At 43.3% G+C, this 57,671-nt stretch carries 53 protein-coding genes and 2 tRNA genes (2 of these 55 cut by a window edge); 30 read left to right on the top strand and 25 right to left on the bottom strand.

Annotation, left to right across the window (positions count from 1 at the left end; all coding sequences use genetic code 11):
* From ABD772_RS04730 to thrS, 5 genes are all read right to left on the bottom strand, one after another.
* Nucleotides 1-77, bottom strand: partial view of an amidohydrolase family protein gene (locus ABD772_RS04730; RefSeq protein ID WP_345101291.1) — the beginning only. It extends 2,980 nt beyond the left edge of the window; only the first 77 of its 3,057 coding nucleotides appear in the window; the start codon lies at nucleotides 75-77; the stop codon falls past the left edge of the window.
* A 254-nt stretch (nucleotides 78-331) separates the two neighbouring features.
* Nucleotides 332-676, bottom strand: a complete 345-nt coding sequence (rplT, locus tag ABD772_RS04725) for a 50S ribosomal protein L20 (RefSeq protein ID WP_100341497.1) — start codon at nucleotides 674-676, stop codon at nucleotides 332-334.
* Nucleotides 677-746: 70 nt separating this feature from the next.
* Nucleotides 747-947, bottom strand: a complete 201-nt coding sequence (gene rpmI, locus ABD772_RS04720) for a 50S ribosomal protein L35 (protein WP_214070640.1) — start codon at nucleotides 945-947, stop codon at nucleotides 747-749.
* Nucleotides 948-1,016: 69 nt separating this feature from the next.
* Nucleotides 1,017-1,583: a translation initiation factor IF-3 gene (infC, locus tag ABD772_RS04715; RefSeq protein ID WP_345101290.1), complete on the bottom strand. Its 567-nt coding sequence runs from the start codon at nucleotides 1,581-1,583 to the stop codon at nucleotides 1,017-1,019.
* Nucleotide 1,584: 1 nt separating this feature from the next.
* Nucleotides 1,585-3,510, bottom strand: a complete 1,926-nt coding sequence (gene thrS, locus ABD772_RS04710; protein WP_345101289.1) for a threonine--tRNA ligase — start codon at nucleotides 3,508-3,510, stop codon at nucleotides 1,585-1,587.
* Between the two features lie 304 nt (nucleotides 3,511-3,814).
* Here thrS and ctlX point away from each other — a divergent pair, with 304 nt between their 5' ends.
* Both ctlX and ABD772_RS04700 read left to right on the top strand, forming a co-directional pair.
* Nucleotides 3,815-4,738 carry a citrulline utilization hydrolase CtlX gene (gene ctlX, locus ABD772_RS04705; RefSeq protein ID WP_345101288.1) on the top strand — a complete coding sequence of 308 codons (924 nt, stop codon included), beginning with the start codon at nucleotides 3,815-3,817 and terminating at the stop codon, nucleotides 4,736-4,738.
* Between the two features lie 98 nt (nucleotides 4,739-4,836).
* Nucleotides 4,837-6,231 (top strand): arginine decarboxylase, encoded by a 1,395-nt coding sequence (locus ABD772_RS04700; protein ID WP_345101287.1) that lies wholly within the window; start codon nucleotides 4,837-4,839, stop codon nucleotides 6,229-6,231.
* 279 nt (nucleotides 6,232-6,510) lie between these two features.
* On the opposite strand, the gene ABD772_RS04695 is transcribed toward ABD772_RS04700, so the two are convergent.
* Nucleotides 6,511-8,703 carry a hypothetical protein gene (locus ABD772_RS04695; RefSeq protein WP_345101286.1) on the bottom strand — a complete coding sequence of 731 codons (2,193 nt, stop codon included), beginning with the start codon at nucleotides 8,701-8,703 and terminating at the stop codon, nucleotides 6,511-6,513.
* 1,161 nt (nucleotides 8,704-9,864) lie between these two features.
* Here ABD772_RS04695 and ABD772_RS04690 point away from each other — a divergent pair.
* The 6 genes from ABD772_RS04690 (at nucleotide 9,865) to ABD772_RS04665 (ending at nucleotide 15,976) form a co-directional block, all read left to right on the top strand.
* Nucleotides 9,865-10,971 carry an AAA family ATPase gene (locus tag ABD772_RS04690; RefSeq protein ID WP_345101285.1) on the top strand — a complete coding sequence of 369 codons (1,107 nt, stop codon included), beginning with the start codon at nucleotides 9,865-9,867 and terminating at the stop codon, nucleotides 10,969-10,971.
* Between the two features lie 257 nt (nucleotides 10,972-11,228).
* Nucleotides 11,229-12,983, top strand: coding sequence for a circadian clock protein KaiC (gene kaiC / locus ABD772_RS04685; RefSeq protein WP_345101284.1), 1,755 nt, complete (start codon nucleotides 11,229-11,231; stop codon nucleotides 12,981-12,983).
* Nucleotides 12,983-13,276 (top strand): circadian clock protein KaiB, encoded by a 294-nt coding sequence (kaiB, locus tag ABD772_RS04680; protein ID WP_345101283.1) that lies wholly within the window; start codon nucleotides 12,983-12,985, stop codon nucleotides 13,274-13,276. Before kaiC ends, kaiB begins: the two co-directional genes overlap by 1 nt.
* 9 nt (nucleotides 13,277-13,285) lie before the next feature.
* Nucleotides 13,286-13,612 (top strand): circadian clock KaiB family protein, encoded by a 327-nt coding sequence (locus tag ABD772_RS04675; RefSeq protein WP_345101282.1) that lies wholly within the window; start codon nucleotides 13,286-13,288, stop codon nucleotides 13,610-13,612.
* Complete coding sequence (locus tag ABD772_RS04670; protein ID WP_345101281.1) at nucleotides 13,609-15,309, top strand: ATP-binding protein; 1,701 nt, start codon at nucleotides 13,609-13,611, stop codon at nucleotides 15,307-15,309. The genes ABD772_RS04675 and ABD772_RS04670 overlap by 4 nt, the downstream gene beginning before the upstream one ends.
* 271 nt (nucleotides 15,310-15,580) lie before the next feature.
* Nucleotides 15,581-15,976 (top strand): (R)-mandelonitrile lyase, encoded by a 396-nt coding sequence (locus tag ABD772_RS04665; RefSeq protein WP_345101280.1) that lies wholly within the window; start codon nucleotides 15,581-15,583, stop codon nucleotides 15,974-15,976.
* A 49-nt stretch (nucleotides 15,977-16,025) separates the two neighbouring features.
* Here ABD772_RS04665 and ABD772_RS04660 read toward each other — a convergent pair whose 3' ends face one another.
* A complete protein-coding gene (locus tag ABD772_RS04660; RefSeq protein ID WP_345101279.1) occupies nucleotides 16,026-16,382 on the bottom strand; it encodes a hypothetical protein in 357 nt (118 codons plus the stop codon).
* Nucleotides 16,383-16,631: 249 nt separating this feature from the next.
* Between ABD772_RS04660 and ABD772_RS04655 the strand changes: the two genes are divergently transcribed.
* Nucleotides 16,632-16,826, top strand: a complete 195-nt coding sequence (locus ABD772_RS04655) for a cold-shock protein (RefSeq protein WP_345101278.1) — start codon at nucleotides 16,632-16,634, stop codon at nucleotides 16,824-16,826.
* Between the two features lie 93 nt (nucleotides 16,827-16,919).
* On the top strand, nucleotides 16,920-17,369 hold the full coding sequence (locus ABD772_RS04650) for a cold shock domain-containing protein (RefSeq protein ID WP_345101277.1): 450 nt from the start codon (nucleotides 16,920-16,922) through the stop codon (nucleotides 17,367-17,369).
* Nucleotides 17,370-17,375: 6 nt separating this feature from the next.
* Here the strand turns inward: ABD772_RS04650 and ABD772_RS04645 are convergent, their stop codons facing one another.
* Entirely contained in the window at nucleotides 17,376-18,014 is a 639-nt protein-coding gene (locus ABD772_RS04645) for a hypothetical protein (RefSeq protein ID WP_345101276.1), read from the bottom strand.
* Nucleotides 18,015-18,133: 119 nt separating this feature from the next.
* Here ABD772_RS04645 and ABD772_RS04640 point away from each other — a divergent pair, with 119 nt between their 5' ends.
* Nucleotides 18,134-19,357, top strand: a complete 1,224-nt coding sequence (locus ABD772_RS04640; RefSeq protein ID WP_345101274.1) for an MFS transporter — start codon at nucleotides 18,134-18,136, stop codon at nucleotides 19,355-19,357.
* Nucleotides 19,358-19,368: 11 nt separating this feature from the next.
* Here ABD772_RS04640 and ABD772_RS04635 read toward each other — a convergent pair whose 3' ends face one another.
* On the bottom strand, nucleotides 19,369-20,064 hold the full coding sequence (locus ABD772_RS04635; protein ID WP_345101273.1) for an SGNH/GDSL hydrolase family protein: 696 nt from the start codon (nucleotides 20,062-20,064) through the stop codon (nucleotides 19,369-19,371).
* A 382-nt stretch (nucleotides 20,065-20,446) separates the two neighbouring features.
* On the opposite strand from ABD772_RS04635, the gene ABD772_RS04630 reads away from it, so the two are divergent.
* Together ABD772_RS04630 and ABD772_RS04625 are read left to right on the top strand one after the other, a co-directional pair.
* The gene (locus ABD772_RS04630) at nucleotides 20,447-23,407 is read left to right on the top strand and encodes a glycosyl hydrolase (protein ID WP_345101272.1); all 2,961 of its coding nucleotides are present in this window, start codon (nucleotides 20,447-20,449) and stop codon (nucleotides 23,405-23,407) included.
* Between the two features lie 13 nt (nucleotides 23,408-23,420).
* Nucleotides 23,421-24,866 carry an arabinose isomerase gene (locus tag ABD772_RS04625; protein WP_345101271.1) on the top strand — a complete coding sequence of 482 codons (1,446 nt, stop codon included), beginning with the start codon at nucleotides 23,421-23,423 and terminating at the stop codon, nucleotides 24,864-24,866.
* 3 nt (nucleotides 24,867-24,869) lie between these two features.
* Here the strand turns inward: ABD772_RS04625 and ABD772_RS04620 are convergent, their stop codons facing one another.
* Complete coding sequence (locus tag ABD772_RS04620; protein WP_345101772.1) at nucleotides 24,870-25,163, bottom strand: 4a-hydroxytetrahydrobiopterin dehydratase; 294 nt, start codon at nucleotides 25,161-25,163, stop codon at nucleotides 24,870-24,872.
* An 84-nt stretch (nucleotides 25,164-25,247) separates the two neighbouring features.
* Between ABD772_RS04620 and ABD772_RS04615 the strand changes: the two genes are divergently transcribed.
* Nucleotides 25,248-26,333, top strand: a complete 1,086-nt coding sequence (locus ABD772_RS04615; RefSeq protein ID WP_345101270.1) for an MBL fold metallo-hydrolase — start codon at nucleotides 25,248-25,250, stop codon at nucleotides 26,331-26,333.
* Between the two features lie 111 nt (nucleotides 26,334-26,444).
* Here ABD772_RS04615 and ABD772_RS04610 read toward each other — a convergent pair whose 3' ends face one another.
* Together ABD772_RS04610 and ABD772_RS04605 are read right to left on the bottom strand one after the other, a co-directional pair.
* Nucleotides 26,445-28,532, bottom strand: coding sequence for a TonB-dependent receptor domain-containing protein (locus ABD772_RS04610; protein WP_345101269.1), 2,088 nt, complete (start codon nucleotides 28,530-28,532; stop codon nucleotides 26,445-26,447).
* On the bottom strand, nucleotides 28,529-28,957 hold the full coding sequence (locus tag ABD772_RS04605) for a hypothetical protein (RefSeq protein WP_345101268.1): 429 nt from the start codon (nucleotides 28,955-28,957) through the stop codon (nucleotides 28,529-28,531). Before ABD772_RS04605 ends, ABD772_RS04610 begins: the two co-directional genes overlap by 4 nt.
* Before the next feature lie 188 nt (nucleotides 28,958-29,145).
* Between ABD772_RS04605 and ABD772_RS04600 the strand changes: the two genes are divergently transcribed.
* Together ABD772_RS04600 and ABD772_RS04595 are read left to right on the top strand one after the other, a co-directional pair.
* Nucleotides 29,146-30,165, top strand: coding sequence for a sensor histidine kinase (locus ABD772_RS04600; protein WP_345101267.1), 1,020 nt, complete (start codon nucleotides 29,146-29,148; stop codon nucleotides 30,163-30,165).
* Nucleotides 30,162-30,884, top strand: coding sequence for a LytR/AlgR family response regulator transcription factor (locus ABD772_RS04595; RefSeq protein WP_345101266.1), 723 nt, complete (start codon nucleotides 30,162-30,164; stop codon nucleotides 30,882-30,884). Before ABD772_RS04600 ends, ABD772_RS04595 begins: the two co-directional genes overlap by 4 nt.
* 35 nt (nucleotides 30,885-30,919) lie before the next feature.
* Here the strand turns inward: ABD772_RS04595 and ABD772_RS04590 are convergent, their stop codons facing one another.
* Together ABD772_RS04590 and ABD772_RS04585 are read right to left on the bottom strand one after the other, a co-directional pair.
* Nucleotides 30,920-31,087, bottom strand: coding sequence for a hypothetical protein (locus tag ABD772_RS04590; RefSeq protein WP_345101265.1), 168 nt, complete (start codon nucleotides 31,085-31,087; stop codon nucleotides 30,920-30,922).
* Nucleotides 31,088-31,241: 154 nt separating this feature from the next.
* Nucleotides 31,242-32,063 carry a hypothetical protein gene (locus ABD772_RS04585; protein ID WP_345101264.1) on the bottom strand — a complete coding sequence of 274 codons (822 nt, stop codon included), beginning with the start codon at nucleotides 32,061-32,063 and terminating at the stop codon, nucleotides 31,242-31,244.
* A gap of 178 nt (nucleotides 32,064-32,241) precedes the next feature.
* On the opposite strand from ABD772_RS04585, the gene ABD772_RS04580 reads away from it, so the two are divergent.
* Nucleotides 32,242-32,388 carry a hypothetical protein gene (locus ABD772_RS04580; RefSeq protein WP_345101263.1) on the top strand — a complete coding sequence of 49 codons (147 nt, stop codon included), beginning with the start codon at nucleotides 32,242-32,244 and terminating at the stop codon, nucleotides 32,386-32,388.
* A gap of 212 nt (nucleotides 32,389-32,600) precedes the next feature.
* Here ABD772_RS04580 and ABD772_RS04575 read toward each other — a convergent pair.
* From ABD772_RS04575 to kdsA, 3 genes are all read right to left on the bottom strand, one after another.
* Nucleotides 32,601-32,682 (bottom strand) — tRNA-Leu (locus tag ABD772_RS04575).
* Between the two features lie 108 nt (nucleotides 32,683-32,790).
* A complete protein-coding gene (locus ABD772_RS04570) occupies nucleotides 32,791-33,720 on the bottom strand; it encodes a KpsF/GutQ family sugar-phosphate isomerase (protein ID WP_345101262.1) in 930 nt (309 codons plus the stop codon).
* Nucleotides 33,721-33,737: 17 nt separating this feature from the next.
* The gene (gene kdsA, locus ABD772_RS04565; RefSeq protein ID WP_345101261.1) at nucleotides 33,738-34,517 is read right to left on the bottom strand and encodes a 3-deoxy-8-phosphooctulonate synthase; all 780 of its coding nucleotides are present in this window, start codon (nucleotides 34,515-34,517) and stop codon (nucleotides 33,738-33,740) included.
* A 65-nt stretch (nucleotides 34,518-34,582) separates the two neighbouring features.
* Here kdsA and hscB point away from each other — a divergent pair, with 65 nt between their 5' ends.
* Nucleotides 34,583-35,110, top strand: coding sequence for a Fe-S protein assembly co-chaperone HscB (hscB, locus tag ABD772_RS04560; protein ID WP_345101260.1), 528 nt, complete (start codon nucleotides 34,583-34,585; stop codon nucleotides 35,108-35,110).
* 210 nt (nucleotides 35,111-35,320) lie between these two features.
* Nucleotides 35,321-35,400, top strand: a tRNA-Leu gene (locus ABD772_RS04555).
* 230 nt (nucleotides 35,401-35,630) lie between these two features.
* Here the strand turns inward: ABD772_RS04555 and ABD772_RS04550 are convergent.
* The 3 genes from ABD772_RS04550 to ABD772_RS04540 all read right to left on the bottom strand — a co-directional run bounded on the left by ABD772_RS04550 (nucleotide 35,631) and on the right by ABD772_RS04540 (nucleotide 39,225).
* Nucleotides 35,631-35,948 carry a hypothetical protein gene (locus tag ABD772_RS04550; RefSeq protein WP_345101259.1) on the bottom strand — a complete coding sequence of 106 codons (318 nt, stop codon included), beginning with the start codon at nucleotides 35,946-35,948 and terminating at the stop codon, nucleotides 35,631-35,633.
* Between the two features lie 162 nt (nucleotides 35,949-36,110).
* Entirely contained in the window at nucleotides 36,111-37,883 is a 1,773-nt protein-coding gene (locus ABD772_RS04545) for a cytochrome-c peroxidase (RefSeq protein WP_345101258.1), read from the bottom strand.
* The gene (locus ABD772_RS04540) at nucleotides 37,867-39,225 is read right to left on the bottom strand and encodes an alkaline phosphatase family protein (RefSeq protein ID WP_345101257.1); all 1,359 of its coding nucleotides are present in this window, start codon (nucleotides 39,223-39,225) and stop codon (nucleotides 37,867-37,869) included. The genes ABD772_RS04545 and ABD772_RS04540 overlap by 17 nt, the downstream gene beginning before the upstream one ends.
* A gap of 282 nt (nucleotides 39,226-39,507) precedes the next feature.
* Here ABD772_RS04540 and ABD772_RS04535 point away from each other — a divergent pair, with 282 nt between their 5' ends.
* From ABD772_RS04535 to ABD772_RS04515, 5 genes are all read left to right on the top strand, one after another.
* A complete protein-coding gene (locus tag ABD772_RS04535) occupies nucleotides 39,508-40,536 on the top strand; it encodes a basic secretory protein-like protein (RefSeq protein WP_345101256.1) in 1,029 nt (342 codons plus the stop codon).
* Nucleotides 40,537-40,630: 94 nt separating this feature from the next.
* A complete protein-coding gene (locus ABD772_RS04530) occupies nucleotides 40,631-41,800 on the top strand; it encodes a hypothetical protein (protein WP_345101255.1) in 1,170 nt (389 codons plus the stop codon).
* Nucleotides 41,801-41,917: 117 nt separating this feature from the next.
* Nucleotides 41,918-44,182: a GH92 family glycosyl hydrolase gene (locus tag ABD772_RS04525; protein WP_345101254.1), complete on the top strand. Its 2,265-nt coding sequence runs from the start codon at nucleotides 41,918-41,920 to the stop codon at nucleotides 44,180-44,182.
* 1 nt (nucleotide 44,183) lies between these two features.
* Nucleotides 44,184-45,116 carry a DUF6282 family protein gene (locus ABD772_RS04520; RefSeq protein ID WP_345101253.1) on the top strand — a complete coding sequence of 311 codons (933 nt, stop codon included), beginning with the start codon at nucleotides 44,184-44,186 and terminating at the stop codon, nucleotides 45,114-45,116.
* A 30-nt stretch (nucleotides 45,117-45,146) separates the two neighbouring features.
* Nucleotides 45,147-46,253 (top strand): aldose epimerase family protein, encoded by a 1,107-nt coding sequence (locus tag ABD772_RS04515; protein WP_345101252.1) that lies wholly within the window; start codon nucleotides 45,147-45,149, stop codon nucleotides 46,251-46,253.
* Nucleotides 46,254-46,322: 69 nt separating this feature from the next.
* On the opposite strand, the gene ABD772_RS04510 is transcribed toward ABD772_RS04515, so the two are convergent.
* On the bottom strand, nucleotides 46,323-46,556 hold the full coding sequence (locus tag ABD772_RS04510; protein ID WP_345101251.1) for a hypothetical protein: 234 nt from the start codon (nucleotides 46,554-46,556) through the stop codon (nucleotides 46,323-46,325).
* A 151-nt stretch (nucleotides 46,557-46,707) separates the two neighbouring features.
* On the opposite strand from ABD772_RS04510, the gene ABD772_RS04505 reads away from it, so the two are divergent.
* Nucleotides 46,708-48,129 carry a DUF3943 domain-containing protein gene (locus ABD772_RS04505; RefSeq protein ID WP_345101250.1) on the top strand — a complete coding sequence of 474 codons (1,422 nt, stop codon included), beginning with the start codon at nucleotides 46,708-46,710 and terminating at the stop codon, nucleotides 48,127-48,129.
* Nucleotides 48,130-48,229: 100 nt separating this feature from the next.
* Here ABD772_RS04505 and ABD772_RS04500 read toward each other — a convergent pair whose 3' ends face one another.
* The 4 genes from ABD772_RS04500 to ABD772_RS04485 all read right to left on the bottom strand — a co-directional run bounded on the left by ABD772_RS04500 (nucleotide 48,230) and on the right by ABD772_RS04485 (nucleotide 51,638).
* On the bottom strand, nucleotides 48,230-48,853 hold the full coding sequence (locus ABD772_RS04500) for a TMEM175 family protein (RefSeq protein WP_345101249.1): 624 nt from the start codon (nucleotides 48,851-48,853) through the stop codon (nucleotides 48,230-48,232).
* 149 nt (nucleotides 48,854-49,002) lie between these two features.
* Nucleotides 49,003-49,794: an NIPSNAP family protein gene (locus ABD772_RS04495; protein WP_345101248.1), complete on the bottom strand. Its 792-nt coding sequence runs from the start codon at nucleotides 49,792-49,794 to the stop codon at nucleotides 49,003-49,005.
* 12 nt (nucleotides 49,795-49,806) lie between these two features.
* On the bottom strand, nucleotides 49,807-50,673 hold the full coding sequence (locus ABD772_RS04490) for an ABC transporter permease (protein ID WP_345101247.1): 867 nt from the start codon (nucleotides 50,671-50,673) through the stop codon (nucleotides 49,807-49,809).
* Nucleotides 50,673-51,638, bottom strand: a complete 966-nt coding sequence (locus tag ABD772_RS04485) for an ABC transporter substrate-binding protein (RefSeq protein ID WP_345101246.1) — start codon at nucleotides 51,636-51,638, stop codon at nucleotides 50,673-50,675. Before ABD772_RS04485 ends, ABD772_RS04490 begins: the two co-directional genes overlap by 1 nt.
* A 346-nt stretch (nucleotides 51,639-51,984) precedes the next feature.
* Between ABD772_RS04485 and ABD772_RS04480 the strand changes: the two genes are divergently transcribed.
* The 5 genes from ABD772_RS04480 to ABD772_RS04460 form a co-directional block, all read left to right on the top strand.
* A complete protein-coding gene (locus ABD772_RS04480) occupies nucleotides 51,985-53,139 on the top strand; it encodes a methionine aminotransferase (RefSeq protein WP_345101245.1) in 1,155 nt (384 codons plus the stop codon).
* A gap of 49 nt (nucleotides 53,140-53,188) precedes the next feature.
* Nucleotides 53,189-53,965, top strand: coding sequence for an amidohydrolase (locus ABD772_RS04475; protein ID WP_345101244.1), 777 nt, complete (start codon nucleotides 53,189-53,191; stop codon nucleotides 53,963-53,965).
* Between the two features lie 64 nt (nucleotides 53,966-54,029).
* On the top strand, nucleotides 54,030-56,564 hold the full coding sequence (locus tag ABD772_RS04470; protein ID WP_345101243.1) for a GH92 family glycosyl hydrolase: 2,535 nt from the start codon (nucleotides 54,030-54,032) through the stop codon (nucleotides 56,562-56,564).
* A 19-nt stretch (nucleotides 56,565-56,583) separates the two neighbouring features.
* Nucleotides 56,584-56,922, top strand: a complete 339-nt coding sequence (locus tag ABD772_RS04465; protein WP_345101242.1) for a TfoX/Sxy family protein — start codon at nucleotides 56,584-56,586, stop codon at nucleotides 56,920-56,922.
* 113 nt (nucleotides 56,923-57,035) lie between these two features.
* Nucleotides 57,036-57,671, top strand: the start of a protein-coding gene (locus ABD772_RS04460; protein ID WP_345101241.1) for a penicillin-binding protein 1A. The gene runs 1,686 nt beyond the window's last position; 636 of the gene's 2,322 nt are visible here — the first part of the coding sequence; the start codon lies at nucleotides 57,036-57,038; its stop codon lies beyond the right edge, outside the window.

Here is a 57,671-nt window from a genome sequence, read left to right as displayed (position 1 = left end):
TTTACCGGAAAAGTTTGTTGCGCCCGGGCGAAATTGCATAACAGCGCAGCGAAACTAAAGAGTAAAAGTTTCTTCATATATTCTAATTATGAGTCAGTTATAGTATCATCGAATATAACTTTTTATAATGGTTTTTTAATTGGGTAACAGAAATGTTAGTAAATATTCTCTTATTCCCGTTCAGATGATTTGCATCGATCTCCGTTGTTAATTAATTACCAAAATCATAGCCGTTAACTAAAGTCAATGGCTATGTATAATGAGCAAATCGTTATAAACAAAAAAGACCCGCATTACTGCAGGTCTTTCTTTATTATGTGTTGGTTACGATTTATTTTACCGCATCAACCACCGCTTTGAAAGCATCCGGGTTGTTCATAGCCAGATCAGCTAATACTTTACGATTTAAACCAATGTTTTTAGCGGCTAACTTACCCATTAACTGAGAGTAAGAGATACCGTGCTGACGGGCACCAGCGTTAATACGTTGGATCCATAAAGCTCTAAATTCTCTTTTTTTGGTTTTACGGTCGCGGTAAGCGTATTGTAAACCTTTTTCAACTGTGTTTTTAGCAATGGTGTAAACCTTGCTGCGTGAACCCCAATAACCTTTGGCGAGGTTCATGATCCTTTTTCTGCGTCTTCTCGACGCTACGGCGTTAACTGAACGTGGCATTTTCTTGTCTTTTTGGTAGTGAGTGCCTTGCGGTCTTTAATACTCTAATACCTGGTTAAAAATTAATTAATTACTTTCCGATACAAAGCATACGTTTTACGTTACCCATATCAGCATCAGATACTAAACTGGTGTGAGTAAGGTTACGCTTACGTTTGGTTGACATCTTGGTTAAGATGTGGCTTTTGTATGCGTTTTTTCTTGCAATTTTACCGGTTCCAGTAAGCTTAAAACGCTTTTTAGCACTGGAATTGGTTTTCATTTTTGGCATATCCGTTATTTATTTGTGTTAATTAAGCGTTTCTCAACGCATTATCTTGATACGCAATAGCGTATTTTGTTATTTTTTACCTGCTTTTGGCGCAACGGTTAAAAACATCCGTTTTCCCTCAAGTTTCGGCAGTTGCTCTACCTTGCCAACCTCTTCTAAAGCTTGTGCAAAACGCAGCAATAATATCTCGCCTTGTTCTTTGTATACAATTGCACGGCCCTTAAAATGTACGTAGGCTCTCACCTTTTCGCCGCTTTCTAAAAACTTGGTAGCATGCTTTAATTTAAACTCAAAGTCATGATCATCAGTATTCGGTCCGAAGCGGATCTCCTTAATAACTGTTTGCTTGGCATTATTTTTTATCTCTTTAAGCTTTTTCTTTTGCTCGTAGATGAATTTATTATAATCAGTTACCTTACAAACCGGCGGAACCGCGTTCGGAGATATTTCAACCAGATCTAATTCCTGCTCTTCTGCTATCGCTAATGCGTCTCTAAGCGAATAAACACCTGTTTCTACATTGTCGCCTACTAAACGAACTTCTGTAGCCCTGATGAATTGATTGATGTTGTGTTCAGCCTCTTTTTTCTTAAAAGGAGGCCTTGGTCCTCTGTTTGCTGGTCTGTTTAATGCCAAGTTATACGGTTATTTCTTTAATTATTTGTTTTTTAAATTCTTCTATGCTCATACTTCCCAAGTCGCCCTGACCATGTTTACGAACCGAAACTACGTTCTCGGCAGCTTCTTTTTCGCCCACAATCAGCATATATGGGATCTTTTTAACTTCAGCATCGCGTATTTTGCGCCCTATTTTCTCATCTCTGAAGTCAATTAGCCCGCAAATATCGGAATTCTTTAACTCTTCTGAAAGTTTTTTTGCATAATCTTCATATTTTTCGGAGATCGGCAAAATAATAAATTGCTCAGGCGATAGCCACAGCGGGAAACTGCCGGCACAATGCTCAATTAATACCGCCACAAAACGTTCTAATGAGCCAAAAGGCGCGCGATGAATCATTACCGGACGATGTTTCATATTGTCGCTACCTGTATACTCTAATTCAAAACGTTCAGGCAGGTTATAATCAACCTGGATAGTACCCAGTTGCCATTTACGACCTAGGGCATCTTTAACCATAAAGTCAAGCTTAGGGCCGTAAAACGCAGCTTCGCCTAATTCAACTACTGTTCTCAACCCTTTTTCCTCTGCAGCCTCAATAATAGCTGCTTCGGCTAAAGCCCAATTCTCATCGCTACCGATGTATTTAGCTTTATTTTCAGGGTCACGCAATGATACCTGTGCCACATAGTCATCAAAGCCCAGGGCTTTGAATACATATAACACCAGGTCTATCACTTTCATAAATTCTTCCTTCACCTGGTCAGGGCGACAGAATAAATGCGCATCATCTTGTGTAAATCCACGCACACGGGTTAAGCCGTGAAGCTCACCGCTTTGTTCATAGCGGTAAACAGTACCAAATTCGGCTAATCGTACAGGTAAGTCTTTATATGAACGTGGTTTTGTTTTATAGATCTCGCAATGATGCGGGCAGTTCATCGGTTTCAGGAAGAACTCCTCTCCTTCCTGCGGAGTTTTGATAGGCTGGAAAGCATCGGCACCATATTTTTCATAGTGACCAGAAGTTACGTACAGATTTTTATGACCAATATGCGGCGTAATAACCTGCTCATAACCTGCTTTTACCTGTGCTTTTTGCAGGAAGTTAACCAGCTTTTCGCGCAAAGCAGTTCCTTTAGGCAACCATAGCGGTAAACCCATCCCCACTTTTTCAGAAAAAGCAAATAGCTCTAATTCTTTACCTAACTTACGATGATCGCGTTTTTTGGCTTCTTCTAAAATATGCAGGTAATCAGTCAGTTCGCTGGCTTTCGGAAAGGTAACACCATAGATGCGAGTTAACTGTTTACGGCTTTCGTCACCGCGCCAGTAAGCACCGGCAACGCTCATCAACTTAACAGCTTTAATAAAACCTGTATTAGGTATATGCGGCCCACGGCAAAGGTCAGTAAAGTTACCCTGGGTATAGAAAGTTATTGATCCATCTGGCAAATCTTTGATCAGATCCAATTTATACTCGTCGCCTTTCTCTGTAAAATAAGCTAAAGCATCGGCTTTTGATACTGGTTTACGCACAAACTCTTCTTTAGTCTTGGCCAGTTCGATAATCTTATCTTCGATTTTTTTGAATTCGTCTGATGAAAATTCGCGGTCGCCAAAATCTACGTCATAATAAAAACCAGTCTCAATAGCTGGGCCGATACCAAATTTTGTTCCCGGATAAAGTGCTTCCAGGGCCTCGGCCATTAAGTGCGCTGACGAATGCCAGAAAGTTGATTTACCTTTGGTATCGTTCCAGGTCAATAATTTAACACTTGAATCTTTTTCAATAGGGCGGCTTGAGTCCCATACTTCGCCGTCAACTTCGGCTGCTAAAACGTTACGGGCTAAGCCTTCGGAGATTGATAGTGCAATCTTCATGGCAGTGATCCCTTTGTCATACTGACGAACGGACCCATCGGGTAGTGTAATGTTAATCATCTACAACTATGATTTAAATTTTATAAAAAATAAGTTAGACGGTCACTTACGCGTGTGACCTATTGTTTTGTGGAGCGAAAATACAATTATTTTGGAATTATTGCCGCCCGGGTATTATTAAAGCTAAAAAATCAGTGATCCAAATGCTGACTTAAAAGTCACAAAAGTTAATCCAAAGTGATTGATCAATCGGCGCTTTGAATTTTAATTTCCTGATTTATAAGCCAGGCGATTTCTGGGCTATAAAGCCGAATTTTAACAATTGCTAAAAGTTATTGTTACATTGGTTATATATAGTTGTACAATGCAAGCCACTTCAAACCTGTTAATGATACGCCCGGTAAGCTTTGGTTTTAACGAACAGACCGCTGACAGCAATGCCTTTCAAACTCAAAGCCCCGATAAGCAAGCTGTACAAGTTCGGGCTTTGGAGGAATTTGACGGACTGGTAAAAACACTCCGCGATAACGGCGTATCAGTAACTGTTATCGATGATACGCCCGAACCTCATACCCCCGACTCCATCTTTCCTAATAACTGGATATCATTCCATGACAATGGCGACGTTTTTACGTATCCGATGCAGGCGCAGAATCGCCGTTTGGAGCGTCGCGAGGATATCATCCGAAAACTGAAGGAGAGCTTTACCATAAAACATGTGATTGACTTGACTCATTTTGAACTCAGAGACCAATTTTTGGAAGGAACAGGTAGTATGGTGTTAGACCGGGACAATAAAATTGTTTATGCCTGCCTGTCGCCACGCACAAATCAGGGGGTGCTGGATACTTTTTGTAAGCAAACTGGTTATAATGCTGTAAGTTTTCAGGCAGTCGATCAAAACGGTTTAGCCATTTATCACACCAATGTTATGATGTGTATAGGGAGCGATTTTGCGGTGATCTGTTTGGATGGCATACCCGATAAAACTGAAAAGGACAGTGTTATTCTCTCGTTAAAGAATAGCGGCAAGCAAGTTATAAATATCAGTTTTGATCAAGTAAGCAGCTTTGCCGGTAATATGCTTGAGATAAAAAACAAGAACGGTGAAACTTTGATCGTGATGTCGAAAAATGCATTTGATGCGTTGAATTACGAGCAGAAAGCAATACTCTCATCCTTTGGTAAACTTATTTATGCCGATATAAATACCATCGAAACCAACGGCGGCGGCAGTGCGCGGTGTATGATTGCCGAAGTGTACCTGCCGCCAAACACGGATATTTAAACGGATAATCAAACAAATTACACTCGCACTATAAATTTCCACTAACAATTGAGTGTTATTTCCGTTAAAAAATTACATTTTTGCCAAAATTTTAATAAATGCAGAGTTACCAGGAATTTCTTGACTTGAGCGTTGGCTTTCCGCAGGATGGCTTCGAGATCATTGATGACGAATTATACTTCCATGATCTTAATTTAATGGAGATGATTGAAACGTACGGCACTCCGCTGCGTTTTACCTATCTGCCTATTATTACCAAGAAAATACAGCAGGCCAAATTGTTATTCCAGCAGGCAATTATCAAGAACAATTATCGCGGCAGCTATAAATATTGTTATTGCACCAAAAGCTCGCATTTTAAGCATATTGTCGAAGAGGCTTTGAGGAATGATATTCACCTGGAAACTTCATCGGCTTTTGATATGCCGATGATTGATGCACTGGAGAAAAAAGGGGTAATAGCTAAAGACATGACCGTTATATGCAACGGCTTTAAGACGTTTCAATATAAACAGTATATCATTGATATGCTGCATGACGGTTTCAAGAACATTGTCCCGGTATTGGACAATAAGGAGGAGTTTAACCTGTACGATGATGAGGTTGAATTGACTACACCTTGTAACCTGGGTATCCGTATAGCAGCTGAGGAACAACCCGACTCCCAGTTTTATACTTCACGCTTGGGTATTCGTATGGAGGATATTATTGATTTTTATTACAATAAGATCGAGAACAATCCTAATTTTCAGGTTAAGCTGCTGCATTTCTTTATCAACTCGGGTATTTCTGATACACCCTACTACTGGAACGAGCTGGAAAAATACGTAACACTGTACTGCAAGTTCAAAAAGATAAACCCACATCTGGATACGCTGGATATTGGTGGCGGTATGCCTTTCAAGGACTCGCTGGTGTTTGATTTTGATTACGAATATATGATCAATGAGATTGTGAAGCGTATCAAAGAGATCTGTGCTGAGAACGATACCGTCGAACCTGATATCATCACCGAATTCGGTAAATATACCGTGGCTGAGGCTTCAGGTATTCTATACAAAGTATTGGGCCGTAAGCAGCAAAACGACCGCGAGCGCTGGCTGATGCTCGACGGCTCATTCATTACCAACCTGCCTGATGTTTGGGCACTGAACCAAAAATATATATTGCTGCCTGTCAACAACTGGGACTCAGAATACGAACGCGTAAACCTGGGTGGCATCACTTGCGATGGCCAGGACTACTACAACCAGGAAGCGCACATGAACAGTGTGTTCATGCCGAAAACCCGTAAGGTGCAGTACCTGGGTTTCTTTAACACGGGTGCTTACCAGGAGGTACTGAGCGGCTATGGCGGTATCCACCACTGCCTGTTACCATCGCCTAAGCATGTTATCATCAGGCGCAACCGCGATGAGACCTTTAACTTCGAGGTGTTTGGCGAGGAGCAAAACAGCAAACAAGTACTCAAGATATTAGGTTATAATACCTAATAGTTTAAGGCCGGTTAATCTGGCCTTTTTTTATGGTGCAGGCGTTTCATAAAATAGTGAAACACTTTGAAACACTTGAAACACTTTTATAGGTTAAGTAGCTGTAAATAAGATACTTGTGAAAAACCAGTGAAACACTTTGAAACAGTAGTAATAGTTTAGGTAAACGTATATAACTATTTGAAAATAAACATTTTATGTTCTTTTTGGCGTATGTTTCAATTTTAGGAGTGAAACACACCTATGAAACACCTGCATTAAGCATGTAAAATACTTTCTCTAGTTTTCCAGCAAGATATAAAACGCATCGGGCGGGAGTTTGAGCGTTACGCTGTTACTCTTTTTCTGAAGATCAAGAGTTTTAACCGCGTGGCCCGCGGCGTCAAGTTGTATAGCTTTATTGATCAATTTATTTTTTAAGCTGATGGTACCATCAGCAGGCATGCCCAGCCAGGGCATTTTGCCGGTGTTGATAATTTTAAAGCCGTCCGTTTGCTTATGGTTATTGTCAAATGTAGCGGGTTGCTCGTCCCAGCCGGTAGGCCTGAAAATGGTACCCACCTGTAATAAAACTTTTTTTGATTGGCCAAGATCTTTTCCGTCCATGCTTACCAGTTCGATAGTGGCGTATTTATTATTTGAGGTAATGGTTACTTCATTTAAATTGAAGCTTTTTTTGCTATTTAAAAAGCCCGATACGGCCTTTGCTTTAGGCGTGTTGAGCACAAATATCCCTGTCTTGTAATCCAGCTCTTCCTCGCCGGTTATTGAGGTTACTTTAGATTCTTTGGGCTTGATCAATTTCTTCAGATCGGCTGATAACTGAATCGTATCTTTTTTGCTATCGTACTTTGTGGATACGCCGCCCGTTAAAAAAGTAAGCGGCGACAACTCGCCTTTGTCCTTATTATCACTGATCACGAAATCGCGGTTCGGGTCGAACGATTGCTCTTCAAAAATAGGCGGCACATCGCGGTTTAACATACTTTTCATTGTGCGCTGCTCCTGAAGCACCTTTGCCTCCTTCACATACCCCAGTCTTTGTATCAGGGCGTTTGCCGGGAACATTCCTATCTCGCCTGGGGTTGAGGTACTCCAGCGGTTCATAGGATGCTGCCCTTTTATATTTAGAAAGGTAAAATAAGGTTCCTGCATGTAGTTGGCTGCCGTTGGTGTAAACCAGAAAAAGGCATCCAGCCCGGTAAGTCCGCCATAGGCGGCCACCAGTAGCGCGCCTTCGGTCTGGTATCTGTTAGGCAAGTTCCAGCCGCTTTCGGTCACCATCATGGGGCGGCCTGCAACGTGTTTGAGATTTGTTGGCAGATCGGCAGGGTTTTTCAATGCCGACGGGGCCCCATAAAAGTCTCCCGGGTCTACCCTCCAGCCGCTGTTTGGCCCCTTGTGCTGCGGATCAAAATATTTATTTACGGCAATAACCTCCGCTCCGCTATTGGTCCAGCGTTCCAGATCAAGCAGCCGGCTTTGCGACGCCGTGCGCCAGTTACTTCCGTTAATCAATTGCTTGCAGCCCAATACATCGCGATAGTAATGTACCATATCATCATAAAAAGCGCGTTGATGATCGGCATAAAACTCAACCTCATCATGCAGGCGGCTGTTGGCATGTTGACGCGGCGGTATGGTCATATCATAACTGGGCAGCAGTTCGGTGGTGTCTTTAATACCCGGCTGCGCACCATATTTGTTTCTTAACCATTCAGAAAACTGCACCCCTACCATTTTCGCCAGCGCCGGCTTTATTGCGCTCATTGTCCAAAACAATGGCGAATCCTCGTTTATTACCTGTATGACAGCTACCGCAGGTTCATCTTTCAAGGCCACTTTGGTGTAAGGATTGGGTGTAGTATAAAGATATTTTACCCATGCTTTGTAGCTTTCTTTCATTCGCTTATTAAAATAAAGCACTTCCCACATATCGTCCTTGCCGCTGTAGCCATCTATGCCCCACTCTGCCGGTATCCAACCGCCCATATGGCCATTAGCCGGCCAGTACGGCGAAATAACGGTGTAAATACCTTGCTTCTTCATAGCAGCCACACAGCGCCATATACTGCGGGCTTCGGTAGTATCTACCTCCATCAAACGGGTATTTTTTCCATGCGGATTTATAGCGCCATGATAGCGAATGATGTTTACGCCCATCTTTGCCAGGAAACGGGCAAGGCTATCCAGCTTTTTATCATCAAACCCGGCAGCAAGGCTGCCACCGTTGCAGGCCCAGAAGCGTACTTCCTGCTGCTTACTGTTTACAAACGAATTCCCATCGGCACTTAATTGTATAAACCCGTGTTCGCCGGCAAAATGCTCGTTAAGGCTACGCAGGTTTAGCAGATCTTTTTGAGGCGATTGGTTCTGCAGATACGAAAATGTCCACCAGCTTTTGTCGGGCACTTGTGCTTTTGTAGACAGCAACGCGAATAATAGAATAAATAAACAGGCGACTTTTTTCATGATGATTAGCAGGCTTGAAATTACGATTAAAAATGATGTGTAGATGAAGTAATGATTAATATTGAATGCCGTTGTATTTTAAAGCTCAATTGATCCTGAGGTACTCGGATGGTTACGAAGCGTTCATTTGGCCTTAGCCCTTATTTCGAGAGCCGCAATATGCAATGTTATTACCAACAAAAAATGTCATGTCGAGCGATAGCGGGATAGCTATACATAAACATTCACGCCATACTTAGCATGTATAGATCTCTCCCGTTGGTCGAGATGACACCGATTATTTCGACGAGGAACGAGGAGAACTACTCTCTTGAGCATACCGACAAAAAATGTCATGTCGAGCGATAGCGGGATAGCTATACATAACATTCACGCCATACTTAGCATATGTATAGATCTCTCCCGTTTGGTCGAGATGACACCGATTATTTCGACGAGGAACGAAGAGAACTACTCTCTTGAGCATACCAACAAAAAATGTCATGTCGAGCGATAGCGAGATAGCTATACATAACATTCACGCCATACTTAGCATATGTATAGATCTCTCCCATTGGTCGAGATGACACCGATTATTTCGACGAGGAACGAGGAGAACTACTCTCTTGAGCATACCAACAAAAAATGTCATGTCGAGCGATAGCGGGATAGCTATACATAAACATTCACGCCATACTTAGCATGTATAGATCTCTCCCGTTGGTCGAGATGACACCGATTATTTCGACGAGGAACGAGGAGAACTACTCTCTTGAGCATACCGACAAAAAATGTCATGTCGAGCGATAGCGGGATAGCTATACATAACATTCACGCCATACTTAGCATATGTATAGATCTCTCCCGTTTGGTCGAGATGACACCGATTATTTCGACGAGGAACGAAGAGAACTACTCTCTTGAGCATACCAACAAAAAATGTCATGTCGAGCGATAGCGAGATAGCTATACATAACATTCACGCCATACTTAGCATATGTATAGATCTCTCCCGTTGGTCGAGATGACACCGATTATAATATTGTCATGCTAACCTTCATAGCTACGCTAAGATTCTGATATTCAGCAAGACCTGATTTTATTTGAGTTAGCATACTGACAAACTACTGTCACCACCTCTCCGGCAAAACCTCCGTACCTTGCATCATTACCGAAATTTTTATGAATTACAACGACTCGCACACCTACTTTGAGCGGCCGGCCGAGATTGAGCTGATTCGCCAGATGGCCAGAGGGCCGCTTAAGCCTAAACAAGAAAAGCAACTGAATGACTGGCTTAGCGGCCCGCCCGACAGTAAGGACGCCTTCATTATTAAGCCCGCTGCGCAATTTCTGCACACTACACGCCAACAAGCCGACAGCGCCATGCTCTTTGGCGATTTCTGGTATGAGGGTGAGCTGTGTATCTTGTTTGCCGATACCAATGTGGGTAAGTCTATTTTGGCGGTACAGATCGGTGACGCACTGAGTCGCGGCACGCCACTTCCCCGCTTTGCTATGAAGCAGCAGGCATCAACGGTTTTGTATTTTGATTTTGAGCTGAACGATGCACAATTTACCAAACGCTACACCAGCGACCTGCACGGGCAGCACCAGTTTGGCCCCAACTTTTACCGCGTAGTATTTAATCCGGATGCCGATGGATCCCGCCGTTTTAACAGTTATCATGAGTATATCAACAATGCGCTCGAAAATGCGATCGTCAGCAGCGGGGCGCGGGTGATTATTATTGACAACATTACCTGCCTGCGCAGCAGTACACAGTCGGCCGCCACGGCCGTAAACCTGATGCAAAATTTGCAGACCATCAAAAATAAATATGGCCTGTCTGTATTGGTGCTTGCGCATACGCCCAAACGCAACCCTGCCAAACCCGTTACCCGTAACGACCTGCAGGGCAGCAAGATGCTCATAAACTTTGCCGACAGCGCTTTTGCCATCGGCGAAAGCCAGACCAAAAGCAGCTGGCGCTACCTCAAGCAGATCAAACAGCGCAGCGGCAGCCAGGTTTATGGCGCCGATAATGTATACTTGTGCGAGATCATAAAACCCTACAATAACCTGCATTTTGATTTTTACGGCCCGGGCAACGAAACCGACCACCTGAGCCCCTATACCGAGCAGCAACGCAAGCACCAGGAAGTCCGCATTTTACAATTGCACCAGCAAGGCCGCAGTATCAGGCAAATAGCTGCTGATACCGGCATCTCTCTTTCCTCAGTGTTTAGATTGGTGAAGAAGTTGGGGAGCGTGGGTGGATATTCTTAGGATTAATCTACCGACATCTGAGGCTGACCCGATAGCTATTGGGGCGGCCTGACCGAGGAATTATAGCACTGCACCGGGGAACTGAATTTGTAAAATTCTTATTGTTTATAAGAAAAAACGCTCATCAATAAAACCATCTGGCGTTAAACGGGTTATATTCTTCATTATTTGAGCAGAAAGTTTTTAATTGATAAAATTGCAACTTAGTTAAATTATCATTGTAACTTAGTTGAATTATCGTTCTAATTAATGTTTTAATGTCTAAAAAGAATTCTAAGGGCCAGAGTCACCAACTAGCCACTCTTGAAAAAACCCCTACAGGTATTTCAGGCTTTGACGAGATAACCATGGGTGGCTTACCAAAGGGGCGGCCTTCTCTTATTTGCGGCGGACCGGGTTGTGGTAAGACCCTGTTCTCTATTGAATTTATTGTTCGCGGTGTACAGGAATTTGGCGAACCCGGCGTATTTATCGCCTTCGAAGAAAAGGCTGATGAACTTGCGATGAACGTTGCGTCGCTTGGATTTGATCTGGAACAGCTCCAGGAAAGCAAGCTGCTTAAGATTGATTATATACATATTGATAAAAGTGAGATTGAAGAAACCGGTGAATATGATTTAGAAGGACTATTTATCCGCCTTGGACACGCTATTGACACTGTGGGTGCCAAACGCGTAGTACTGGATACTATTGAAAATTTGTTTGCGGGCTTATCTAATCAGGCTATCTTACGCGCAGAACTGCGTCGACTTTTTCAGTTTCTTAAAGATAAGGGGGTTACCGCGATCATTACCGGTGAGCGTGGCGACAGCAGCCTGACCAGGCAGGGACTGGAAGAATACGTATCTGATTGTGTGATCCTGCTGGATCACCGTATCATCGATCAGATTTCTACGCGCCGCTTGCGCGTCGTTAAATATCGCGGCTCACTGCACGGCACCAATGAATACCCTTTCTTAATAGATGAAGAAGGAATTACGGTGTTACCGGTAACTTCATTGCTGCTTGATAAAGAAGTTTCTTCTGATGTCGTTTGTTCGGGTATTGATGCTTTAGACAAGATGTTGGGTAAGGGAGGCTTTTACCGGGGCAGCAGTATACTTATGTCGGGTACTGCGGGCACAGGAAAAACTTCGGTTGCGGCTACTTTTGCCGATGCAGCTTGTAAACGTAAAGAACGTTGCCTCTACTTTGCTTTTGAAGAATCGCCGAAGCAAATCATTCGTAATATGGGCTCTCTGGGCCTGGATATTCAGCGCCATATAGATAAAGGGTACCTGCAGTTCCATGCTTCCAGGCCCACATTGTTCGGCCTGGAAATGCACCTGGTGGCCATCTATAAAGCGATCAGAAAATTTAAGCCACACGTTGTGGTACTTGACCCAATCACCAATTTAATAACGGTAGGCACAGTTAGCGAAGTAAAGTCAATGCTGGTACGTTTGATTGATTTTCTGCAGCAAGAACAAATTACGGCTATGTTTACGGCCTTGTCATTAAACAATATTGTTAATGAACAAACCGACGAGGGCGTCTCTTCGCTGGTAGATGCCTGGATGATGATACGTGATATTGAAATGAATGGTGAACGTAACCGTGGCCTCTACATCATGAAATCTCGCGGGATGAAGCATTCTAACCAGGTTCGGGAATTTGTCATAACCGATAACGGACTTGATTTAATTGAAGTTTACGTTGGCCCGGAAGGCGTATTGACAGGATCAGCCCGCAAAGCGCAAATATTGCTTGAAGAAACCGGCGAAGTGCTGCACACACACGCCCTGAGCCGTAAAGACCGCGAAATAGTGCGGAAGCGGAAAGTATTGGAAGCCAAAATAGAAGGCCTCCGTAATGAATTTGAGTCGACAGAAGAAGAATTAAATAAAGTATATATCGAAGAGGAGATAAAACGGGGCGTGCAGCAACAAAACCGTCAGGAATTATCTGATATCCGCACAGGAAAAAATGTTACTAATGTCTCGTCACAAGCCTTACAAAAAAAGAAAAAATAGTGGCTAAAAAAATTTATGAGCTTAGGTTGTATGTAGCTGGTCATACTGCAAAGTCTGTAACAGCACTACAGAACCTAAAAAAATATTGCGAAGAATATTTACATGGGCAATATTCAATTGAAGTTGTTGATCTCCTGAAAAATCCTCAGTTGGCGGAAGGCGACCAGATACTGGCTATCCCGACGCTGGTTAAAAAAGTTCCGGAGCCGGTACGTAAAATTATCGGCGATTTGTCTAATGAAGAAAAAGTGCTTGTAGGGCTTGATATACGCCCGCGTCCAAAGTCAAATTAAAGAACACAAATGAGTAATGATCAGTTCGACCCTTATTTAGGGCCTGCAGATGACGGCCACTATGAACTGAGGCTTTTTGTGGCCGGGTCTTCGCCGGCTTCTGTCCGGGCCATAAATAATCTGAAAGATATTTTGGAGCAACAGTTGCGTGACCGTTATGAGCTGGATATCATTGATATACATCAGCAACCCGAGCTTGCTCAACTGGAAAATATTACAGCGGTGCCGGTGTTGTTAAAAAAAAAGCCTATTCCCAGGCGACTGCTTGTAGGCGATATGTCGGACACTCAAAAAGTATTACGCGGGCTTGGCCTCGCAAATGAACCGGAAGCGTGAATGAAGAACTTACATATCAACAATTAGAGCGTGACCTTGCCGCGTTGAAGGCAGAACTTCTGGAGACAAGGATTCAACTGGAGGAGGCGAACGACACCATCGAGGCTATACGTAATGGCGAAGTCGACGCGCTGATTATGAAGGCGGATGATGGCCATCAGTTGTATACTTTACGAAGCTCTGACCAGGCTTACCGCATATTCATTGAGCAAATGACTACGGGTGCCCTTACCTTGAACCGTGATGGGGTAATACTTTTTAGTAATTCCAAGTTTGCTGAAATGGTAGCTTTGCCTCTGGAAAAAGTAGTAGGCAAGCTATTTTTTAATTTCCTGGCTGATGATGAACAAGAACATTGTAAAACCTTGATAGAGAATGCCTGGAGCGTAAGCTGCAAGCAAGAGTTGCACCTTGTTGCCAGTAACACACAAATGCCTGTATTGCTGTCATTGCAAACATTAGCTTTGGAAGATGGCATAGCCATGAGCGTAATTGTTACCGACCTAAGCATACAAAAAACACAACGACGGCTTTTAGAAGAAAAAAACAAGGCGCTTGAACAGGCCCGTCAACTTGCAGACGAATTAAATGATAATCTTGAAAAAACGGTACGGAAACGCACGGCAGAATTATATGCCAATCAGGAGCGTTTAAGCCGGATACTGGAAACCATGGCCGAGGGCGTAGGTATTATAGATAGCCATGGAAACCTGACCTATGCCAACCCAATGGCGCAAAAAATATTGGGCCTTACGCAAAATCAAAACGAAGAACAAACTTATAACGACCCCAAATGGGCAAACTTTCGTATAGACGGCACGCCCCTGCCGGCTGACGAACATCCGATGGCGCTTGCGATGTCTACAGGTGAGCCGGTGTACGATCAAGAGATTGCCGTGCAACCTCCCGGTAATGCTGAACGCTTTTACATTTCCATCAATGCCGCACCCATCAGGGACGAGAACGGCGCAATCGCAGGTAGTATAGGTACATTTATGGATGTAACACATCGCCGCAAGGCATTGCAACAAAAAGATGAATTTATTAGCGTTGCCAGCCACGAACTCAAGACCCCTATTACCAGTTTAAAGGCGTCGCTGCAGTTGTTGTACCGGATGAAAGATAAACCAGACCCGGTAACATTCGCCAAGTTTATAGAACAAGCCAATAAAAGCTTGAATAAAGTCAGCGTATTGGTTGACGATTTATTAAACGGCACAAAAGTAACCGAGGGGCAATTACAATTAAATAAACAAGTTTTTAGTTTACAATCGCTTATTGATGATTGTTGCCCGCATGTACGTGCAGAAGGTACCAATAAGCTTATCAGCTATGGTGAAACTCAATTGCAGGTAAATGCAGATCCACAGAAAATAGATCAGGTATTGGTAAATTTGGTTAATAATGCGGTAAAATATGCAGGTACTTCACAACCTATTCTTATTCATACCAAAAGGGTGAACGATTTTGCAAAAATATCCGTGACAGACGACGGCCCCGGAATTTCTAAGGAGCAACTGCCCCACCTGTTTGAACGCTATTACAGGGGGATCGGCACCAGCCAGCTGCTTTCAGGGCTTGGCCTTGGGCTTTATATATGTGCCGAAATTATTAAAAAACACGGTGGCCGAATAGGCGTAGAAAGCACCATCGGAAAAGGAAGTACCTTTTGGTTTACAATTCCGCTGGCCAAATAATCTGTGGTGGCCGCCAATGCGCACACATGTCGCGCAAGTCGGACCCGGTGATGTGGTTTGAACCTAAAGCGGCTTTGTAATTGAAGTTATAGTCTTCGTTGTATTTATCTGCGTGGGATACGTACGGGATATGCCGCAATATATTGTTTGTATTTCATGACAAATACTAAGATCGTAGTTTCTAGCATAGCCTCCACCCCTGACCTACCACCAAAGGCGGTGGTTTTGTCATTAGAATAAAACAACATTGTGTCTTAACTGTAACTGTTTTATGGAAATTACAAGAACAGGTACAAAGCCTTCTATAAAAGGTCCGGCAGATTGGTTTACGGGAGCAGTAAGAATAGACCCATTGTTTGACGCTAATGAGGCGCGTCGTGGTGCGGCAGCCACGGTAACTTTTGAGCCGGGTGCACGCACAGCCTGGCATACGCATCCGCTGGGTCAGACGATTATTATTACTGCAGGCCTGGGCTGGGTACAGCGCGAGGGCAGCCCGGTTGAACAAGTCACACCGGGTGATGTGGTTTGGTTTGAACCTAACGAAAAGCACTGGCACGGCGCCTCGGCTACCAACGGCATGAGCCACATAGCCATACAGGAAAACTTAGAGGGCAACGTAGTAGAATGGCTGGAACATGTGACAGATGAGACGTATAAACAATAAAGCCGCTATGAAAGCGGCTTTGTAATTGAAGTTATAGTCTTCGTTGTATTTATTTGCGTGGGATACGTACGGGATATGCCGCAATATATTGTTTGCCTTCGCGTATCAGGTCGTTCACAGACAGTTCGGTCTCTGTTTTGCTGACAGATTGCTGTATGCCGTTTTTAACCTGCTGATAAGCCTGTAATAACAAAGTTGGCTTAAAACGCATGGAAACCACCAGATGATGGCTCCTTTTCAGGTCGGTGATCTCGTCATCGGTTGCCATGTGAAGGCTCCATGACTCGCCCGATTTAAAGCCATGCTCGGTGGCCTCGTTCTTTAAATCAAATAAAAACATATTGACTTTATCATTCAGGAGATGTTGCGCATCTGCCGCGAGGGCTTGTTCGTTACTATTTATCATATTATTTGCTGATTCGGGGTTAATAATTAAAAAAGCTTAAAGATCACCCGAATCAGTTTGAGGGTAATATCTAAGTGATGATAAGCCGGTATTGGAGCCAATATATGAGAAGCTGTGGCGTTACTTTATACTTAACGTTAGTTTTCACTTTTCGTTATTCATTTTAAATTTATTTTAATTATTTGACCAAAAGTAAAAATATATCAATTATTAAACGTACCTTGCACGCTTATTAAATAAAACAATATAATGCAAAAAGAAGGAACAGTGAAATTTTTTAACACTCAAAAAGGTTTTGGGTTTATTTCACAAAATGACACAAAGGCAGAAATCTTTGTACACTCAACAGGCTTGATCGACGAAATCCGCGAAAACGACACAGTTAGCTATGACGTTGAAAACGGCAGAAAAGGTTTGAACGCAGTAAACGTAAAAGTAATCTAATCATCACGATAAATTTACTCCGAGACACCTGCCCTTCAAGGCGGGTGTTTTGTTTTAGAAACAATTTAATAACAAACATACTTTAAATACCGCATGGCGAGATCCAACGAAACATTCAACAAAAAAGAAAAAGAAAAAAAACGCTTAAAGAAACAGCAAGAAAAGAAAGAGAAGGCCGAGGTTCGTAAAGAAAACTCCAGCAAAGGCAAAAGCCTCGAAGATATGATGGCTTATATCGACGAAAATGGCAACATCACCTCTACCCCTCCTGTAGCCGGAAGACAAAACAAGATATCGGCAGAAGATATCCAGATTGCCACGCCCAAATATGTACCCGAGCCGGACGATCTGATTAAAACAGGCGTGATCAGCTTTTTTAATACTGCCAAGGGCTATGGCTTTATCCGCGATGCCAAGACCCAGGAAAACATTTTCTTCCACGTAAACAACCTCAACTATCAGGCTAACGAAAAAGACAAAGTAAGCTACAGTGTTGAGAAAAGCCCTAAAGGACTTAGCGCAGTAAATGTAACTAAGATATAATCTTAGTTACTTATCAGCATTCACCTCCCCAAAAAACGCCATATAAGCATTCAGGACATTTTTGCCGGCTTCGTGAATGGCGATGCCGGTTATATTGTTGCTGCGGTCCGCCTCGAAGGTTACACCGGCGGCACTATCATCATAAAGGGTGCGTTTACTGTTATTTAGTTTAAAGGTTCCCAACTTGTCGAGTTTGTAAAGCTTTTGCGCATCGGCGAGCAATACCCCGGTGTAAAGCCGGTTATTGATCTTGAACGAGGGCGAGGTAATACGGATCACTTTTACACGGGCGGTATCGTCATTACCCTTGTCGGTAGTAAAATAGATATTTGTGGCATAGCCTTTTTTACTATGATCGGTATACCAGGTCGCTACGCTTTTACCCATCGCCGCATCCGCGGAGTCGGGTTTACCCAATTGTGCCATAACCTGGCTCCGCGCTTCGTTTAGTGCTATTTGTCTGATGCTTTTACCTGGAATGATCAGTTTATCTGCAGCCACCTTCGCGATCGCAACAGTCGCGTTATCTGTGTGCGTGTTACTTTCGCTTTTAATAGCCTCGCTAACGGAATGACGATTTTTATTCTTGCAGGCTAATAAGGTTAAAACGTTTAATAAGATAAGTACATAGTGGTTCGCTTTCATAGTAATACCTCAGTTAAGGATTTAGGATGTTTGTGATACAGCTAAATGTTCGGCAAACATAAGCTTTTCTTTACCTTCACCCAACAATCTCAAACCAAGCTATTCCTACCTTTGGGGCAATGCTTATAACATCTGTCACAACAACATCACAACCCAAAAATCAACGCATCTCCACGGTATTAGCCTTCGCTTTACTACCGCTTTCGGGTTTTGCTACTGATATTTATATACCCTCGCTGCCCAGTATGGGTGCCGATATGCATATCAGCAGCATACAGGTGCAATTAACGCTGACATTGTTCCTGATCAGCTATGGTACTTCGCAATTGTTTCTGGGAAGCGTTCTGGATTCGTACGGCCGTTATAAGTTTAGCTTGGGTGCGCTGGTGGTGTTTATTCTGGCCTGCCTGGTAATCGCTGTTACGCGGAATATTTACCTCATCTACGCCATGCGCATTATTCATGGCATAACCGTCGCCATGATCGTTGTGGCTAAACGCGCTTACTTTGTTGATGTTTATGAGGGCGAGCAACTCAAACATTACCTGAGCATGTTTACAATTATATGGTCGGCAGGGCCTATTGTTGCGCCATTTTTGGGTGGATATTTTCAAAGCACATTAGGCTGGCAATCAAACTTTTACTTTCTGGCAGCTATAGCGTTAGTTATAGCGGTGCTCGAGGTTATTTACAGTGGCGAAACCATCAAACACCGAACCCGGTTTCATTTGAAAAAGATTGCGGGGCTGTATGCCGAAATGATCAGGACCACCACCTTCAGCCTGGGCATTCTGATGCTGTGTTTTGCTTATTCAATGGTGATCATGTATAACATGACGGGGCCTTTTATTGTCGAGCATCACTTTAAATTTACACCTGTTGTAGCCGGTTACAGCTCGTTGATCTTAGGATTTGCCTGGATGGTTGGCGGCTTTATCGGCAAGGCGCTGATCAACAAACCATTCTTTCATAAATTATTCGTTAATAGCTTATTACAGCTAATATTAGTAATAATAATGATATTTAGCATACGCTTTGTCAGCAATATCTATGCAATGATATTCTTCGCTTTTTTAATACACGTGGGTGCCGGTTTTACTTACAACAACTACTTTACCTATTGCCTTGCACGTTTCCCAAAAAATGCTGCTATGTCTGGAGGTTTAACCGGGGGGATGGTTTATGTGATTCTGTCTTTGCTGACTTATATTGTGGTGGCAGCTATTCCTGCCAAAGACGAGTACAATTTGAGTTGCAGCTACCTGGTATTTATCTTACTTTCAATGATTGTGATGCTGGTATTATACAGGCTGAACAGAAAGTCACCTCTATTAGATAACTAACTAAATACTACCTACTTATCTCTGGCATCTAAAGTTTGTCTTAAGGAATCGATACCTCGCCACATCATAGTACTTATAGCTTTCATTCCTTTATTACCGGGATGCGCTTGCACCGTGCTGTCCGGAAAAGTCCCCCAGGCATAATTACTCCTGTCGCGCCCCAAATTACTAAGCGATATAAAGGGCGTGTAATGTCTCATAATAGAGTCAACGGCTGATCGGCCTGTCCAAAACGAGCCAAAAGCAAATATTTCTACTTTTGGGTTACCGGTTCTTAAATAAGCTAACAATTCGGCGTATCGCTGGTTAAAATAAGCCCGGTCGAAACCGGCGGCTACTTCTTCGCCCATCTGTATAATGATCAGGTCGGGTTTGTTGTCACGATAACTTTTGAGTTCTGTGTCGAAATCGTACACAGATGTATGTATTTCAAACTCTGAAGTATTTTGAACTGCGGTAACGCAACCAGGATTCAGTGCAACAAACTTCCGGGTTAGTATATGGACATAGTCGCTATCCTGAACGGTAGCTGCCATGCCCCAGTAGCCATCCCACACATGCGTATGCCCCGGAGGAGCGAATGTAAGGCTGTTACCCAAAAAAAGAACATTTTTAAAGTAATATGGTATCGGCACAGGACGTAGCCTGCCTTTGTTACATCCTGATGCAACTATGACCAACAATACAAAGGCAATTAACTTTCTCAACCGCTAAAGATAACTATTTTCTATATCTGAATACACTTTCACCGTCATGCCGAATTATTTAGGCATCCTACACGCCAAGCAATTGGAAGTGCCGGAACATATTATTTATCGCTTGTTTACCTTGCACGTAGGATGCGGAAATAAATCCGGCATGACGCAATAAATAGGTCATCTCCCCTTTCACAGTCCAACCGGGAGTCAAAAAACTCAGCAAATGTACACCTTCCTGATACCTGGGTCATAAGTGCGGGTAATTTACTCTTAATAGCGCCTTATATCTATTAATTTACAGCAGACAGTAAGTGTTGCCGGTCATTTTATTATTTAGCTATATTAGCCACAGCCAATTATCAACAAGGCTGTAAAGGCCTGTTTATCGTGTATGAAAAAATTCGTTATCCTTAGTGCACTACTCAGCATTGCAACGGTTGTAGCTCATGGTCAAAACATCACCAACCCTGCTGTAACTGCTTTAAAGGCCGGATTCATTAATCCGCCGGCGTCGGCCAAACCGGGCGTCTACTGGTATTTTATGGATGGAAACATGAATAGGGAATCAATAACCAAAGATCTGGAATCGATGAAAAAAGCGGGCATTGGCAACCTTATTTTCCTTGAAGTAAATGTGGGCATACCACGGGGTAAAGTTGATTTTTTGAGTGATGAATGGCAAGAGCTTTTTAAACACGCCGTACGCGAGAGTGAGCGTTTGGGTATCGCGATCACCTTAGGAATCGGCCCGGGCTGGACGGGCAGCGGCGGCCCCTGGGTTAAACCTGCCCAATCCATGCAACACCTGGTTTCAAGTTCAATTAATGTAAAAGGCGGGCAATCAGGTAAAATTGTATTACCTGTCCCCCGACCCAAGCCGCCTTATTTCGGTGACGGCGCATTTACACCCGAACTAAAAAACGAGTGGAACACATTTTACGAGGATGTTGCTGTGTTAGCTTACCCAACACCGGCCGAAAGCAAAAAGATTGCTGATATCGACGAAAAAGCGCTTTATTACCGCGCACCGTATTCGTCAGCACCACATGTAAAACAATATCTCCCGTCGCAGGCCGAATATCCGGCGACTGACAACCAGGCAGCCATCGATAAAAAGCAGATCATCGATGTAACTAAATACCTGAAAGCTGATGGCGCCCTGGACTGGACACCACCTGCCGGCAACTGGACGATTATGCGTTTTGGCCGCCGTAATAACGGGGCTATTACCCGCCCTGCCCCTGTGCCCGGTTTAGGTTTTGAGTCGGATAAATTTGATACGGTTGCACTGCATGCGCACCTGAATAATTACATTGGCAAATTGCTGCGCAAAACAGGAGGCGCCAATGCTAAATCGGAAGGCGGACTAAAGCGCCTGCATATGGATAGCTGGGAAATGGGCTCGCAAAACTGGACGCAGAATTTCCGCGCCGAGTTTATTAAGCGCCGTGGCTATGACCCATTACCCTTCTACCCTGTTTACGCCGGTCAGATTGTCGGCAACGAAGAAATAAGCGAACGTTTTTTGTGGGACCTACGCCAAACTTCGCAGGAGTTGGTATTGGAATACCATGCACAAGCAGTTAAAAAATACGCGCATGAAAACGGCATGAGCTTATCTATCGAACCCTACGATATGAACCCCACCGCCGACCTGGAACTGGGTGCGGTTGCTGATGTGCCTATGAGCGAGTTCTGGAGCAAGGGCTATGGCTTTAATTCATCGTTCAGTACCATTGAGGCTACCTCAATTGCACACATTAACGGACGCTCGCTTACCCCGGCAGAATCATTTACGGCTCAAAACAACGAAAGTTGGAAACAATATCCTGGCTCTATGAAAAATCAGGGCGACTGGGCATTTGCTGCGGGCATAAACCAATTTGTGTACCACACGTTCGAGAATCAGTTCCTGCCTGATTCATTGCGTCCTGGCGCCACTATGGGCCCTTATGGTGTGCATTGGGACCGAAATCAAACCTGGTGGCCAATGGTGGGTGCCTACCACCAATACATAACCCGTTGCAGTTACCTGCTGCAACAGGGCAACACTGTTGCAGACATACTGTATCTCAATCCTGAAGGATCGCCGCATGTATTCAGGCCGCCGTTTTCGGCTTTGCAGGGCAATGATACTATCCCTGATCGCAGGGGTTATAATTTTGACGGCTGCTCGCCCGGGTTGTTATTTAAAGCCAGTGTGAAGAATGGTAAAGTAACTTTTCCCGGTGGCGCAAGCTACCGCATTTTGGTGCTGCCTTCGTCAAAAACAATGACACCTGCACTACTGGCTAAGATCGGGCAACTGGTTAAAGCCGGTGCTGTAGCAATTGGTGCACCGCCGCTCAAATCGCCGGGATTAAGCAATTATCCGGCCTGCGATGCACAGATTAGCCTCTTAGTGAATACAATATGGGGCAATAACCGACAAGCGGATGAAAACATCACCCAAACTCATGGCTACGGCAAAGGTAAACTGATCTGGGGCGGCGATATCCAGACTCCAATAGATAACCTTTATCCAAAATATGAAGTAACCGCAGCGATTTTGAAGCAAATGGGCGTTGCTGAAGATTTTCAATCAGATACAGCTATCCGCTATACGCATCGTGCCACGGCCAATTGGGATGTCTATTTTGTGTCTAACAAAACTAATCGGACCGTTAACGCCAGCACATCCTTCAGAAGCCTAAAAGGCGCACCTGAGCTTTGGAATGCGGTGACAGGCAAGATCGTCGCGCTGCCTCGATTTAAAAGATCGGGTACCTGCACCACTATTCCATTGCAGCTGGCGGCCTATCAGAGCTTTTTTGTAGTGTTTGCTAATCATCCGGTTACCGCTAATACATCTGCCAAAAACTTCGATGAAAAGACTAAGGCAGTCACACTAAGTGGGCCGTGGGATGTCTCATTTGACCCAAAATGGGGCGGCCCGGAAAGTATAGTATTCCATGAATTAACCGATTGGACACAAAACACTAACGAAGGCATAAAATACTATTCGGGCACCGCCACTTACACCAAAGTATTTGCTTTGCCTGCCGGGCTGCATAAAGGCGATAAACTAACTCTCAATTTAGGCGAGGTACATGACCTGGCCCGCGTAAAACTAAACGGCAAGGATTTGGGTATACTGTGGACCGCGCCGTGGTCTGTCGATATACCGTCGGCGTTAAAAAAAGGGAACAGGCTGGAAATAGAGGTTGTAAACCGCTGGCCTAACCGTTTAATTGGCGATGAGCAAAAAACCGGCAAGCATTACACTTACACCACTTATAATCCATATAAAAAGAATTCACCGCTTATTAAGTCCGGATTATTAGGTCCGGTTACTATCGAGGTAAGTCGTTAATAACTATTAACCTATGTCAACGTCAAAAAACAGTGTACAAAAAGTTAAAATCGGTCTTTTTGGGATCGGTCTGGATACCTATTGGGAACAATTTGAAGGACTCGAGCAACGTCTGCGCGGATATGTAGATGTAGTAAGTAATAAATTGTCGGCGTTTGATGTCGAGATTGTAAACCCAGGCCTCATAGACAACGCGCAAAAAGCATTTGAGGCAGGCAAAATTTTTAAGCGTGAAGATGTTGAGCTGATATTTTTATACGTAACCACTTATGCCCTATCGTCGACGGTATTGCCGGTGGTTAAAAAGGCGAAGGTTCCGGTAGTGGTTTTGAACCTGGCACCCGGGGCCGCTATCGATTATGCCAGCTTTAATAACCTGGATAATCGCACCCAAATGACCGGTGAATGGCTGGCATATTGTTCGGCCTGTCCGGTGCCGGAGATTGCCAATGTGTTTAAACGCTCGGGTATTCCTTTTTACCAGATTACCGGTACGCTAAATGATGATCCTCATGTTTGGCAAGAGGTTGAAGAATGGGTTGCGGCAGCTAAAGTGGCTAATACCATGTATAATAACACGTTGGGCGTAATGGGTAATTACTATGGCGGCATGCTGGACATCTACTCCAACCTAACCCTGCAATGCGCAACTTTTGGCGGGCATATTGAAATAATTGAGGTAGATGAATTATCCGGATTGCGGAAAAATATCAGTCAAGGAGAGATTAACAATAAGATAAGCACCATACATTCCTGGTTTGATGTACAAGCCGATTGCTCTGCCGAAGAGGTTACACGAGCAGCGCGCACCGCTGTTGCCCTGGATAAATTGGTCGACAAATATGATCTGGGCTCGTTGGCCTATTATCATAAGGGGAGCGGCAACGCAGTTAACGAGGATACAATGAGTTCGGTAATATTAGGCACTTCGCTGCTCACGGGTAACCATATCCCGGTTGCCGGCGAGTATGAGATCAAGAACGTACAGGCCATGAAGATCATGGATAGCTTTGGTGCAGGCGGTTCATTTACCGAATACTATGCCATGGACTTTAACGATGATGTGGTACTGATGGGTCATGACGGCCCCTGTCACCCGGCCATCGCCGAAGGCAAAATAACGGTTAAACCGCTACAGGTATATCATGGCAAGGTGGGCAAAGGCTTGTCGGTGGAGATGTCGGTACAACACGGGCCGGTAACGCTGCTGTCGGTAGTTGAAACTGCCGGTGGCAAGATCATACTCCTTATAGCCGAGGCTGAATCGGTACCTGGCCCTACACTGGAGATAGGCAATACCAACAGCCGCTATAAATTCGCTATAGGTGCACGCAATTTTGTAGAAAACTGGAATTCATACGGCCCGGCACACCATTGCGCTATCGGCAAAGGGCACATTGCCTCAAAAATTATTAAACTCGGGAATTTACTTGGCCTTGAAAGTGTGAAGGTGTGCTAATTATTATTTAGCTACGGTGTCTATCGCTTTGGCTAATTCGCGATCTTTAATCGTGATAATATCTCCCGCATCGTGGGTACTAAGCCATATCTCTACTTTATTATAAGTATTTGTCCAGGTCGGGTGATGGTTCAACCTGCTGGCGATATCGGCCACGCGTGTCATAAAGGCAAAAGCTTCTTTAAAGTCGCTAAAAGTAAAGGCCCGGTATAGTTTGTTATCTGTTTCGCTCCACATGTCAGTCGGATTTAAATAATATACAAAGCAAGAGGGTAAGTGTTTGTAATTGCTTGTGATCTGCTCTTGGAAGGATATTAGAGTTGCCTGGTTTTTGGATTGATGAAATAATCGGCGAAATTATGCGTTAATTGGTTTATCAATATGAAATATAGATTTGTGGGGATTGCGCTGACCGCGCTGTTGGTGACAGTAATAGATGGCTGTGGTATAGTAAGATCAATGGGTAAAGACCCGGAGGGCGAAGAGCTTTCCCGGTTAGAGGCTTTACCAAATTACAAAAATGGCGCTTTCGTAAATTTAGCTGAAAGTTCTGACTCAACAGTGAAGCGGTGGCTTTTTATGCGTAGCCGCCCCGCAACCATCAGGCCCTCTCAGGCGCTTCCATGGGTTAAAACTGATTTAATCACACTGGCTGCCCCCGCACCAACCATAGTTTGGTTCGGTCATTCATCGTTACTGATCAAAACCGGGCAGGGTAATATACTTGTCGATCCTGTTTTTAGCAACCATGCGGGGCCAGTGCCCGGATTAGTTACGGCATTTCCCGGCACCACGAATTACCACGCGAAGGATATGCCGCCAATTGACGTGCTCATCATTTCTCATGACCATTATGATCACCTGGATTATCGCACCCTGAAAAAATTGAAAGACCATATTAAAATGGCAATTGTGCCAATGGGTGTAGGTTCAGATCTGATATACTGGGGATTTGATCCTAAAAAGGTCATCGAACTGGATTGGAACCAATGTGCTACGCTGCCCGGCGGTCTTCAAATTACTGCTACGCCAGCGCAGCACCGCAGTAACCGCACTTATAGCAAAGAAAATAAAACGCTTTGGGCATCTTACGTTATACAGGCAGACAACTACCGCCTGTTTTACAGTGGCGATAGCGGCTATGGGCCACACTTTAAACAAATAGGCCAACAATACGGGCCATTTGATCTGGCGCTACTGGAATGCGGACAATACAGTCCGAATTGGCCATGGACACACCTGTGGCTTGGACAAGCCGCCCAGGCTGCTGTCGATCTGCGGGCGCGTTTGCTACAGCCTATTCACTGGGCCAAGTTTGAGGAAGCCGATCATCCCTGGAACGAACCTATAGAAAAACTTCTGCCAGCTGCTGAAAAACTGGGTGTTCAGGTAAATGTCCCGCGCATTGGGGAGCCTTATACTTTAGGTGATCCTCCCGATAAAACAGTTTGGTGGGATTTTAAATAATTAAGTTAATTTAGTTTTAGCACGGCTTTTTGATCAAGGAATTATTTGCGCTTTATTGCGGTTTGCTAAAGTTTGTATTTAGCGCCCACATTGAAGGTAAAGCCTCGGCGATCATTGATCCACTGACCGTGTCGCCGGCGCCTTGATCTCACTTTTGCCGATCTTGTAAGTAACGCTTAATCGTAAATTCTGATTCTGATAACGGGTTGTTTGCCGCTGCGCATAGCCTGATGTGGCTATGATCTCTGCATTATACGTATAGCGTGTTAAAAATGCTTCGGCACGCAAGCTCAACATCAGCCGCTCATTTCTGAACTTTTTATTGAGCGTCATATTATAGAATTTCCAGCCTTGCCGGTAACCTTGCAAGCTCAAATCATTCGCATTAAAGTAGCCGTAAAAATTCAGACTATAGCCTCGGGGCATTTTATAACTGGCATTCATGGTCAATAACTGCATAAAGCCATTATGGGTTAGGTCCATAGCTTTGCTGGCTAAATGAACGTATTGCCCCGTAAGTGTGCCGCCCAACAGGAATGCCGGCCCCGGTTTCCAGTTGAATGTTGCTGACAAGCCAAGACGTTGGTTGATACCCACATTTTTCCACGTACTTTCTAAGCGTCCATTAGCCAGCGGATTGCGGATATTTTCTATAGTATTCCGGTTGTCATTAAAAAACAAAGTCAAATCCCTGAAAAACTTCGGATCGTTGACTGAATAACTGAACTGGTAACGCCGTGTGATCTCTGGGCTTAAATCCGGGTTGCCATGCTGTAGGGTTAGTGAGTCGCTTGTGTTTACTGTCGGGTCAAGATAAGAAACAAACGGCCGAACTATCTTTTGCGTATAACTCAGCTTCAGGCTGGTGTTGTCACTCAAGGTCAGCTGTACCAGGGCATAGGGCACCCAATTATTAAAAGACCGTTCCCCACCCATCGCGTCCCTGAAAATTGCGTTCAAGGTGGTCTTTTCATAACGCAAACCCGTGCTCCAACCCCAACTACCTAAATGATTACTCAGGTTGGTATACGCTGCAAAAATTGTGTTATTATAATTAAAGGTAGCAGACCGGCCTGCATCCGGTGCATAAAGATTAATATCATGCACGTTTTTGCTGCTCAGTTTAGCACCGGATTCCCATTTGCCGTCGTTGCTGAATGCGTGTGCATAATCTGCCTGCAAAGTAAGGTCTTTCGTAACTACAGTACCGGCAAAAGTTTCCTGGTAAGGGCTTTTATCGGGTGCATTTTGCTGTAGCGCATAGTTGGTATTGGTTTGTTGATCGGCATACATACCCAATAGTGAATACTCATTTTTTTTGTTATTGCTCTGGCCGTCAAAACCTACATTATATGTCTGACCCGAACCTTGAACCGGTGTTTTCATCAGCCGCTGGAACAAAAATACCGTATCATAGGTATCAGAAACGCTGTTAACCACACTTGTATATTGGCCCACACGAAAACCCGCATTTAAGTTATTTAAAGAATCTAAACGGCAAATAAGGTTAATGCCGCCGAAAATATAGCGACCGGTCTGACGGGTTTCGGCTTTCTGACGCAAGGACGAGGCTGCTGTGTTTCGCAATAAAACCGTCCCGTTACGGTTCCTGTAACCCTGTATAAAACCATCACCATGTACTTGCCACACACCTTGTTGATGGTGAATATCGCCCATGATATTTTCACCGCGGTTGCCGAGCACCCCGCCGATGTTGGCGTTAGTAATGTTTTGTTTGAGTTTTTTAGTGATGATATTGATAACCGCATCGGTCTCCTGGGCATCGTACTTGGCAGACGGATCTGTAATTACTTCAACTTTGGCGATCTGCTCAGCCCTGATAGCCCGTAAAGCATCCGCTACGGACGGCGCATAAATCTCCGAGGGTTTACCATCGATCAGTACCTTGACCTTAGCGCTGCCGCGAACCATCAAGTTATTGTTACCGTCTACGCTTAGCATCGGTATCTTTCGTAAAATATCTGAGGCATCGGCGCCGGCGGCGGGCAGTAAACTTTCCGCATTAAACACAATGCCATCTACCCGGCGTTCAATCAGGGGCCGTTGCCCACGTATGATTACGGTGTTCAGCCGGATAGCCGACTCTTTTTTTGAAGAGTCGGCGTTTAGACTATCCAATTTTTGCGCCCCACCTGATAATGGGCCCAGGCAAAGCAAAACGAAAATGAAATACTTCATTTAAAATGCACCAAAGCCAGCATTTCTCCCCGATCAAGTTCATGCGACAGGTATATCAAGCTAACCTGATGGCCCGCAGCCTTCTTTTCGGCCTGCAAAAGGTCTTTCACCGCAATAGTCATTTGACCGGCATCTTTAAAATCCCATTTTTGCAGGCTGTTTCCTTCGTCATCCTTTAAAACGATGCTTCTGCCGGTACCGGGGCTATTATCCAGTTGGCAGTGCCGGTACACAAACCGAAGCTGGTCGCCCTCTTTAGCCTTATCCAAAGCCAGCACCCGTAAATTCAGCGGCTGGTTCACCTGCTGCTTCAGCATCAGTTTATTATTCAGATAGATCTCATAGTTGTCTAAACCAAACTTGCCGGTAAAACTTAAATTGCCCAGTACAAGGGCAAAACATGCGCATAACAATAGCTTTTTCATATGATCTTTTTTTTGATTTAACCACAAGTTACCCGATCAAATAATCCCCGCGAAAAATAGTAGAGCAACGACCGATCTAATAGACATTCGTTTTTTTATGTTTATCTTCCTCTATTATTTAAGTCGTTTGTCGATATTTTTTGGCCGGCGCGGCAATTTTGGTTTCCTTTAAACAATTGAGCAATGAGATGAAGCTTTTTGACAAAAAAACCGCGATTTACGGCGCTTACTGGATACTGGTTACCGGCTTCTTTTTATATGAGAAAAAGTACCTCCTTTATAAGGCTAACCTGCCTTATTTTTTTGCCTGCGTTGGTGTTCGGGTGGGGCTGCTTATCATCATAGCCTACTTAAACCTGCACATTTTCCTGCCAAAGTATCTAGCCAAAAAAAGATATGGCGCGTATGTTAGCGCTATTTTATTCTCGGTACTCACTTACCTGGTCATCCAAAGCCTCTACGACTATTATTTATACGGTTATATCGTCGGCCCGCTCTATAACAGTAATATGTGGGAATCTGTCTCCTATAATTTTTTCAGTACCTTATGGTACCTCGCTCTGATGCTGGCACTGAAACTGAGTTTGGACTGGTACGGCCAGCAATTGCTCATTCAGCGCATCACTGTGGAAAAGCTTCATGCGGAAGTGGATTTTCTACGTGCACAGGTTAACCCGCATTTCTTGTTCAATATTCTGAATAACCTGTATGCGCTTACTCTCAAAAAATCAGAACTGGCACCCGATGTAGTACTCAAGCTCTCATCGATGATGGAATATATGCTGTACGACAGCAATGATGAAAAAGTACCGCTGACAAAAGAACTGGAATACCTCAACAATTACGTCGAGCTGGAACGGTTGAGGTTTGGCGCCAGTGCAGTGATTACTTTTAATACCGGGCAGGTAGGCCCCGGGCAAAAGATCGCGCCCTTGCTCTTACTTCCGCTGGTAGAGAATGCCTTTAAACACGGGCTAAGTAAACAGACCGCGGATAGTGCACTCCATATTTCGATCAGCTTACATGGTGACACGCTAATGGCGCAGGTGGAAAACACGAAACCCGCACTTGTTAGTTCGCAATACAAAGGTGGTATCGGACTGAATAATTTGCGCAAGCGACTGGAATTGCTCTATCAGGGCAGGCATGACTTACAGTTGCAGGATCAGGTAACGACCTATAAAGCCACCTTAAGAATCGAATTATGATGGAAGCGCTGTTAAAAATCGTCATCGTAGACGATGAGCCGCTGGCTCGTGAAGTACTGGAGGGGTATTTAAAAAGAATGCCCCGTATTGGACAGGTGCAGCTTTTCCCTAATGCGACGAAAGCTTTAAGTGGTTTGAAAACCTTGGCGCCTGACATTTTGCTCCTTGATATTGAAATGCCCGAAATGAATGGCATCGAATTCTTGAAATGCCTACCTGACCCGCCACTAACCATTTTCACCACGGCCTATCGCAATTACGCTTTTGATGGTTATGAACTGGGCGTGATCGATTTTTTATTGAAACCGATTGCTTTTGACCGCTTTGAGCAGGCTGTGGCAAAGGCCCGCGAACTCCTGGCGCTTGAGAAACACAGCCAGTTGGAAGATACAGCCGAAAACAGCAACGATTTTATTTTTGTAAAAAGTGGTGTACAGCGCATTAAGCTGCATTTTAGCGATGTGACTCATATACAGGGACTGAAAGACTATGCTATTGTCCATACGCCGGAAAAAAAGATATTGCTCAAAGGCTCGATAAAGGCGATGCTCGACATATTTCCACCCGCCCGTTTCTTTAGGGTACATAAATCATTTATCGTGAACCTGCAACATGTCCGTCATTTGGAGCACAACAGCATTTTACTGAATGGGCAGCAGGTGCCCATTGGCCGCAATTTTCGAGATGAGATTGAAAAGCATCTGAAGCCCCTTCAATAAGCATAATGTGGTATCAATTATTAGCTACAAGTCCCTCAACTTACGTGTGCTGACACGTCAATCTGATCTTTAGGCCGATTTACCTTTTTTTTATTTTCAATTAATTGATTGATATGTAGAAAGGGGGTGCTTACATTCTCTATATCGGCGACTAAAGCCATTTTTAAACATTCACCGAAAGTATGGCTTTCGAGTCCTTTCATTTCAATTAATATCTCTTAGCGCATATTATTATTTAACTGAAATTCGGTTAAAACGTCCACAAACTACTTGGTGATAAAAGGTTGATGAACGATAGTGGCTTTTTTCATGGTTTGTTGAGTTTTATATAGCCGGGTAGCCATCTCCAAGCGCTCTTTATAACTTCTCTTCAACCCTTCTTTCAAAAGATCCAGGATACCGTGATTCCCCGTATTGTTTAAAATGTTTCTTTAAACATTCTATTAACTCTTTACTTTTATTAGGATTAAAATAACCTGAGCGATATCCTCTCCATTCTTGCGAGGTCATAACACTATGAGTTCCATCAGAGTTCTTTGAGATAGAGAAAGCATCTAAGCCGACATATTTAGGAAAACCAGCACTAATTAATCTGGCCATTTGTTTGTCCACACTGTACCATGGCAACCAATCCAATGGCTCTTCTTCAAAAAGTTCTTCCAAAGGTGGTAGTGGTGGATCATTGGGTTTCAGTCCATCGCCAGCAGGCACCTTGCTTACACGTATAGTGCTCATTTGACCTGGGAGTAGCGGATCGGCTATCACTATGTGTAATAAACCTACTAAAGGAAACCCATCTTTAAGTAGGCCATATACCTGAGTTTCACCCAATGAATTTAAGCTCTTGTTTGGATGTTTGAAATTGGGCCTTACAATCTTCACTTCATACACCGCTGTACGGTCATAAAACAAATGGTCGCCGCTGTATGGAATAAACATAATGTCATAGTCACCGGGACGTCCTTCCCTTGTCAAACCGACTTCTTTCCGTAGCACATTTGTAGCCAGATAAAAACCTTCATATTGTTCCACACCATCAATACGTACCGGATCAAATAATAGATTATAGAAGTGAATAAGATCATGAGAATATTTATCCTTATCCTTGAAAGAGGTGATCTTCTCTATAATTTTTCGCTCGTCTGAATCTTGTGGAACAAAACCAGCAAAGGTTCCCATATTAATTATTGTGAAAGTGAATAGTTATGTATCTTCTTTTAATTTGAAATCTCTTTATTAGTAAAAGTAATTAACATATCCAATAATTACTGAGCTAAGTGACAATTGGAAAGAGACTGTTTATAGTAACTACTTGAATATTACCAAGTCGGCAGTTAATTTACAAACTCTATAAATTATGATAAGAAAGTATAATAAAACGAATAACCCAGAATTTTCTACCGACGAATTAGAGCTATTAAATTTAATCGCCGAACTCATTGCGGAAATTATTATTAAAGAAACCGATGAAGGCGATTACGAAAGTGCTATCAAGAAAGTTTAGGTGTTCTAATCTCGTGCTATTTGACCGGAAAGAGGATCACAAAAATGCAATTTAAGCTCTTTAAGACAAGATTTAGAGGTGTTCTAAATCCCATGTAATCATCGTAAAAATGGACGTTACTTTGCAACCTTCGTTAATTCAAAGAAAATTAAATTATTGATAATCAATATAAAACAAAAAATGGGAATGGTGTTCAAACCATTCCCATGTCGTGCGGAAGAAGGGACTCGAACCCCCACGCCGTGAAGCGCCAGATCCTAAGTCTGGTGCGGCTACCAATTACGCCACTTCCGCATTAGGATTTTTAGAGCTGCAAAGATAACCCAATTTAACAGAATATAAAATGTTATTAAAACTTTTTCATAATCGCCTAATTGTTAGCGGTTATATTTTAGTGGATGATTATAGATTGTATATTTGATATACCCCCGTGACCTTGCGCCCCTCGCCCACCAGCACATTGGTGATTTTCTTTTCCATCATTAAAGGTTCCACCTGGCTGATAAATTCTTCAGCATTTACAATAACCGGGGTGGTCGTCATCATATCAGCAACTGATACCTTCGAAAGGTCCTGATTCTTAAGCAAGGCGCGGCGCAGATCGCCATCTGTAATAATCCCATCGATATAATTTTGATCACCAACCATAACCATCCCTAATTTACCTTCGGACATACTAAGCAGCACATCAGTAAATGAAGCGTCTTTGCGAATGAATGGTAGATTATCGGTTCGCATCAGGTCTTTTACACGGGTAAGCAGCTTGCGGCCCAAACTACCACCCGGATGAAAACGCGCAAAATCCTCTTCCTGGAAGTTCCGCGACTCCATTAGCGCAATAGCAAGAGCATCGCCCATTACCAACGCCGCTGTGGTTGACGATGTTGGCGCCAAAGCTAAGGGACAAGCCTCACGTGTAATATTGATATTCAGATGATGGTCACTATTTAAAGCAACAGTTGAGCCAGGGTTGCCTGTAAAGCTGATTATCAGATTTTTGTGATGTTTTAAAAATGGAATTATCTTTAAAACTTCATCAGTTTCTCCCGAGTAAGATATCAGAATAATTGTATCGTCATTGCCAATGATGCCGAGGTCGCCATGAAAAGCATCGCCGGGATGCAGAAACAAAGAAGGCGTGCCCGTGCTTGATAAAGTTGCAGCTATTTTTTTACCGATCAACCCCGATTTACCTACCCCGATAACAATGACCTTACCTGTACTGCTCAAGATAGCATCGACCACGCCGGTAAATGTATCGTCTATCAGCCCGGCAACGTGTTGTAAAGACTCGATCTCGACCGCGAAAACCTTTTTAGCAATATCTTTCATTTTGTTATATGTACAACCTACGCTATAAGCGGTTTTATTACTTCTTCTAATTGATGCAGTTTCACCATGTTAGGGCCGTCGCTCAGAGCGTTATCAGGGTCGGGGTGTGTTTCCATAAAATAACCGTCGGCACCGAATGCTTTAGCGGCCAGGGCCATCATAGGTACAAACGTACGGTCGCCGCCTGTTTTGCCGCCTGCGCCGCCCGGGCGCTGCACAGAATGCGTGCAGTCCATACATACCGGATAGCCAAAGGTTTTCATGTCATAAATATTCCTGAAATCGACCGCCAGGTTGTTGTAGCCATACATGTTACCGCGCTCGGTAAGTATAACCTGGTTATTACCCGCCTCTATCACCTTTTGCGCCGGATAAAACATATCCTGACCCGAAAGAAACTGCGCTTTTTTAACGTTCACAATTTTGCCGGTTTCTGCAGCAGCAACTAACAGATCGGTCTGACGGCAAAGAAATGCCGGGATCTGCAAAATATCAACAACCTGGGCAGCTATTGCGGCCTGATAAGGCTCATGAATATCGGTAGTAACCGGCAAATTAAATTTTTCTTTTACCTTTTGCAGCATCTCCATTCCCTTTTCAATGCCCGGCCCGCGGTAAGAGTGGATGGAAGTACGGTTAGCTTTATCGAACGACGATTTGAAAACTACTTGTACGGGATACTTCTGCCCTATTTCGGCTGCTTTTTCGGCTACCTGGTACAAAAGCTCCTGGTTTTCCATAACACAGGGACCCAATATAAAAAACGGCTTTTGCCGCATATTGTCAAATAATGCCATGCAGCAAAGATGAGAAATTTTATGTTTAAGCACTAATTGCATTTTGTTAGCACTAACTTTGCGATATGATCAATTATTTTGACTTTTACGCCATACCGCAATCGTTTAACCCCGATACTGCTTACCTGAAAAAGAAATTTTACGAGCTGAGCAAACAGTATCACCCGGATTTTTATGCAAATGAGGACGAAGCAAAACAACAGGAAATACTGGAATTATCAACCCTGAATAATAAGGCCTATCAGACGCTGTCTGCACCCGCGAAGCGCCTGGAATATATTTTACAATCGCACGGATTAGTTTCTGAAGGCGCGAAGCCGCAATTGCCCGCAGACTTTTTAATGGAAATGATGGACGTTAACGAACGCCTGATGGAAGTTGATAGCGCCGAAGAGTTAGGAAATATAACCGCTGAAGTACTTGCTATTGAAGGTGACATAAACGAAGAATTAGGTCAACTCACTGCCGACTACGAACAACTGGACGATACCGCCAAAGAAAGCCGCCTCAATGAAATTGCAAATATTTATTACAGGCAAAAATATTTATTACGAATTAAGGAGAGTTTGAATAACGTTGCTCAGCGCTTTTGATGGAAGTAACTGAATACTTAAAAGTACTTGAATAAACTGCTGGCTTTGGTCGATCATGAAATGAAAAATACAGGCCCCTAATAACGATCTGTTCATTTAAACGACAGTAAATCAATGCTATCTTGAATAATCGCAAATATATATTGCGAATTAAATGGAGTTTAAATACATTTGCATCCCGCTTCTGAGGGTTACCTCAGTGACAGCAATGCCCAGATGGCGGAATTGGTAGACGCGCTGGTCTCAAACACCTGTGGGAAACCGTGCCGGTTCGACTCCGGCTCTGGGTACAAAAGCCCCGATAGAAATATCGGGGCTTTTGCTTTTGATGGCGGTAACCATCATGATAAAAGCAACGTTTCGGGGGTAATGGCGCGTCCTGATTTCGTCTTGGTAACTTTGGCGTAAAGCAAAGTGACAAGGTTCTCATATAGCTACTTTGCATCCGGTCTGCAAATATCTTTTGCCTTATTAAAAGTTGCCAGACAATCAATAGCCGGATGCGCTGAACCAATAAAATTTATGTTTTTTTAAAAGCCTTTATTTTGCTGATAACATAGTAGAGAATCAACGCTATGACAGTCCAGTATAAAGAACAGGCGAGCGCCCGAATTGGAGGCGCCGGGTCCGGATCGTTGAATATTGGCGACAAGGGCCCTACCAGAACAATTTTTACGGGATAGATGATTGAGGCCATAGTACGCTTCCAGGCTATTGGTGAGTCAGTCCCCGGGAACCACTCGCCGTTTACGGGCGCCAAAAGCAAGTTAGTGCCAATTTGAAAGGCAAACGCCGAAACGAGGAAGATAGTGACGAATTTTGTTTTTGAAATTTTCATGATTGTTGTTTAATGAAAAGTACTTTGTATTTCAAAGTTAAATAAAATTATTTCATTTCAAAGCATTTAAGAATTTTCTTTTACAAAATCGATATGGTAAAATGGTGCCTGCAGCCGGACTCTGGTCTTACATTAACCAGGTGTTTTTAATCAGATTTCTTTTCATCGACTATCTAAACTCTTAATAAATGCAATCAGATCGGCCTTTTCCTTTGCTGTAAGGTGCAGCTGATCTTCAGGCAACGTTTGATTCGGCACTTTAACCCCCGCTCCTGCGCCGCCGCCTTTATCATAAAAATCAATCACCTCGTCTAAGGTCTTATAGATACCATTGTGCATGTAAGGCGCGGTACGGGCCGCATTACGAATGGTAGTTACCTTGAAGCTATGGTTATTAAAATCCTGTGGCTGGATGCCATACATTCCGGGGTCAGCATCCACAAGCTTTCTATCTTTTGTTTTAGGGACGCCAATGATCTCAGCTTCCATTTGCATATATCGCGGCGGCAAGGCGCCGTTAAATAGCGGCATATAATGGCAGGTGCCGCATTTGGCTTTGCCCATAAATAAGTTAAAGCCGCTTATTTCGGAGGACGTCAGTGCTTTTGAATTGCCCTGCATAAATTCGTCAAAACGACTATTTAATGCGGTCAGGCTGCGTACATAACTGGCCAACGCATTCATTACTTCAAAGGTGTCTATAGCTGTACGATTATTTAGGCGATATGCTTTTTCAAACATTTTACGATAAGCTTTGTCATGCCAAAGCTTGCCTATAGCTATCTGCATATCGCCATGCATTTCGTCGCGGTTACGCACAACGTCATTGGCCTGATCTTCAAGGGACGGCGCGCGCAGATCATAGAACTGAGCGGGTTGCAGCGCGGCGTTAATAAGGGTTGGTGTATTGCGGGCTACGAGTTTTTTTCCGGTGATATCAAGGTTCTTTGGTAAACCGTCGGTAAAAGCTTTATCAGGCTGATGGCAGGTTGCACAACTACGCAGGCCGTTTCCAGAAAGTATGGGGTCAAAGAAAAGTCTTTTTCCTAAGGCAATCTTATCTACGGTAGCCGAATCTTCGGGCGCTGCGATGAATGCATTGCGGTTAAAAGCATTTGCATCAAATAAAGTGGCTGCGTCTTGATTAAGTAAGCGGTTATAATGTATGTTGGGCAGTTTGAGCCTGTTATGCAATTGGGTTAAATCGCGCGTTAGCGGATTGACATAACGGATAATAAACCCGGCTCTGTCGAAATGATCGAACTTTACAGGCCGCTGCAGATATCTGATCGCAGATTCAAAGTCTATCCGTGAATCATATCTGCGGATAACTTCCTGTACACTCTGCAAGGCGTTAGCCGATTCACTAAAACAATTTTTTAACAATGGGTCGTCAAAATCATTCAAGCCCAGGCTCTCAATTCTAAAAACCTCTTGCTTTGCGGCGTCTAATATTTGCCAATCTTGTAAATCGGCATGTTTGAAGCGCTCTTTAAAAGCCATGGCATTGGTAGCCAGCCGTTGTAGTAAACCGGCCATATCACGCTTTTTGGTTGATACAATACGCGGAATAACATAACCTTCAATCACCTGCAACCCATCGGGTTGAATAACTAAGCCGGTTATTTCGGCCTCGGGCACGGGCGGGCCGTTTACCAGGCGTGTAGTAACCGGGTCAAAGTATTCGACAGCCCACTCTATTCGCTTATAAAAAAAACGAACCTGTCTGAAACGTTGCTGCAACAGCCGCCTGTGTGCAGCATCAAGCGGTGTAGAACGCAACAATCCGACAGCTTTTAACAGGCTGTCGGATTGGAGTATTAATTTCTGTTGAACTTGTTGTGCAAGGCTGTTGTCAGGTTTTCTGAGGGAAAGCAACGAGGCCATACCCGTCAACAAACACCCAACGACCGTGACTTTAAAAATCGAACGCATGGCTAAACGGATCGGCTTTCGCATCGCGATCTGCCAGCGGTTTTAATTTCCAACGTTTTTCAATAAAAGCAAGGATACTTAAGGTTTCATATTGGGTGTGGTCTACATACCCTTTTTTTGCAAAAGGCGAAACAATCAGCGCAGGAATGCGTGAGCCCGGCCCCCATTTATCAATTGTCGGCGGAGCCACGTGATCCCAGAAACCACCATTTTCATCGTAGGTCAGAATAATCACAGCATCTTTGCCATTGGGGCCGTTTAGTACAGCATTGATTATTTTGACAGCATGCTCTTCACCTTGTTTAACCGACGAATTGCCTGGATGTTCATTTTCTACGCCGGTAGGTTTAACAAATGATACGGCGGGCAGCGTACCTTTTTTTGCAGCTTCAAAGAACTCAACTTCATCTTTTAAATGTTCTTTGCGGTCTTTTGAGCCTGGTGTATAACGCTGAAAATAAACTAAAGGTTGATGATGATATGAAAAACCGGGGTCTGCCGCGCCGGCATCAGCTTTGTTCCAGCCACCTGCATACCACGCCCATGATACACCTTTATCGGTTAGCCGGTCTCCTATATTCGGGGCGGTTTGTATGGGCACTAATCCAGCCGGATCGGCATTTTTTGGGTGCAGGTTAACTGAGTTAAGTGTATTAACCGCATAGCCATCCGGAGTTACCGAACCGTCTTTAATCAGTTTACCTGATGCGTCTACCTGAGCCTTCATAACAGCGGGTGCATTGGGGAACGTAGGTGTCGCAGCAGCAACTAACCATTGGTGATTCAAGAATGATCCGCCAAAAGCACTATGGAAAAAGCGGTCGCATAAGGTGTATTTTTTGGCCAATTCATATAGGGGCAATTCATTGGTTTTGTAGTAACCCATCGCTAGGCCTTTGGTATAGTTATAGGTAGCAAATTTATCCATTTTACCGCCGTCTATCTGGAGCTGCTCCTGGTAAAAACGATGGGTAACATCGGGAGTTATCTGATCGGCAGATACATATTGATCTATATTAAAAATGTTATTTGGCAGGTTGGTGGGGAAAGCGCTGCTACGCGGAACAGGCGGCAACGTTTCATAAGTTTTACCATTAGCATCAACCTGTATAATATTTTCTTTTTTAGCTTGATCCAAACCATCCGCTCCCGGAAATTGCCCCCAAAGATTATCAAAACTGTGGTTCTCCATATAGATCACCACCACATGTTTAACTTTCCGTAACTGTGCATTTACAGGCATCACTCCAAACAGAGTCAGCGCTGTCAAAATTGAAATGTACTTATTGAATTTAGTTTTCATCCAGAATAAATATATCAGCGAATATAAGGCTTTCGACATATCCGCGAGGTTAAGGCCGCGTTAAATTTCGGTTGCTTTACCTGCCGGGATACCTTATTAAAACTTGCTGAAAGTGGTCAATCATTAAAATATATGCTTTCCACGGTTTAAGCATAGTTGTATCACAAAGCTATAACTAATTGGGCAGTAAGAAAAAGTATACACGTAAAAGCTTTGTGATATATGATTATCGCAACAACTGTTGTGAGCTTACTGTAGCTTTATTTTTACATGCCGATATGTTAACTTGATTTATATTTATACCAAATAATTAATTTGACAATGATTAAGCAAATCACCAATCTCGCATTTTTTGTGATGCTTTCTGTTGCGGCAGTAGCTCAAACCAGTCCCCAGGCATCCAATGGTCAAAATCAACAACGCAGGCGTAACCAACCCAGACCATTTGCACTTACTGTTAACGACATTGCAAAAACCAAGGTAGATACAGCCAAGCTCAATGCTGCTTTCAAGAATGTATATCCAGGCTTTGCTGTTGCCGATGGCTATCGCACTAAACACGAGGTAACCATGCGTATTATTGATACCACTAAAGACTTTACCCTGAAAGCCGGCCCGGGCGAAATTGTTGCAAATAGCAAATGGCTGAAAAAGAAACAAAATCTTCAAAATTTTCAGCAGTCGTTACAAGATGCTTTGCACAAAAACTGGGTATCGGTTGATACCATCAAAAAAGACGGCTATCAGTTAGTTTTCATTAATAAAAATGAAAAGTTTGATCCGACCATCCAGAAAAACCTGATTGACACTTATTTTGAGGTTTATCCCAAACTGGTTAATATGTTTAATGATAAATCAACACATGAGGTAGTATTTATTACAGATACAACTTATAACGGGGTGGCAGAAACTTTGGGTAACCGCATACTGTTTGCTACCAAATACATGAACAAACACCCTTATGACGTCGATATAGTTACTCATGAAGGGATGCATATTGTACAAGGCTATGGCTATGGTTCAGGCCCGGTTTGGTTAACCGAGGGCATAGCTGACTTTATTCGTTACAAATACGGTGTTGATAACGTTGGTTCAAAATGGTACCTGCCGGCTTTTAAAGACAAAAAAGAAGGCTATAAGGACAGCTATCGTGTAACTGCGCGTTTCTTTGAGTGGATAGATCAAAAAGTTAAGCCAGGTATGATTGTACAGATAGATAAAGAACTGCGAAATCATACTTATACCGCTGATACCTGGGCGGCCTTATCAGGTAAATCGCTTGATGAACTTTGGGCCGCATATTCAACCAGTCCAGATCTTCATCTTGTTTACAGCAGCAAAAACATATAAGATTTAGCTACCGTTCAATATATACACAAAGCCCGGTACGTTAGGTATTGGGCTTTGTTATTTAATCTGTTAATTTAGAGGCAAAATATTCCTGATGATTAAAACTTTACGCTTAATTAAAACCGCTGCTTTAGTTGCAACGCTTTCCTTGAGCGGCTTTATAGCGTCCGCTCAAACCAACCTTAGCCGCAGGGAAGCCTCTGCCATTGCCGCTAATGAGTTAAAAACGCAGATGGCCGTACAAAAACCTAAAGCCGAGGCCGAATGGGCGGCTAAACAGATCCAATATAAAAACTTTACCATGAAGTTTACCACCCAGATATTTGGCGATAAACCCGCCGACGGTCGTAGTTTATATATCTCGCTTCACGGTGGTGGCGGCGCTGCTCCTAAAGTAAACGACCAGCAATGGGAGAATCAAAAAAAACTGTATAAGCTGAAAGAAGGTGTATACTTTGTCCCACGTGCGCCGGTGGACGCCTGGAACATGTGGCATGATTACCCGATGGATGAACTGCTGGCTGAAGTAATAAAAGACGAGATTGTATTGGACGATGTCAATCCAAATAAAATTTATGTAATGGGCTACTCGGCGGGTGGCGATGGCGTGTTCCAGCTCGCCCCGCGCCTGGCCGATTACTGGGCCGCTGCAGCTATGATGGCCGGCCATCCCGGCGATGCGCAAATATTAAATCTTAAGAATATCCCTTTTGATGCTTTTGTAGGTGGCAAGGATGCGGCCTATCATCGTAATGAATTAGTAGCGCAATGGGGCAACCGACTGGATAGTCTCCAGAAAGTTTATCCGGGCGACTTTATACACGAAACGCATGTATACCCCGATATGCCACATTGGATGAATCGCAAAGATACAATCGCCGTCGCCTGGCTGGCTTCGTTCAAACGTAACCCTATCCCAAAAGATGTGATCTGGATCCAGGATGATATTTTGCGAGATCAATTTTATTGGCTGGGTACCGACGTGGCTACTGCCAAACAAGGCCAAAAAGTACGGGTAAGTATAAGTGGTAATAAAATTAATATTATCGATAACCAGGAAGAAATGCTTTATATCTATCTGAATGATGACATGCTTAACCTGAATAAAAAAGTCATTGTCACTATAAATGGCAAAAAAGTGTTCAAACAAAAGGTATCGCGTAATGCTGACATTATTAAGCAGTCGGTTGCTGCGCGATTAGATAAAGGCTTAATATTTAGCGGCAAGTTAGTAGTAAAGAATGGCGCAGTAACCAGTATTTAACCTAACGTAAGTAAATTATTACAATAGCGGGTTTACGGCTAAAAGTTTCTTTTATTCCTTATAATTGAAGCCGATATACGCTTAACCGGCACAACTCTTATAACCAATACAACACAAATGAAGATCAAACATCTTTTCTTTACGCCTTTGCTGTTAATCAGCTCAGCATTTGCACAACAACAACCCGATCTGGTACATTATGTAAACACCTTACAAGGTACCAACTCTCAATTTAAATTAACTCACGGTAACACCTATCCTACTACTGCCTTACCCTTTGGCATGCATACCTGGACGCCGCAAACCGGCAAAAACGGCGATGGCTGGAAATACCAATATTTTCTGGATCATATCCGCGGTTTCCAGCAAGCACATCAATGCAGCTCGTGGACTAACGACTATGCCGTATTCTCGGTAATGCCGATGAGCGAGCTGGTAGTTGATGAAAATAAACGCGAAGCTAAATTTAGCCATGCTAATGAAATAGCTAAACCTAACTATTACAAAGTACAATTTGATAACAAGATCACTACCGAGATTTCACCCTCAGAACGTGGCGCGCATTTGAGATTTACTTATCCATCCGGTCAAAAAAGTTTTCTGGTGCTTGACGGCTATACCCACCTGAGCGGCGTTAAGATCGACCCCAAAGCAAACCGTATTACCGGCTGGGTAAATAATGGCCGCGGTTTTAAAAGAGGCTGGAAAAGCTATTTTGTAATGCAGTTTGATCAGCCTATAAAAGCGTACGGAACCTGGGATAACAAAACCAACACTACTCACGCAGATTCAACAGCTGCCGAAGGATTGGGCAAAGGAGCCTATGTTCAATTTAAGAATGGTGCCAAAGTACAAGTTAAAACTGCATCATCATACATTAGCCCTGAGCAAGCTGAATTGAACCTTAAACGCGAATTAGGTGCCGATAAAACTTTAGAGCAAACCAAAGCCAAAGCTGCTGCCATTTGGAATAAGTCGTTAGGTAAAATTGTGGTTGAAGGCGGTACCGAAGCCGACAGAGAGACATTCTACTCCTGCTTCTTCCGCGCCAGTTTATTCTCGCGTAAATTTTATGAAATAGATGCCGCCGGAAACCCGGTTTACTTTAGCCCTTATGATGGCACTGTACACCCAGGTTATATGTTTACCGATACCGGTTTTTGGGATACCTTCAGAGCGCAGTTCCCGCTTAATACTTTGGTACAGCCCGAAATGCATGGCCATTACATGCAGGCTCTAATAGATGCCTACAAGCAATGCGGCTGGTTGCCATCATGGTCATTCCCAAGCGAAGGCGGCAGTATGGTGGGTAACCACGCTATTTCTTTACTAGCGGATGCCTGGGCAAAAGGCATTCATACTTTTGATCCGAAAGAGGCTTTACAGGCTTATCTGCATGAAGCTACCAATAAAGGCCCGTGGGGCCCGGCAAATGGCCGCGAAGGCTGGAAGGAATATTACGAGTTAGGTTATGTGCCGTATCCAAATTATCGCGAATCGACAGCTAAGACCTTAGAATATGCTTATGACGATTGGTGTGCCTACCACTTGGCAAAAATGACCGGCAATAAAACCTATATGGACATATTTGCCCGCCAGATGTATAACTATCGCAATGTTTACAATCCGGCAACCCACTTTATGCAAGGTAAAGGCATTGATGGCCAATGGACACCAAACTTTGATCCTATTGAATGGGGCGGTCCGTTTACCGAGGGCAACTCATGGCATTACACCTGGTCTGTATTTCAGAATATTCAGGACCTGATCAATATGATGGGTGGCAATGCTAATTTTAATGCTAAACTGGATTCGGTATTTTCTGAACCAAACAAAGTAAAAGTAGGCACCTATCGTGGTATGATCCATGAGATGACCGAGATGGTTGCTGCCAACATGGGTCAGTATGCGCATGGTAATCAACCTATTCAGCACATGATCTATCTATACGATTATGCAGGCGAGCCGTGGAAAGCACAATTTCACGCCCGCGATGCGATGTACAAATTATATAACGCTACCGAGAATGGTTATCCAGGTGATGAAGATCAGGGTCAGACCTCATCCTGGTATGTGCTGAGCGCTTTAGGTATTTATAGTGTAACTCCGGGTACCGGCGAGTATGCCATAGGCAGCCCTATGTTTAAAAAGATAACGCTTAACCTTGAAAATGGTAAGAAATTCGTAATCGATGCTGCGGCTAATGATAAAGACCACGTATATATTCAGTCGGCAACGTTAAATGGCAAAAATTACACTAAAAACTACATTACCCATGCCGACCTTACTAACGGTGGCGAGCTTAAACTGGTAATGAGTAACACGCCAAACAAAACCAGAGGCACCGGCGCTGATGATAAACCATTCTCTTTGACAAAATAAAATGTTAAGATTAGCGGGAACCATATTTGCAAGTTGTTTATTAAGTATCCAACTATGTTTGGCACAAGGTAAACAACATGCAGATAACCCGCTTACAGGTACGATAGATTTTCACTGCCATACCGGCCCCGATGCTTCTCCACGCTCCATAAGCGATATTGACCTGGCGCGACTGGCCAAAAAGGAAGGCATGCGCGGCATCGTCCTCAAGAATCATTATACCATGACCGCTGACAGAGCGCAGATTGCAATGAAAGAGGTTGGTGGTATAGAGGTATTTGGCGGCATTGCGCTCAATCTTTCTGTAGGTGGTCTTAATGCCGAAGCCGTGCGCCGCATGGCAGCTATGGAAGGTCATCGCGGTAAAGTTGTTTGGTTGCCTACGGTAGACGCCGAAAACAGCTTTGAACACGGCCCGGGCTTCCGAAAATTTGTAAGCGTTGTCAAAGACGGTAAGCCCGTACCCGAACTGCCGGAGGTTTTTGATGTGATAGCAAAAAATGATCTGATCTTAGAAACCGGCCACTCTACCCCTGCCGAATCATTAATCCTGATTCCGGCGGCCAAAGCAGCGGGAATAAAAAAAATTATCGTAACCCATGCAATGTTGCTTGGCGCTACCATCGGGCAAATGAAGCAAATGGCTGATATGGGGGCCGTTATTGAATTTTGCTGGCAAGCTTACCTGCCCAAAAAAGGCGATAAAAATTTGGTAGATCAAAAAGCAATAGCCCAATGTGTAAAGGCAATACAAGCTATTGGTGCCGAATATTGCATTATTGATTCAGACCTTGGACAACCCGGTAACCCGTTGCATCCTGACGGGATGCGAGCTTATATTTTAGCCTTAAAAGCCAATGGATTGACTGCGCATGACATTGACTTAGTTGCCAGAAAGAATCCCGCGAAGCTGTTGGGCCTTGATGCTGATTAATCTTTATATTTTATAAATCTAATTATACTCATGAAAAAAGCATTGTTTTACGCTGCCATCTGCATTTCAACTGTCGGTTCGACGTCAGTTTCCGCTAAACCTTATGCAAGTAAACCATCCATTACTAAAACACCATACGGCGAAATAAACGGGCAAAAAATATATCAATATACTTTAACCAATAGCAATGGCATGCAGGTTAAAGTGATCAACTATGGCGCAACCATAACCGATATATTAGCCCCGGACAGAGATAAAAAACTGGGCGATGTGGTTTTAGGTTTCGATTCGCTGAAACAATACCTGGGCCGCGATAATGCATTACTGGGTGCTGTTGTAGGCCGGGTGGCTAATCGAATTTCCAATAAAAGATTTACGCTTGACGGCTCCGAATATATTTTAGCATCGAATATACACGGCGGCCCGAAAGGTTTTGATAAACAGGTATGGAGCATACAAGAATTACCCGGCAAAGAGGTAGCTTTAAAACTGACCTACTTTAGTAAGGACGGCGAAATGGGCTATCCGGGCAATCTGAACGTTACCGTAATTTATACGCTTACCAATAACAACGAATTAAAACTCAACTATTCGGCTACTACGGATAAGGCTACGCCGATAGTGTTGACCAATCACACTTATTTTAATTTAGCAGGAAACACGGAAAAAGTGTCCGGCTGGCAACTCAGCATACTTGCAGATCAGTATTTAGAAGCTGACAAAGATGTAATGCCAAGCGGCAGGCTGCTTGATGTAAAAGGAACGCCATACGATTTTACTGAACCTAAAGAAATTGGTAAAGACATTGCTGTTACCGGCAATGGTTATGACCTGAGCTATGCTTTGCGCAATAAATCGGGTAAATTAGCTTTAGCCGCTACCGCTTATGAGCCTACCAGTGGCCGGGTAATGCAGGTTTACACTACCGAGCCCGGTTTAGTGGTTTACACAGGTAATCATTTCAGCGAGCGTATTGTCGGTCGCGGTGGTCAGCATTTTACCAAATGGGGTGCGCTGTGTTTAGAGACTCAGCATTATCCTGACTCGCCCAATCACGCCAATTTCCCAAATGTGATTTTGAGACCAGGACAAATTTTTAAATCAGAAACGATTTATAAATTTTTGGTAAGACAATAACCTGTTAAACACAAAGGCCCGATGAGTCATTCACCGGGCCTTTGTTATTTTAAGCTTTACAGCCGAGGATTAACTTTGTTGTTGTTGTTGCTGACGTTTCTCGCCGGCTAATGGAAGACTTGAAATATAAAGTACAATTCCGATACCAAAAGTTATGAAGCCACCGTAAGCTAATGGCGCAGATGCACTGATCCCATTTCCTGAATCAGCAGGATTTAACGCATGGTCAGGAGTTAAAGAAAACGCGCTAACTACTATTAATATACCAATTAATGTAATGATTAGTCCTAAGGTCTTTTTCATATCAGTTATAAAAAATTTATACTGCGCAAATATATAAACTTTGTGCTTTAATCACATATTTAAAACAATTCTTTTACTTCTTAGCTTTCTATTATCAGTATTTATTTTTCCGTTTACTGTTAATATGCCGTATACCTCTACTTTTTTAAAAATGCCCCTAAAAAACCTGCTTCGCTTATCAGCACTCCTGATTGCGCTTGGTTCAGTTTTTCCGTTAGACGCTTTGGCCCAAGGCGCCGTAACCTATGAGCAACAAGTTATTAAAGACAGCATTCCAAAACCCCGGCATGGCAACCGTAACCGGGCTAAACATTTTGGGCGTGCTGCTATCGAACTGGGCGCTGCAGAAATATTGCCATGGACATGGGATAAATTTTTAAAAAAAGCGGATTATGCTAATATAAGTTGGAAAACCGTCGGCCATAACCTTACCCCTAGTAACTGGACCTGGGATGATGACAATTTCCAAACCAATCAATTTGGCCACCCTTTTCATGGCAGCCAGTTTTATAATGCCTTCAGGTCAAACGGCTACACTTTTTGGCAATCGGCGCCTGCGGCGGTAGTGGGTAGCTACATATGGGAAAGTACGGCCGAAAATCAGCCTCCTTCGGTAAACGACTTGATTAATACCAGTTTTGGCGGTATCGTTTTAGGCGAGATGACCTATCGTCTGGCTAATAAGATAGCCAACAATAACCAAACCGGCGTCAGGCGGCAGGTGAGTGAGATTTTTGCATTACTGATCAATCCAGCCAATGGCATAAACCGGGTATTAGATGGCAAATGGGGAAAACCCGGACAAAATTCAAAACGCGACTCGTCACAAATAACTGCAGAGATCGATCTGGGTGCGCGCACATTTAATCGCGATAACTCCAATATTCTGCATAACAAAAACTATGGCTGGTATGGGCATGCTAAGCTACTTTACGGTACACCTTATAAAGACTATGAAACCCCATTCAGTAATATTTCTATCAATGTTGAATTAGGTAAAGACGATAGTTCGTTAGTTAATATGGTTAGTGTTTACGGATCGTTGGCTGGCTGGGAAATAAAATCTAACGAAAAACTCCAGCATTTACTTACCCTATCGGCTAATTATGATTTTTGGCACAACTCTGCTTTCTTTTATGGCGGACAGAGTGTCCAGGCCAACTTCTTGTCGGAGTATGATTTGAGCAAAAAAACAAAGATTACTACCTCTTTTGGCGCAGGCCCGGTATTATTAGCTGCTATACCAGATCCTTATTTACGCTTGCCACATGGCCGTAATTATGACTACGGCACCGGTGCAGCCTTCAATGCCGGAGGACAGTTGCTCTTGTTCAATACATTAAGTTATGGCGTCAATTATCGCGGTAGCTGGACGGTTACTGAAAATGGCCATCCCTCCCATTATTTTGTGCATGCTGTTTCGAGCGAGGCCACGTTGAATATAGTTAAAGGGTTTGCATTCAGTGTCGAGTCGGGCTACTTTGTCCTGCACGGCGTTTATAAAGATTATGCCAACGTAGATAAAAGGTACCCTTATTTGAGGTTATCTACACGGTACACCATGAACTTTTAGAACTGTTACGCGAATCTTAGTGACTTCGCTGTTTCTATGTGTGGGCCAATTTGTCCAATCAATTGAATAATATGTTCCTGTTATATGTGGTTTACATAAATCAGGTTAGGTGTTCCTGCTCTGCGGCCAGTTTTCTCTCAATACGCTTGTCCGGAATAAGCCATATTAAGGCTACAAGTACATAAAATGCAAAGCTCAGATAAGTATTTACCCAGGCACACCCTATACCTAGTACGTATAGCAGAATAGATATTTTGCCTTTAAGATCATTACCGAAAGCAGCAGCCAGCGGCGAGCTTTTACCTTCATGTTTAATAAGTACCACTACCAGAATAGTATACGCTATTGAATTCATTAATAACACAAAACCATAGGTAACAATAGGCCAAACAGTATGGAAGGAGTTTTCACCCATCCAGGCACTTACAAACGGAATTACCGAGAGCCAAAACAGCAAGTACAGATTAGCCCAAAGTACCGAGCCATTTATTGATCGCACCGCGTGAAACATGTGATGATGGTTATTCCAGTAAATACCCACATAAATAAAACTAATAATGTAGCTGGTAAAGACAGGCCACATTTCCTTAAGGTCTGAAAGTTGGTTATGGCCATGTCCAGGTACTTTCATTTCTAAAACCATAATGGTAATGATAATTGCCAGCACCCCATCGCTAAATGCCTCAAGCCGGCCCTTCCCCATATTTACGTTTATCGGTCGCATCTGATTATTTATCACAATAATATTAATATAACCGCATAGTTAAAATACTATTATCCAAATAGCTTGCTTAGCGAAGGCTATCCTTGCCCATATTAAAAAAGGGTTGTTTGTTTAGCACAAACAACCCTTTAACTTTAATGTATTGAACTTTAATAGTCAGAATAATCTGTCGGGTACAAAAATAAGCTCTCCGCCTTAGATACGTTTTTTTGGTATTCAGGCATTTTGCCTAAAGCCTTGAAACGTTCATCATCAAAAAACTTTTTCCATTTGTCTTTATTATCCTGTAAGCCATTAAAGGTGGTCATGTACATCAGATTAGGCATATGGCTGCCGGCTATAACTTCGGCATAAAATATTGCATTAAAGTTGTATCCTTTAAAAATGCCTATTTCACCTCCAACATTGAACATCTTTACCTTGCTGGCATTATATTTTTCAGTAGCGCTTTCATAACTGCGCAATTCATAAATACGGTCAGATTTTTTAGCTGTAAGGTTGGGTACATTAGGCTCGGGCGCACCCGGGAATGCTCTTAATACTATAGTTTCAATGCGGGTATAAGCAGCATCATTAGCCGGCGCTTCAAGGTAATCTTTGCCGCTTTGAAGGTAAGTTTTATCACTAAGCAGTTTTTGGTCAGTAGTTTCTAATGCATCCCAGGTTTTATACGGAACAAAAACGTATAGCTTTTTATCAAGGCTATCCTGCTTTAATACTTTAAATATGCCTATATTTTTAACCCCGGCTTTATGTAATGCAGGAATATAGGCGTTTTGAAAGTAAGCGTCCAATCGGCTTTCCTGGGCCTGGGTTTTAAAATGGTAGATCTTGATCTGATAATAATACTGTGGTGCAGCCTGAACGTGCATTCCGAAACAAAAGCACGTTGTAAAAACAAACAGCGCAACAACAACAATGGGGCAATTTTTATATTTCATTTTTAGTTTATTTTAATCTTTCACTCTGTTTAAACGCGGCAAACTGACAATCAGCAAAACAAATACCGCCGTAACCAGCTTTAACAGGTTGGCATCAACGCCAATACTCAACGTTAACGCTAATATTAACTGGAATATGATAGCGCCGGCCAGTACCAAAATCAGGCTAATCCATACCGAGGTAATTCGCAGCCAGTTTATCAATGTTTCGGCTACTATAACCGACCCCAACCCCACTATTACAATCCCTATCCCCATATTCATATCGGCAAAACCCTGAAACTGGGTAATAAGATAACCGCTAACTGCTGTAAGCGCATTAGCCAACGCTAAACCAATAATCTTCATTCGCTCGGTATTTACACCCAAAGCACGGATCATTGATTCGCTGTTACCTGTAGCACGCATGGCGATACCAAAATCTGTTTTAAGCAGATAGCCGATCAGTAATGTAATAACTATCACAAATACTAATAAAATCAAGCCTGTGTTTTGATTAGGATCTGCTAAAACAGTCAAGGAGGTAAATATAGAAGATATGCTGACAAGTGGCAAATTAGAACGCCCCATTACTGTTAGATTAACCGAATACAAGGCAGTCATTACCAGGATACCCGCCAGTAAAGGATTAATCTTTAATTTGGTATGAATTAGTCCGGTCATCCCTCCTGCTATCCATCCGGCTATTATCACCGCCGGCAGTATCAAATAGCCAGATACATGGTGCGTCAATAAAACGGCAGTTACTACCCCACCCAGTGTATAACTTCCATCGGTGGTGATGTCGGGTATATTAAATATCTTCATGGAGATATAAATACCCAATGCAATACCCGAAAAACAAAGCCCCTGTAATAAAGCAGTAAGGTAAAAACTCATTATTTTATAGCTTCAAAATTTGAAGGCATGGCAATATTGTACTTCTTAACCGCAGCCGGATTATAAACACGTTTTCTGACCTTCACCATTTCAGGCTTTAGCCCTTTGGTTGTATGAGTTTTCAGGTATTGGGCGGCCTGCTCGCCGGCCTGGTAGCCCCATTGGTAAATATCAGCGCCGAAAGCTGCTACTGCACCGCGTTGTACCAAACCGGCTTCGCTGGTAAAGATGGGTACATTAGCAGCATTACAGTTTTTCAATATGGTTTCGAATGAGGCAAATACCGTATTATCCGGATTGGCAAAGAAAGCATCTATCTTTTTCTCTAACAAAGCCTGAGTAACCAGTTGCGCATCGGCTGATGTATTTAGCGGCAGTGCTACTAAAGTGACATTCAGCTTATTTGCTAATAATTTGATACGTTGCATGGCATCTGCGGATTGCGGCTCGGCCTCGTTATAGATCATACCGATTACCAGCTTCGGTCCTTTTGGTTTTAATAATTTAGGGATGATACTGAATGAGGTATCGATATATTGCAGATCCTCGACCGCTCCAAATAAATTAGCAGGTACTTTACCATCTCTACCCACAACCTTCATACGCTCCGGGGTTGGCGACACCATTTCAAATATCGGGATGGTCTTAGTGTTTTGCACTGCCGTTACTGAAGATAAAGTGGTACAAGTAGCTAACAGATCAACCTTTTCTGACACGAAATAATTTACAATCTGTGTCAGCGTTGGGATATTACCCTGGGCATTACGATATTCAATCTGAACGGTCTTTTTATCTTCGCTAAAGCCCTCTTTCTTCAAGGCATCGGTAAAGCCATTTCTGGCTTGCGATATGGTGGCATCTTCAAAAGCGTCAACAAAACCAACTACCGGGCCGTCATTGGGTTTAGGCGATTGACAAGCTGATGCGAGAATGGCTATTAATAGTAAGGGCAGGTATCTTTTCATCCCACTAAGTTAGGTAAACCATACAGAGTTGTGAAATACGGGCATTAATATTTATGTCACAATAATGAGTGATCCACGCACGAATGTGTATCAATTTGGATCAATTGGATCGCTTGTAAATTACAACCAATTGATTATTAGATAATTAACTACATATGTACTAAATTAGTGGATCACTTTGGATCACTTTTACTGACTTATAAGTCATTTTTTGGATCAATGAACAGGTGACCCATCCTAAAAAAAGTTTACACTAGGTCTTGTTAATTACTGGATTAAATTTACACTTTATCTTAAGATTTCGCCTATAACATCCTTTTGGCATTTTTCTTTATTTTCGCAAACAATGACATCTATTATATCAAAATTACCCCAGGTAGGCACTACTATTTTTACTACAATGTCGGCATTGTCGGCACAGGTGGGCGCTATTAATTTATCGCAGGGCTTCCCGGACTATGAGTGTTCGCCACAATTAGTAGAACTGGTTAATCAGGCCATGAAAGATGGTTATAACCAGTATGCGCCTATGGCGGGCAATAAAGCGCTGCGCGATGAAATATCGCTTAAAGTGCAAAAACTGCATAAGGCTACTTATAACCCCGATACCGAGATCACCATCACCGCAGGAGGCACACAGGGTATTTTCACCACAATAAGCGCTGTCATTCAGCCTAGTGACGAGGTGATTGTATTTGAACCTGCTTATGACAGTTATGCCCCTACAATCAAGATAATGGGCGGCGTTGTTAAATCGCTTGAACTGGAGCCTGCCAACAATTACCGTATTGATTGGAACATGGTTAAAAAGCTGGTCACTAATCGCACGCGGCTGATTATTTTGAACTCACCGCATAACCCTACCGCTACTATCTTGCATCAGGAAGATATTGAGCAGCTAAGCGCCATTGTACGCAGCCAGGATATTTTAATTTTAAGCGATGAGGTTTATGAACATTTGATTTATGATGGCGAAGTGCATCACAGCATGGCCCGGTATCCTGAATTAAAGGAACGTAGCTTTATCGTAGCTTCTTTCGGTAAATTATTTCATGCCACCGGGTGGAAAGTTGGTTATTGCCTGGCGCCGGCGCATTTAATGACCGAATTTAGAAAAGTGCACCAGTACCTGGTATTCAGCGTTAATTCGCCTGTGCAACAAGCTATTGCTCAGTACTTAAAAGATGAGGATACCTACCTGTCGTTGCCTGCTTTTTTTCAGCAAAAAAGAGATTATTTCAGGAAAGGACTAGCGGAAACTAAATTTGAATTACTACCTTCATATGGTTCTTATTTTCAATCAGTTAAGTATGGGCACCTAAACCAGGAGTTTGATACAGAGTTTGCAATGCGCTTAACCAGAGAGGCTGGCGTGGCTTGCATACCAACTTCGGCGTTTTATACCCGGGGCACGGATCATAAAGTTTTGAGATTTTGTTTTGCTAAAAAGCAAGAAACGTTAGATGACGCCGTTAATAGATTGTTAGATTTTAAATTTTGAGAAAATTATCGCGTATTAGTTAACCATTGTTGCCGAAACCCAATTTGCTATGGAGAATTTAAAAATTACTATATATCAAGGTTATTTATTTTGGGAAAAGATTGACCAAAACTTACAAAACATAGCACTGCGGCTCGGTAACATCCGCGAAAAGACAGACCTGATTATCCTACCGGAAATGTTTAACACTGGTTTTACCATGAACGCGCCTGACCTGGCCGAACCTATGGGCGGTAAAACCATGCAGTGGATGCACAAAATAGCTCAACGGTTTGATTGCGTGGTTACCGGCAGTTTGATTATTGCGGAAGCAGGCAAGTACTATAACCGCCTTATCTGGATGCTGCCTAACGGTACCTGCAATTATTACGATAAAAGGCACTTATTCGCCCTTGGTAATGAACATGATACTTACACCCCCGGTGCAAAGAGGTTGATTGTTGAACTTAAGGGCTGGAAAATTTGCCCGGCAATTTGTTATGACCTGCGTTTCCCGGTGTGGTTGCGCAACGTTAATGTGGCCTATGATCTGTTGTTGATTGTGGCCAACTGGCCTGAACGCCGCGCTTTACACTGGCGCACCTTAATCCCCGCCCGCGCGGTCGAAAATCAAAGCTACGTGATCGGCGTTAATCGTGTCGGCCATGATGGCAATGAGGTTTACCATTCGGGCGACTCGACCTGTATTGACCCTAATGGCAACGTGGTTTACTACAAGCGCGACGAAGAGGACGTTTATACCTTTACTATTATTGGTGATGAGGTAATAAAGACCCGCCGCGCTATGCCTTTTTTAAAGGATGCCGAAAAATTTAACCTAATTTAACCTGTTTTCCTGTCAATAAAACTGTAAACTTTCTTAATTTGCAGCTTTAACTAATTCACCCAAAGTGACAAAGATTTCCCGCGCTTTAGTATTTGGTTTACTGGCTTTTAGCCTTACCTCATCGGCACAAAAGAAAAAGGATTATACAAAATACGTTAACCCGTTTATTGGTACGGGTGGCCACGGGCATACCTACCCCGGTGCAGTAGTGCCGTTCGGCATGGTTCAGCTAAGTCCGGATACCCGTTTAGAAGGCTGGGACGGCTGCTCGGGTTATCATTATACCGACTCTGTGGTTTATGGCTTTTCGCATACCCACCTGAGTGGTACCGGCATTGCTGATTATTGCGACATACTGTTTATGCCTACTACAGGCAAACCGCAATTTAAAAATACTGACTACAGCTCGCCGTTTAAAAAGAAAAACGAGTTTGCTTCGCCGGGCTATTATAAGACCACGCTGGATAAATACAATATTAATGTTGAATTGACTGCTTCTACACGTGCAGGCATGCACCGTTACCATTATCCGTCTACCAAAGAAGCTAACATTATTATAGACCTGAAACACCGTGACCAGGTTTTAAACTCATGGGTGGAGATCATTAACGACCATGAGATTCGTGGTTACCGCGAGTCAAGAAGCTGGGCCAACGATCAGCACGTATATTTCTATGCCAAGTTCTCTAAGCCGTTTAAAGCCTATGGTATAGCGGTTAATGATGAGCTACAGGACGGATTGAAAAAAGCTGAGGGTAAGAACATCAAACTCTATATTCGCTTTGATAATCCGGGCCAGGTGATTTCAAAGGTCGGTATTTCATCGGTAAGTGCCGAAGGGGCATTAAAAAATTTGGATGCCGAGATGCCTGATTTTTATTTCAAGAAAGTACAACGGGCTGCCAAAACCCAGTGGGTAAACGCCCTGGCAAAAATTGAGTTAGAAGGTGGCGGACCTGAAGCAAAAGAAGAGCAATCGGCCGCTTATGGATACGGGCGTCCGTCAGATACAAAACCGGCAGACGTTGATTACGGAAAGCGTAAACGCACGATATTTTATACCGCCTTATACCACAGCATGTTATCACCCAATATCTATAGTGATATTGACGGTCAATATCGGGGTATGGATCAGAAGATACATACGGCGGATGGCTTTAATTACTATACCGTATTTTCTTTGTGGGATACTTTCCGCGCCGAGCATCCGCTGCTGACACTTATCGATAGAAAACGTACGCTTGATTTTATTAAAAGCTTTTTAGCGATATATGATCAGCAGGGATTGCTGCCGATCTGGTCGCTGGCTTCGAATGAAACTTATTGCATGATCGGCAATCATTCCATACCCGTTATTGTAGATGCCTATGCCAAAGGCATTCGCGATTTCAATGCCGAAAAAGCCCTGGACGCCATGAAAGCATCGGTGAACAGAAATCAATTTGGGCTGGATTCTTATCGCAAAAACGGGGCGGTACTGGCCGATAAGAACCAGGAATCTGTTTCTAAAACCTTAGAGTATGCTTACGACGATTGGTGTATTGCCCAATTTGCTAAAATGCTGAATAAGCCGGTTGATTACAACGAATATATTCAACGCGCACAATACTGGAAAAACGTGCAGAACAAAGATAACGGCTTTATGCAGGCCCGTGTAAACGGCGACTGGTACAAACCGTTCGACCCCAACGAGGTCAATAAAAACTATGTAGAGGGTAACGCCTGGCAGTATTCGTTCTTAGCGCCGCAAGATGTTAACAGCTTGATTAACCGCATGGGCGGCAAAGCAGGTTTCAGTGCTAAATTAAATGAACTATTTACTACCACTGCCCCGCTTACCGGTATCAAGCAATCTGACATTACAGGCTTGATTGGTCAGTACGCGCATGGCAACGAGCCGAGCCACCACATGGCTTACCTTTTTAATTTTACCGACGATGCTGATAAGACCCAATTTTATGTTAACCGCATCATGGACGAACAATATACCGACAAACCCGATGGCCTTGCCGGTAACGATGATTGCGGACAAATGTCGGCCTGGTATGTGATGAGCGCCCTGGGTATCTACAACATAGCACCGGGGCAACAGCAGTTCCAGATTGGTTTGCCGCAGTTTGAAAGTGCAGTGATCCATCTTGAAAATGGGAAGAAGTTTACTATCCTTAATTCAGGAAGCTCGGTAGCGCGCAATAATATTTACTTGCAGGGCATCAATCTTAACAAAAAAGCCTACAACAAGCTTTATTTAAACTATGACGATATAGCCAACGGCGGTGAATTTGAAGTCTTTACGGGACGCTTAGCCAATAAAATATTTATGCAGGATCTTGAAAAATCGACCTCAAATATAACTGATAACCTGATTGTGCCTAATCCAACTATTACTTTGCTGAAAACCTTTGCGCCACCAACTCAGGCTGAGATCAAAAGCAACGATATGGAGGCTGATGTAATTTATTACACTACTGACGGTTCAACGCCTACTATTTCATCTGCTGTTTACAGCAAAGCTATTCCGGTTACCTCAAAAATGATCATTAAAGCTATTGCCGTACGCAATAGAAAATCAAGCTTTGTAACGGAGGCAAACTTTTAACCTCATTTAGTAAACACACATGGCTTATAATGAAAATTTAGCTGACAGAATTCGCGAAGCACTTATTGAGCGTGGTGTTGAAAATATCGAAGAAAAAAAGATGTTTCGCGGACTTTGTTTTATGGTGGACGGAAAAATGTGCCTCTGCGTCAGCGCAGAAGAAATGATGTGCCGCATTGGCCCCGAATATAAAGAGGCATTGGAGTTAAATGGTGTGCGTGGCATGATACGCAACGGCAAACCGTTAAAAGATTTTGTATATGTAAGCCCCGTGGCTATGAAAACAAAAAAAGAATTTGAGAGTTGGATTGATAAATCTTTAGCGTTTAATAAATTTGCCCGCGCCACAAAAAAATAACCCTAAAATTTTGTGCAGGCACCCCCTCCCTAAAATTTAACTGTTAAAATTGCGTTGTTACCTATTTATAAACCGGCTGTTATATTGAGCCATTAATTTTACATCTTTACCGAATGTTCAGACGTATAAAAAACCAATACCTGAGATACTTTGTCATCTTCATCTACGCCATAATCATCTTCTTTTGTGCTATAGAATTAAACTTTTTATGGCTGTTTGGCTATTCGCCGGATATGAATGATATCAAGACACCGACGATGTCTGTAGGTTCGCAGGTTTATACGGCTGACGGCAAACTTATTGGCGAATACTACCATGAAAACCGCTCGCCGGTGGAGTTTAAAGAAATCTCGCCCAGTATTATCAATGCCCTGGTAGCTACCGAGGATGTTCGCTTCTACAAACACGGCGGTGTGGACTTTTATTCTTTCTTTACCAGTATGCTCTCAACTGCCAAAGGGGACAAACGCGGCGGCAGTACCATTACTCAACAGTTGGCCAAGAACCTGTTTGCTACACGTAAACGCAAATCGCAAGGTGTTTTTGGGCACCTACCACTGGTACGTACATTGGTGTCAAAATGTAAAGAATGGTTAACGGCCTATAAGATCGAGCACATTTATAACAAGCAGGAAATACTTACCATGTATTTGAATACCGTTCCATTTGGAAATAACTCTTTCGGTATAAAAACCGCGACCTTGAAATTCTTTGATAAAACGCCGAATGAAGTTACGCCCGCTGAGGCG

It is taken from the genome of Mucilaginibacter panaciglaebae (assembly GCF_039539265.1).
GTDB classification, from domain to species: Bacteria; Bacteroidota; Bacteroidia; order Sphingobacteriales; family Sphingobacteriaceae; genus Mucilaginibacter; species Mucilaginibacter panaciglaebae.
Note: the sequence above shows the minus strand (reverse complement) of the source record. Positions and strands in the feature narration are given on the sequence as shown.

Bases quoted from the DNA above. Each gene is read 5' to 3' on its own strand.
- rplT (WP_100341497.1), bottom strand. From the start codon at position 676: ATGCCACGTTCAGTTAACGCCGTAGCGTCGAGAAGACGCAGAAAAAGG.
- rpmI (WP_214070640.1), bottom strand. From the start codon at position 947: ATGCCAAAAATGAAAACCAATTCCAGTGCTAAAAAGCGTTTTAAGCTT.
- thrS (WP_345101289.1), bottom strand. From the start codon at position 3,510: ATGATTAACATTACACTACCCGATGGGTCCGTTCGTCAGTATGACAAA.
- ctlX (WP_345101288.1), top strand. From the start codon at position 3,815: ATGCAAGCCACTTCAAACCTGTTAATGATACGCCCGGTAAGCTTTGGT.
- ABD772_RS04700 (WP_345101287.1), top strand. From the start codon at position 4,837: ATGCAGAGTTACCAGGAATTTCTTGACTTGAGCGTTGGCTTTCCGCAG.
- ABD772_RS04695 (WP_345101286.1), bottom strand. From the start codon at position 8,703: ATGAAAAAAGTCGCCTGTTTATTTATTCTATTATTCGCGTTGCTGTCT.
- ABD772_RS04690 (WP_345101285.1), top strand. From the start codon at position 9,865: ATGAATTACAACGACTCGCACACCTACTTTGAGCGGCCGGCCGAGATT.
- kaiC (WP_345101284.1), top strand. From the start codon at position 11,229: ATGTCTAAAAAGAATTCTAAGGGCCAGAGTCACCAACTAGCCACTCTT.
- ABD772_RS04675 (WP_345101282.1), top strand. From the start codon at position 13,286: ATGAGTAATGATCAGTTCGACCCTTATTTAGGGCCTGCAGATGACGGC.
- ABD772_RS04665 (WP_345101280.1), top strand. From the start codon at position 15,581: ATGGAAATTACAAGAACAGGTACAAAGCCTTCTATAAAAGGTCCGGCA.
- ABD772_RS04660 (WP_345101279.1), bottom strand. From the start codon at position 16,382: ATGATAAATAGTAACGAACAAGCCCTCGCGGCAGATGCGCAACATCTC.
- ABD772_RS04655 (WP_345101278.1), top strand. From the start codon at position 16,632: ATGCAAAAAGAAGGAACAGTGAAATTTTTTAACACTCAAAAAGGTTTT.
- ABD772_RS04650 (WP_345101277.1), top strand. From the start codon at position 16,920: ATGGCGAGATCCAACGAAACATTCAACAAAAAAGAAAAAGAAAAAAAA.
- ABD772_RS04645 (WP_345101276.1), bottom strand. From the start codon at position 18,014: ATGAAAGCGAACCACTATGTACTTATCTTATTAAACGTTTTAACCTTA.
- ABD772_RS04640 (WP_345101274.1), top strand. From the start codon at position 18,134: ATGCTTATAACATCTGTCACAACAACATCACAACCCAAAAATCAACGC.
- ABD772_RS04630 (WP_345101272.1), top strand. From the start codon at position 20,447: ATGAAAAAATTCGTTATCCTTAGTGCACTACTCAGCATTGCAACGGTT.
- ABD772_RS04625 (WP_345101271.1), top strand. From the start codon at position 23,421: ATGTCAACGTCAAAAAACAGTGTACAAAAAGTTAAAATCGGTCTTTTT.
- ABD772_RS04615 (WP_345101270.1), top strand. From the start codon at position 25,248: ATGAAATATAGATTTGTGGGGATTGCGCTGACCGCGCTGTTGGTGACA.
- ABD772_RS04610 (WP_345101269.1), bottom strand. From the start codon at position 28,532: ATGAAGTATTTCATTTTCGTTTTGCTTTGCCTGGGCCCATTATCAGGT.
- ABD772_RS04605 (WP_345101268.1), bottom strand. From the start codon at position 28,957: ATGAAAAAGCTATTGTTATGCGCATGTTTTGCCCTTGTACTGGGCAAT.
- ABD772_RS04600 (WP_345101267.1), top strand. From the start codon at position 29,146: ATGAAGCTTTTTGACAAAAAAACCGCGATTTACGGCGCTTACTGGATA.
- ABD772_RS04595 (WP_345101266.1), top strand. From the start codon at position 30,162: ATGATGGAAGCGCTGTTAAAAATCGTCATCGTAGACGATGAGCCGCTG.
- ABD772_RS04590 (WP_345101265.1), bottom strand. From the start codon at position 31,087: ATGAAAGGACTCGAAAGCCATACTTTCGGTGAATGTTTAAAAATGGCT.
- ABD772_RS04585 (WP_345101264.1), bottom strand. From the start codon at position 32,063: ATGGGAACCTTTGCTGGTTTTGTTCCACAAGATTCAGACGAGCGAAAA.
- ABD772_RS04580 (WP_345101263.1), top strand. From the start codon at position 32,242: ATGATAAGAAAGTATAATAAAACGAATAACCCAGAATTTTCTACCGAC.
- ABD772_RS04570 (WP_345101262.1), bottom strand. From the start codon at position 33,720: ATGAAAGATATTGCTAAAAAGGTTTTCGCGGTCGAGATCGAGTCTTTA.
- kdsA (WP_345101261.1), bottom strand. From the start codon at position 34,517: ATGGCATTATTTGACAATATGCGGCAAAAGCCGTTTTTTATATTGGGT.
- hscB (WP_345101260.1), top strand. From the start codon at position 34,583: ATGATCAATTATTTTGACTTTTACGCCATACCGCAATCGTTTAACCCC.
- ABD772_RS04550 (WP_345101259.1), bottom strand. From the start codon at position 35,948: ATGAAAATTTCAAAAACAAAATTCGTCACTATCTTCCTCGTTTCGGCG.
- ABD772_RS04545 (WP_345101258.1), bottom strand. From the start codon at position 37,883: ATGCGTTCGATTTTTAAAGTCACGGTCGTTGGGTGTTTGTTGACGGGT.
- ABD772_RS04540 (WP_345101257.1), bottom strand. From the start codon at position 39,225: ATGTCGAAAGCCTTATATTCGCTGATATATTTATTCTGGATGAAAACT.
- ABD772_RS04535 (WP_345101256.1), top strand. From the start codon at position 39,508: ATGATTAAGCAAATCACCAATCTCGCATTTTTTGTGATGCTTTCTGTT.
- ABD772_RS04530 (WP_345101255.1), top strand. From the start codon at position 40,631: ATGATTAAAACTTTACGCTTAATTAAAACCGCTGCTTTAGTTGCAACG.
- ABD772_RS04525 (WP_345101254.1), top strand. From the start codon at position 41,918: ATGAAGATCAAACATCTTTTCTTTACGCCTTTGCTGTTAATCAGCTCA.
- ABD772_RS04520 (WP_345101253.1), top strand. From the start codon at position 44,184: ATGTTAAGATTAGCGGGAACCATATTTGCAAGTTGTTTATTAAGTATC.
- ABD772_RS04515 (WP_345101252.1), top strand. From the start codon at position 45,147: ATGAAAAAAGCATTGTTTTACGCTGCCATCTGCATTTCAACTGTCGGT.
- ABD772_RS04510 (WP_345101251.1), bottom strand. From the start codon at position 46,556: ATGAAAAAGACCTTAGGACTAATCATTACATTAATTGGTATATTAATA.
- ABD772_RS04505 (WP_345101250.1), top strand. From the start codon at position 46,708: ATGCCCCTAAAAAACCTGCTTCGCTTATCAGCACTCCTGATTGCGCTT.
- ABD772_RS04500 (WP_345101249.1), bottom strand. From the start codon at position 48,853: ATGCGACCGATAAACGTAAATATGGGGAAGGGCCGGCTTGAGGCATTT.
- ABD772_RS04495 (WP_345101248.1), bottom strand. From the start codon at position 49,794: ATGAAATATAAAAATTGCCCCATTGTTGTTGTTGCGCTGTTTGTTTTT.
- ABD772_RS04490 (WP_345101247.1), bottom strand. From the start codon at position 50,673: ATGAGTTTTTACCTTACTGCTTTATTACAGGGGCTTTGTTTTTCGGGT.
- ABD772_RS04485 (WP_345101246.1), bottom strand. From the start codon at position 51,638: ATGAAAAGATACCTGCCCTTACTATTAATAGCCATTCTCGCATCAGCT.
- ABD772_RS04480 (WP_345101245.1), top strand. From the start codon at position 51,985: ATGACATCTATTATATCAAAATTACCCCAGGTAGGCACTACTATTTTT.
- ABD772_RS04475 (WP_345101244.1), top strand. From the start codon at position 53,189: ATGGAGAATTTAAAAATTACTATATATCAAGGTTATTTATTTTGGGAA.
- ABD772_RS04465 (WP_345101242.1), top strand. From the start codon at position 56,584: ATGGCTTATAATGAAAATTTAGCTGACAGAATTCGCGAAGCACTTATT.